Annotated in this window: 45 protein-coding genes and 1 tRNA gene (1 of these 46 running past the window's edge); 14 read left to right on the forward strand and 32 right to left on the reverse strand. The window is 71.3% G+C overall.

What is annotated here, in order from left to right:
• On the forward strand, positions 1–420 hold a 420-nt coding region (locus tag ABT360_RS20925; RefSeq protein WP_351818416.1), incomplete at its 5' end, for a vitamin K epoxide reductase family protein.
• A gap of 600 nt (positions 421–1,020) precedes the next feature.
• On the opposite strand, the gene ABT360_RS20930 is transcribed toward ABT360_RS20925, so the two are convergent.
• The 14 genes from ABT360_RS20930 to ABT360_RS20995 all read right to left on the reverse strand — a co-directional run bounded on the left by ABT360_RS20930 (position 1,021) and on the right by ABT360_RS20995 (position 22,108).
• Positions 1,021–1,542: a hypothetical protein gene (locus ABT360_RS20930; protein WP_351818419.1), complete on the reverse strand. Its 522-nt coding sequence runs from the start codon at positions 1,540–1,542 to the stop codon at positions 1,021–1,023.
• Between the two features lie 190 nt (positions 1,543–1,732).
• Complete coding sequence (locus tag ABT360_RS20935; protein ID WP_351818422.1) at positions 1,733–3,064, reverse strand: hypothetical protein; 1,332 nt, start codon at positions 3,062–3,064, stop codon at positions 1,733–1,735.
• Positions 3,065–3,068: 4 nt separating this feature from the next.
• Positions 3,069–4,316, reverse strand: coding sequence for a hypothetical protein (locus ABT360_RS20940; RefSeq protein ID WP_351818425.1), 1,248 nt, complete (start codon positions 4,314–4,316; stop codon positions 3,069–3,071).
• Positions 4,317–5,078: 762 nt separating this feature from the next.
• A tRNA-Thr gene (locus tag ABT360_RS20945) sits at positions 5,079–5,155 on the reverse strand.
• Positions 5,156–5,230: 75 nt separating this feature from the next.
• On the reverse strand, positions 5,231–6,769 hold the full coding sequence (locus tag ABT360_RS20950; protein ID WP_351818428.1) for an alpha/beta hydrolase: 1,539 nt from the start codon (positions 6,767–6,769) through the stop codon (positions 5,231–5,233).
• Between the two features lie 54 nt (positions 6,770–6,823).
• Positions 6,824–8,029, reverse strand: a complete 1,206-nt coding sequence (locus ABT360_RS20955; protein ID WP_351818431.1) for a DNA polymerase III subunit delta' — start codon at positions 8,027–8,029, stop codon at positions 6,824–6,826.
• 356 nt (positions 8,030–8,385) lie between these two features.
• Positions 8,386–11,520 (reverse strand): dTMP kinase, encoded by a 3,135-nt coding sequence (tmk, locus tag ABT360_RS20960; protein WP_351818434.1) that lies wholly within the window; start codon positions 11,518–11,520, stop codon positions 8,386–8,388.
• Between the two features lie 334 nt (positions 11,521–11,854).
• On the reverse strand, positions 11,855–14,719 hold the full coding sequence (gene topA, locus ABT360_RS20965; RefSeq protein ID WP_351818437.1) for a type I DNA topoisomerase: 2,865 nt from the start codon (positions 14,717–14,719) through the stop codon (positions 11,855–11,857).
• Positions 14,720–15,001: 282 nt separating this feature from the next.
• On the reverse strand, positions 15,002–15,199 hold the full coding sequence (locus ABT360_RS20970) for a hypothetical protein (RefSeq protein WP_351818440.1): 198 nt from the start codon (positions 15,197–15,199) through the stop codon (positions 15,002–15,004).
• Positions 15,200–15,686: 487 nt separating this feature from the next.
• A complete protein-coding gene (locus tag ABT360_RS20975; protein ID WP_351818443.1) occupies positions 15,687–17,225 on the reverse strand; it encodes a class I SAM-dependent methyltransferase in 1,539 nt (512 codons plus the stop codon).
• Positions 17,226–17,341: 116 nt separating this feature from the next.
• Positions 17,342–18,013: a small secreted protein gene (locus ABT360_RS20980; RefSeq protein ID WP_351818446.1), complete on the reverse strand. Its 672-nt coding sequence runs from the start codon at positions 18,011–18,013 to the stop codon at positions 17,342–17,344.
• Positions 18,014–18,230: 217 nt separating this feature from the next.
• On the reverse strand, positions 18,231–20,621 hold the full coding sequence (locus tag ABT360_RS20985) for a sodium-translocating pyrophosphatase (RefSeq protein ID WP_351818448.1): 2,391 nt from the start codon (positions 20,619–20,621) through the stop codon (positions 18,231–18,233).
• Between the two features lie 237 nt (positions 20,622–20,858).
• The gene (locus ABT360_RS20990; RefSeq protein WP_351818451.1) at positions 20,859–21,317 is read right to left on the reverse strand and encodes an ATP-binding protein; all 459 of its coding nucleotides are present in this window, start codon (positions 21,315–21,317) and stop codon (positions 20,859–20,861) included.
• Positions 21,318–21,754: 437 nt separating this feature from the next.
• The gene (locus ABT360_RS20995; protein WP_003967428.1) at positions 21,755–22,108 is read right to left on the reverse strand and encodes an STAS domain-containing protein; all 354 of its coding nucleotides are present in this window, start codon (positions 22,106–22,108) and stop codon (positions 21,755–21,757) included.
• Positions 22,109–22,187: 79 nt separating this feature from the next.
• Between ABT360_RS20995 and ABT360_RS21000 the strand changes: the two genes are divergently transcribed.
• A complete protein-coding gene (locus tag ABT360_RS21000; protein ID WP_351818454.1) occupies positions 22,188–24,665 on the forward strand; it encodes a DEAD/DEAH box helicase in 2,478 nt (825 codons plus the stop codon).
• Here ABT360_RS21000 and ABT360_RS21005 read toward each other — a convergent pair.
• From ABT360_RS21005 to ssd, 7 genes are read right to left on the reverse strand one after another with little or no spacing between them, the layout of a single operon-like run.
• The gene (locus ABT360_RS21005) at positions 24,607–25,224 is read right to left on the reverse strand and encodes an Rv3654c family TadE-like protein (RefSeq protein ID WP_351818457.1); all 618 of its coding nucleotides are present in this window, start codon (positions 25,222–25,224) and stop codon (positions 24,607–24,609) included. The two genes, ABT360_RS21000 and ABT360_RS21005, sit on opposite strands and share 59 nt — an antisense overlap.
• Entirely contained in the window at positions 25,221–25,586 is a 366-nt protein-coding gene (locus tag ABT360_RS21010) for a TadE family type IV pilus minor pilin (protein WP_351818460.1), read from the reverse strand. Before ABT360_RS21010 ends, ABT360_RS21005 begins: the two co-directional genes overlap by 4 nt.
• Positions 25,573–25,779: a DUF4244 domain-containing protein gene (locus ABT360_RS21015; RefSeq protein ID WP_351818463.1), complete on the reverse strand. Its 207-nt coding sequence runs from the start codon at positions 25,777–25,779 to the stop codon at positions 25,573–25,575. The genes ABT360_RS21010 and ABT360_RS21015 overlap by 14 nt, the downstream gene beginning before the upstream one ends.
• Before the next feature lie 26 nt (positions 25,780–25,805).
• Positions 25,806–26,567 carry a type II secretion system F family protein gene (locus ABT360_RS21020; RefSeq protein WP_351818466.1) on the reverse strand — a complete coding sequence of 254 codons (762 nt, stop codon included), beginning with the start codon at positions 26,565–26,567 and terminating at the stop codon, positions 25,806–25,808.
• Positions 26,564–27,409 (reverse strand): type II secretion system F family protein, encoded by an 846-nt coding sequence (locus ABT360_RS21025; RefSeq protein WP_351818469.1) that lies wholly within the window; start codon positions 27,407–27,409, stop codon positions 26,564–26,566. Before ABT360_RS21025 ends, ABT360_RS21020 begins: the two co-directional genes overlap by 4 nt.
• Positions 27,409–28,557, reverse strand: coding sequence for a TadA family conjugal transfer-associated ATPase (locus ABT360_RS21030; protein WP_351818472.1), 1,149 nt, complete (start codon positions 28,555–28,557; stop codon positions 27,409–27,411). Before ABT360_RS21030 ends, ABT360_RS21025 begins: the two co-directional genes overlap by 1 nt.
• Positions 28,554–29,657: a septum site-determining protein Ssd gene (gene ssd / locus ABT360_RS21035; protein ID WP_351818476.1), complete on the reverse strand. Its 1,104-nt coding sequence runs from the start codon at positions 29,655–29,657 to the stop codon at positions 28,554–28,556. The genes ABT360_RS21030 and ssd overlap by 4 nt, the downstream gene beginning before the upstream one ends.
• A 714-nt stretch (positions 29,658–30,371) precedes the next feature.
• Between ssd and ABT360_RS21040 the strand changes: the two genes are divergently transcribed.
• A complete protein-coding gene (locus ABT360_RS21040; RefSeq protein WP_351818479.1) occupies positions 30,372–31,202 on the forward strand; it encodes an HAD family hydrolase in 831 nt (276 codons plus the stop codon).
• Positions 31,203–31,624: 422 nt separating this feature from the next.
• On the opposite strand, the gene ABT360_RS21045 is transcribed toward ABT360_RS21040, so the two are convergent.
• Positions 31,625–32,482 (reverse strand): oxidoreductase, encoded by an 858-nt coding sequence (locus ABT360_RS21045; protein ID WP_351818482.1) that lies wholly within the window; start codon positions 32,480–32,482, stop codon positions 31,625–31,627.
• Positions 32,483–32,593: 111 nt separating this feature from the next.
• On the opposite strand from ABT360_RS21045, the gene ABT360_RS21050 reads away from it, so the two are divergent.
• Positions 32,594–33,580 (forward strand): ATP-binding protein, encoded by a 987-nt coding sequence (locus ABT360_RS21050; RefSeq protein WP_351818485.1) that lies wholly within the window; start codon positions 32,594–32,596, stop codon positions 33,578–33,580.
• Here ABT360_RS21050 and ABT360_RS21055 read toward each other — a convergent pair.
• Positions 33,568–34,866: a hypothetical protein gene (locus ABT360_RS21055; RefSeq protein WP_351818533.1), complete on the reverse strand. Its 1,299-nt coding sequence runs from the start codon at positions 34,864–34,866 to the stop codon at positions 33,568–33,570. The two genes, ABT360_RS21050 and ABT360_RS21055, sit on opposite strands and share 13 nt — an antisense overlap.
• Before the next feature lie 821 nt (positions 34,867–35,687).
• On the opposite strand from ABT360_RS21055, the gene ABT360_RS21060 reads away from it, so the two are divergent.
• From ABT360_RS21060 to ABT360_RS21085, 6 genes are all read left to right on the forward strand, one after another.
• Positions 35,688–38,216, forward strand: coding sequence for a bifunctional SulP family inorganic anion transporter/carbonic anhydrase (locus ABT360_RS21060; RefSeq protein WP_351818488.1), 2,529 nt, complete (start codon positions 35,688–35,690; stop codon positions 38,214–38,216).
• 261 nt (positions 38,217–38,477) lie between these two features.
• Positions 38,478–40,433 (forward strand): acetate--CoA ligase, encoded by a 1,956-nt coding sequence (gene acs, locus ABT360_RS21065; RefSeq protein WP_351818491.1) that lies wholly within the window; start codon positions 38,478–38,480, stop codon positions 40,431–40,433.
• 210 nt (positions 40,434–40,643) lie between these two features.
• Positions 40,644–42,125, forward strand: a complete 1,482-nt coding sequence (gene nhaA / locus ABT360_RS21070; RefSeq protein WP_351818494.1) for a Na+/H+ antiporter NhaA — start codon at positions 40,644–40,646, stop codon at positions 42,123–42,125.
• Positions 42,126–42,164: 39 nt separating this feature from the next.
• The gene (locus ABT360_RS21075) at positions 42,165–42,659 is read left to right on the forward strand and encodes a phage holin family protein (protein WP_351818497.1); all 495 of its coding nucleotides are present in this window, start codon (positions 42,165–42,167) and stop codon (positions 42,657–42,659) included.
• Positions 42,656–43,588, forward strand: coding sequence for an alpha/beta fold hydrolase (locus ABT360_RS21080; RefSeq protein WP_351818499.1), 933 nt, complete (start codon positions 42,656–42,658; stop codon positions 43,586–43,588). Before ABT360_RS21075 ends, ABT360_RS21080 begins: the two co-directional genes overlap by 4 nt.
• Positions 43,589–43,739: 151 nt before the next feature.
• Positions 43,740–43,919 carry a hypothetical protein gene (locus ABT360_RS21085; RefSeq protein ID WP_351818501.1) on the forward strand — a complete coding sequence of 60 codons (180 nt, stop codon included), beginning with the start codon at positions 43,740–43,742 and terminating at the stop codon, positions 43,917–43,919.
• A gap of 364 nt (positions 43,920–44,283) precedes the next feature.
• Here the strand turns inward: ABT360_RS21085 and ABT360_RS21090 are convergent, their stop codons facing one another.
• From ABT360_RS21090 to nth, 3 genes are all read right to left on the reverse strand, one after another.
• On the reverse strand, positions 44,284–45,483 hold the full coding sequence (locus ABT360_RS21090; RefSeq protein WP_351818504.1) for a MarP family serine protease: 1,200 nt from the start codon (positions 45,481–45,483) through the stop codon (positions 44,284–44,286).
• A gap of 85 nt (positions 45,484–45,568) precedes the next feature.
• The gene (locus ABT360_RS21095; protein WP_351818536.1) at positions 45,569–46,222 is read right to left on the reverse strand and encodes an NUDIX hydrolase; all 654 of its coding nucleotides are present in this window, start codon (positions 46,220–46,222) and stop codon (positions 45,569–45,571) included.
• Positions 46,223–46,571: 349 nt separating this feature from the next.
• Positions 46,572–47,471: an endonuclease III gene (gene nth / locus ABT360_RS21100; protein ID WP_444852291.1), complete on the reverse strand. Its 900-nt coding sequence runs from the start codon at positions 47,469–47,471 to the stop codon at positions 46,572–46,574.
• 387 nt (positions 47,472–47,858) lie between these two features.
• On the opposite strand from nth, the gene ABT360_RS21105 reads away from it, so the two are divergent.
• Positions 47,859–48,533 carry a Crp/Fnr family transcriptional regulator gene (locus ABT360_RS21105; protein WP_073756902.1) on the forward strand — a complete coding sequence of 225 codons (675 nt, stop codon included), beginning with the start codon at positions 47,859–47,861 and terminating at the stop codon, positions 48,531–48,533.
• 66 nt (positions 48,534–48,599) lie between these two features.
• Here ABT360_RS21105 and ABT360_RS21110 read toward each other — a convergent pair whose 3' ends face one another.
• The 5 genes from ABT360_RS21110 to ABT360_RS21130 form a co-directional block, all read right to left on the reverse strand.
• On the reverse strand, positions 48,600–49,484 hold the full coding sequence (locus ABT360_RS21110) for a prohibitin family protein (protein WP_351818509.1): 885 nt from the start codon (positions 49,482–49,484) through the stop codon (positions 48,600–48,602).
• A gap of 124 nt (positions 49,485–49,608) precedes the next feature.
• Positions 49,609–50,439, reverse strand: a complete 831-nt coding sequence (locus ABT360_RS21115; RefSeq protein ID WP_351818511.1) for an MBL fold metallo-hydrolase — start codon at positions 50,437–50,439, stop codon at positions 49,609–49,611.
• Positions 50,436–51,308: an NUDIX hydrolase gene (locus ABT360_RS21120; protein ID WP_351818514.1), complete on the reverse strand. Its 873-nt coding sequence runs from the start codon at positions 51,306–51,308 to the stop codon at positions 50,436–50,438. The genes ABT360_RS21115 and ABT360_RS21120 overlap by 4 nt, the downstream gene beginning before the upstream one ends.
• Before the next feature lie 103 nt (positions 51,309–51,411).
• On the reverse strand, positions 51,412–51,885 hold the full coding sequence (locus ABT360_RS21125; protein WP_351818517.1) for a RidA family protein: 474 nt from the start codon (positions 51,883–51,885) through the stop codon (positions 51,412–51,414).
• On the reverse strand, positions 51,882–52,040 hold the full coding sequence (locus ABT360_RS21130; RefSeq protein ID WP_019992579.1) for a DUF4177 domain-containing protein: 159 nt from the start codon (positions 52,038–52,040) through the stop codon (positions 51,882–51,884). The genes ABT360_RS21125 and ABT360_RS21130 overlap by 4 nt, the downstream gene beginning before the upstream one ends.
• Positions 52,041–52,112: 72 nt before the next feature.
• On the opposite strand from ABT360_RS21130, the gene ABT360_RS21135 reads away from it, so the two are divergent.
• Positions 52,113–53,075, forward strand: coding sequence for an ArsA family ATPase (locus tag ABT360_RS21135; RefSeq protein WP_351818521.1), 963 nt, complete (start codon positions 52,113–52,115; stop codon positions 53,073–53,075).
• Positions 53,072–54,343: an ArsA family ATPase gene (locus ABT360_RS21140; RefSeq protein WP_351818524.1), complete on the forward strand. Its 1,272-nt coding sequence runs from the start codon at positions 53,072–53,074 to the stop codon at positions 54,341–54,343. The genes ABT360_RS21135 and ABT360_RS21140 overlap by 4 nt, the downstream gene beginning before the upstream one ends.
• A gap of 50 nt (positions 54,344–54,393) precedes the next feature.
• Here ABT360_RS21140 and ABT360_RS21145 read toward each other — a convergent pair whose 3' ends face one another.
• Positions 54,394–54,738 carry a WhiB family transcriptional regulator gene (locus ABT360_RS21145; RefSeq protein ID WP_058940833.1) on the reverse strand — a complete coding sequence of 115 codons (345 nt, stop codon included), beginning with the start codon at positions 54,736–54,738 and terminating at the stop codon, positions 54,394–54,396.
• A gap of 708 nt (positions 54,739–55,446) precedes the next feature.
• Between ABT360_RS21145 and ABT360_RS21150 the strand changes: the two genes are divergently transcribed.
• On the forward strand, positions 55,447–57,671 hold the 5' portion of the coding sequence (locus ABT360_RS21150) for a transglycosylase domain-containing protein (RefSeq protein WP_351818527.1). Its footprint extends 19 nt past the window's final position; only the first 2,225 of its 2,244 coding nucleotides appear in the window; it begins with the start codon at positions 55,447–55,449; the stop codon falls past the right edge of the window.

Raw genomic sequence — 57,671 nt, forward strand, 5'->3', positions numbered from 1 at the left:
AACATCATGAAGAGCGACCAGGCCTCGGCCTTCGGCTTCCCCAACCCCATGCTCGGCCTGGTCACCTACGGCATGGTCGTCGCCATCGGCACCGCACTGCTGGCGGGGGCGCGGTTCCGGCGCTGGTACTGGCTGGGGCTGAACGCCGGGACACTGTTCGGGGTCGGCTTCTGCACCTGGCTGATGCACCAGTCGCTGTACGAGATCAACTCGCTGTGCCTCTGGTGCTGTTCCGCCTGGGTAGCGACGCTCGTCATGTTCTGGTACGTCACCTCGCACACCGTACGCAACGGCCTGCTGCCCGCACCGCGGGCGGTCCGGGGCTTCCTCGACGAGTTCACCTGGGTGCTGCCCGTCCTGCACACCGGGATCATGGGGATGCTGATCCTGACCCGCTGGTGGGACTTCTGGACCGGCTGAGGCGGTCGGGCGCGCAGCGGTACCGCCCGGAGAAAACGGTCATGGAGTCGATCACGGCGGCTCGCCCGTCCCGCCGGGCGGTACTGCTCCTGGGTCCCGGGACGGCTCTGGCCGCCGCCGTTGACACCCGGCACGCGGGCCGCCATTCCGGCGCGGGGTGCCGGAAGCGTGTACGTCCAGGGGGTTCAGCGTGCGGAGTTGCCACAGGGCCGGAGCCTGGATCAGGGCCTGCGGAGCTTGGGCTGCCGCGCCAACGACGTGAAGAGTCAGTCGGCGCTCAGCCGGCCCTGATCGTGGCGATCTGGTCGAAAGCCCGGTTCACCGGCGTGCGGTAACCAATATTGCCCGAGATCCGCTCGACGTGTCGGAGACGAAGCCCGCCGCCGCGTACCCGGCGTCCGCGACTCGCCCGCACATGTCGCGCGGCCCGTACACCCCCATGCCGTAAGCGGAGTTCTCGCCCATGGGGGAATACCGGGAAGCAGCGCAGGCCGTCGTGTTCGATCGTGGCGAGCCGGAACAGGAAACCCCAGCGCAGATCCTGTCTTGGCTGGGGTTCCAGTGGACCCGCCTTCGGGATTCCAACCCGAGACCTACGCTTTACACCAGCAGCCTCTCTCCGGGCTGCTCGTCCCAGTACAGGCCGAATCTGTGGGGGGCACCGAGGCCGCGCAGCTTCGCCTGCCGCTGGGTCATGAGGCACCGCAGTTCACCCGCCAGCGTGTCACGCAATCGCATCCAGGCCTCGCGCCGGCCGGCGGGGACGACGGGGATCCCGTGCCGCAGCTCAGCCTCGGCGTCCTGCCCCAGCGCATGCGCCCATCGCCCATCCTGCTGCCACCTGATGTACTCGGAGTTCCTGATCGCGTTCTTCAGTGAGGCCACGTTGTAGCGGTACCCGAGCTGTTTCAGGCAATAGTCGAGCGCGTCCGCTGTCATCGGCTCGCCCGCGGCGAACAGAACCAGCCGGCTCACTCCCTCCAGAGTCCGCGGGCCGGGCAGGGGGCCGTGCCGGTAGAGGCTGTACGTTCCCTGTCCGGTCCAGCAGAAGCGCCGGTCCGGCGAGAGCACCGCGTTGGCGCTGGGCACGGTGATCTCGCATCCGTAATCGCGCTGGGCCATACGCACGAAGTCGCGGACGTGCAGAGGTGAGCGTGACGAGCAAGCAATCGCGTACAGGATTTCCGGGCGACTTGCCCACCGTGGTCCGCCACATCCGCAGCGCTTCGTCTCCCAGGGCGACAGGCGGGCTCCGCAGAGCCGACAGGGGCTCACCGTCACGCCGGGCCTCCACGGCGCAGTGATGACCGGCTCATCCGGCGCTCCAGTCGAGGGTCATGGGCATCGGTCCCGTCACGACGGGGCCGAGGTCCTCGTCGGTGTCCGGTCCCACTGCGTCCAGGTAGCGCATGACGTCCTGCTCGCCGATCGTCACCAGGTTGTCCCCCGAGGCAGCCTCGATGAGGCCTTGTGCCTTGCGCAGCACGTCACGCGGCTTGCGGTTCGACCGGCTGAACAGCGCCGCCACCGCGTCCATCGTGAACGGGTACACATCATCGCGCGGGCGGTCGTCCTTCTTGCGGGCGGCGGCGAGGTACTTGGAGAGGAGCTTGACAGCCGCGTCGAGGTCGCGCAGCGCCGGCAGGACCACGATCCGGTGCTTGTTCGCCTCCGAAACCTCGAAGGTCGGCAGGTCTGCCAGTTCCCAGGCCGTGCCGATGGTGAGCGCAGCCCGAGGGTGCATGGTGACGACGACGCTGAGCATGTCGGCCATCGGCAGCGTTTCGAGGATGATGTCGCGGAACCGTTCGGTTTCCAGGTCTCGCTTGGCCTTCGCCGTAGTGGTGCTCGCCAGGTCCTCCAGTTGGTCGCAGCAGAGCAGAACGTGCTTCATGCCCGCGGCCGCCGCGAAAAGGAGGAACGTGGCGAGATACACAGCGCCGTTCCTGGTCCGCGAAGTGGGCTTGATCTTGTCCAGGTAATCCTGGGCAACCGTCGGATCGGCATCACACAAAGCCAGGATGAGCTTGTCGTCCGGTGGTCCCAGGGTGCGGCCCCGCAGGTCCCGGTGATGCTCGATCACGACCTTGGCCAGGCTCTGCGGATCGTCCGCCGCGGTCCGTGCGACGAGGGCCTCGCGCAGGCGCTGCGCGAGCGTAGGGCTCTTGTCGTCCGCACGGAAGTCTGTCGCGTACTCGACAGCGGTGAAGAGGGCCGCGTTCAGGGACCGGATCTGGGCGGTGTCGAAGCTCGTCAGCAGTCCGCAGATCGGTTCGTCAGCGGCGTCCTCCTCGTCGAGGCCACAGCTCAGGTACGCGGCGCGGCCGAAGTCCTCGTTGAGGCTGCCCGTCAGGTGTTGCATGAGCACGGACTTTCCGAAGCCACGGGCATCGGAGTCCCCCGGCCCCGTTCCGGTCGACCACAAGTACCCGAATCGGAGGCCCGAGAAGGCCGAGCCGAGCACGAACTTCTCGACGGCCTCTTCGAGTTTTTCCGGGTTTACGTCGGGCTCGTAGAGCAGCCCGTTCTCTCGCATGTCGGCGCCGCCAAGGCGAGCGATGCCGGTGGTTGGGAAGGGGTTGTTGCGCAGCCCCCACTGCTTCTTCAGCCAAACGGGGCCCGCACTACGGGCGGAAGCGGTCATGGGGTCAGGACTCCTCGGTGGTGGTCGTCGGGGCGGGGGTGGCCGGGGTTTCCAGAACGACGCTGATCACGTTGAACACGCGTCTGAGCCCGCTCGCGCTGGGAATGATCAAAGGCTTGGTCGAGGCAGGTGCACCCCTCATCGATGCCTGATCCAGGTGAATGCGCAGACCAAGTCCGGAGTGTTCGCCCGCCAGGGCCTCGCGGAGCGCCTGGTCGAACTCGTCGTCGCTGATCCGCTGCTTCCAGCAGACGGCCGCACGGAGCTGCCAGACGGGCAGGTACATGCCGCCGGCCGCGTCGGAGCGCTGCTCTCGCCAGACCGCCCAGAGGGTGTCCAGAGCAGCCCGGCGCACGTCTTTGCCGACTCTTCGTCTGATCTCGACGGATGGGCCGCTCCCCGTGACCAGAGCGGTGGACCAGAGCCGCATCGCCGACGGACCCGGGGCGTAATAGCTGAAGTTCGCGAGCCCGAGGAACCGTGTCCATCTGCGCAGCAGTTCCAGGCTGATGTAGTCCAGGGGGCAACCGGCCGCGTTGAATACAAGCCGAGCCATGGCCTCCTCACAGGTCGTGGCGAACTGCTTCCGGCTGAGTTCCTTCTCCCGGGCACGAGCCCGCTCCTCGATGCGGCGGACGTAGCCACGGATGCCCGCGTCGATGCACTCGGGCGTGGCCGTCCAGCCGAGCGCGCCCTGAGCCGCCGCGTCAACCGCGAAGCGCACGAAGTCGTCGAGGTACGTCTCGTTGGACCGGTACGCCGAGGCGCTGAATCTCAGAAGCGGAATCGTCAGATGTGCGCCCTTGCTGTCCGGCCGGGCACCCAGCAGGCGCAGAAAGCCCTCGAACTGGGGATGGGTGGAGAGCAGTACGCCGGTGAGCGCGTTGTACGCGGCACGACGGTCCTCGGCGACCAGCGCCGCCCACCTCTCACCGGCCGGGGTGAGGGTGAATACCGAGTCAGCATGTGCGTAGGCGGAGTTGGGTCCAGAAGGGAGGATGTGCTTCTCGACCCAGCCGAGCCGCATAAGTTCCTTCAGGACGTCGACGGTGTTATGGACGTACTTCTTGGTGTCCGACCGTGCCAGCTCCCACTTCCTGGCGGAGTACGAGCCGTCTGTGTCCCCGTCCCGTGCTGCGCCGGCGGCTCGGTCGACGAGAGCGCGACGCACCTGCTCGAACGTCGCCCCCTGCGCGACGTGCCGGAGAGCGACCTCAACGTAGGCGAGGTCCTGCAACCGTGGAATACCCACTCCCCCGACGCTCACCGCGGCCCTCCGCGAGGACGGGCGTTCGAGGGCGCGAACACCGGCGCCATCGCCCGCAGGCCCGAGCGCCCCGATGAGGGCGTACGGCGAATAAGGCGCATGAGTCCTCCGATGACGAGAGTCCGTGCTGGAGACCCCACTCTCGCCACAACTACCGTGCGCCACAAGGCTGTTATCAATATCTGCATCCTCATGGGGGATGAGAGCCGGAGCATTCTTATAAGGAGCCCACGAGTGGGTCATACAAGATGCTTGTCTGCGGCACCACCGGCGGCGGACGGCCGCCTCGCCCCCGGAGATCACCACGGAAATGCTTGTCGTCACAGCACCCGTTTTCCATCGGCGTTACTGGAGAAGCGTTTATCCCGCCAGGGCTGATTGGCGAGGCAGTAGCGGCACCAGCGGATCGAGTCGCTCCCGAGGCTGGTCAGTGGGGTTCACTGCGGGCATGGAGAAAACGTTGTGGGACCGGCTGTCGGTCGAGGTGCAGGCGGAGGTGGACCGTCTCGTTTCGGCCGGGTGGAATGCGCATGCCATTGCTGTGGTGCGTGAGCATGGCGGTCTGCCGACGCCGGGTCTGCATGAATGCGTTGACCTGGTGCATCAGCGCTTCAGGGTGCTGCGGCATGGCTCGACGAGCTCACGCATCGCTCGCGCATGCAGCCCCGCAGCTCCACGGATGTGCGGCACACTGCGCCGCGAACACAAGAAACCCCAGGTCAGCGAATATCTGACCTGGGGTCCCAGTGGAGCCGCCTTCGGGATTCGAACCCGAGACCTACGCATTACGAGTGCGTTGCTCTGGCCAACTGAGCTAAGGCGGCATGCCGTGCGATCCCCTGTCGGGTGCAGCAGCGGGCACAAGTCTACACAGGTCCGGAGGGTGCTTCGCACACGTGTCAGCGGCAGCGCTTGCCGGGTGCGGGGACCGTGCCGTCGAGGAGGTAGGTGTTGATCGCGGTGTCGATGCAGTCACTGCCGCGGCCGTACGCCGTGTGGCCGTCGCCCTCGTAGGTCAGGAGCGTGCCGGAGGAGAGCTGGGCGGCGAGGGACTGGGCCCACTTGTAGGGGGTGGCGGGGTCGCGGGTGGTGCCGACGACGACGATGGGCGCCGCGCCGGCGGCCTCGATGCGGTGGGCGGACCCGGTGGCCTTGGCGGGCCAGTACGCGCAGTTCAGGGACGCCCAGGCCAGTCCTTCACCGAAGACGGAGGAGGCCTTCTCGAAGGACGGGACGGCGGCGGCGGCCTGCTCGGGGCTGGTGAAGGCGGGCGGCTGGTCGAGGCAGTTCACGGCGGCGTTGGCGTACATCAGGTTCGAGTACGTGCCGTCCTCCTCGCGCTCGTAGTAGCTGTCGGCGAGGGCCAGGAGGGCGGAACCCTCGCCGCCCATCGCGCGGGTGAGGGCCTCCCGCAGCTGCGGCCAGGCCGACTCGTCGTACATGGCGGCGATGACGCCCGTGGTGGCGAGGGCCTCGCCGAGCTCGCGGCTCTCGCCGGTGGGGACGGGCTGCTCGTCGAGCGCCGTGAAGAACGCCTTGAGGCGGGCGGCCGCTGCGGTGGGCGACTGGGTGCCCAGCGGGCAGTCCGTCTGCTTGACGCAGTCGGCGGCGAAGGACCGGAAGGCGGTCTCGAAGCCGGCCGTCTGGTCGCGGTTGAGCTCGGCGGTCGGCAGGGACGGGTCCATCGCGCCGTCCAGGACGAGCCGGCCGGTGCGGGAGGGGAAGAGCTCGGCGTACGTCGCCCCGAGGAACGTGCCGTACGAGGCGCCGACGAAGTTCAGCCGCTTGTCGCCCAGCACCGCGCGGAGGATGTCCATGTCGCGGGCGGTCTCGACGGTCGAGACGTGGGGCAGGATCCGGCCGGAATGCTTGCGGCAGCCGGCCGCGAAGTTCCTGAAGGAGGCGGCGAGGCGGGCGATCTCACCCTTGTCGTCGGGGGTCTGGTCCACCTGGGTGTACGCGTCCATCTGCGGGCCGTCGAGGCAGCGGACCGGCTCGCTGCGGGCTACGCCGCGCGGGTCGATGGCCACGATGTCGTAGCGGGCCCGGACGGGGGCCGGGTATCCGACGCCCGCGTACCCCTGGAGGTAGCCGACCGCGGAACCGCCGGGGCCGCCCGGGTTGACCAGCAGCGAGCCGAGGCGCTTGCCGGGGCCGGTGGCCTTGACCCGGGACACGGCGAGCTTGATCTGTTCGCCGTCCGGGTCGGCGTAGTCGAGCGGGGCCTTCATGGTGGCGCACTCGAACCCGGGGGCGCCGCATGCGCGCCAGGTCAGCCGCTGGCCGTAGTACGCCTTGAGCTGCTCGGTCGAGGCGATCGAGGCCGAGGCCTGGGCGGAGGCGGCCGGGGTGGAGCCCCCGTCCGTGCAGCCGGCCAGGAGCAGGCCGAGGAGCGAGACGGCGACGGCGGACGTGCGGAGCAGACGGCTGGAGTCCATCCTCGGAGCGTATCCGCATGCTCACGCTTTGTGGCCGGTGACTACCCGTACGGATTACCCCTGGCGGAGGGCCATGGTCATCGCCTCCACCGCGAGCAGCGGCGCCACATTGCGGTCCATGGCCTCGCGGCAGGCGAGAACCGCCTCGATCCGGCGCAGGGTCCGCTCCGGTGTCGACTCGCGGGCTATCCGGTCGAGGGCGTCGCGCACGTCCTCGTTGGCCAGGGCCGTGCCCGCGCCGAGCTGGAGCGCCAGGACGTCGCGGTAGAAGCTCGTCAGCTCGCCGAGCGCCAGGTCCAGGCTGTCGCGCTGCGTACGGGTCCGGCGGCGCTTCTGCTTGTCCTCCAGGTCCTTCATCGCACCCGCCGTGCCGCGCGGCATCCTCCCGCCGGGGGTGCCGCCCAGTGCCGCCTTCAGTTCCTCGGTCTCCTTGACGTCGGTCCCCTCGGCGACCTCCTTGGCGTCCTCGGACGCCGCGTCGATCAGCTCCTGTGCCGCCTTGAGGCAGCCACCGATGTCGTCCACCCGCAGGGGCACCTTGAGGACCGTCGCCCGGCGGGCCCGGGCGCGCTCGTCGGTGGCCAGGCGGCGGGCGTGTTCGATGTGGCCCTGGGTGGCGCGGGCGGCGGCATAGGCCGCCTCGGGCTCGATGCCGTCGCGCCGGATCAGTACGTCGGCGACGGCCTCGACCGGCGGCGTCCGCAGCGTGAGGTGGCGGCAGCGGGAGCGGATGGTGGGCAGGACGTCCTCGATGGACGGCGCGCACAGCATCCACACCGTGCGGGGAGCGGGCTCCTCCACGGCCTTCAGGACGGCGTTGGCCGACTTCTCGTTCAGCCGCTCGGCGTCCTCGACGAGGATGACTTGCCAGCGGCCGTTCGCGGGTGACGTGAACGACTTGCGGACCGTGTCCCGCATGTCGTCGACCAGGATCTGGGTGCCCACGGCGGCGACCGTCGACACGTCCGCGTGCGTGCCCACCAGCGCGGTGTGGCACCCGTCGCAGAATCCGCAGCCCGGTTCCCCGCCGAGCGCCCGGTCGGGGCTGACGCACTGGAGCGCGGCGGCGAAGGCCCGGGCGGCGGTGGTCCGCCCGGCGCCGGGCGGACCGGTGAACAGCCACGCGTGCGTCATCTGCGACGCGTCGGGCGGTGCGGTGCCGCCCGCATCGGCGGTGACGAGCGCGTCGGCGTCGCGTGCTGCGGCGCGCAGCTGCTCCTGAATCCGGTCCTGGCCGACCAGGTCGTCCCACACGGGCATGGGTCACCGCCTTCCTGCGTACGTGTCGTCGATCCGGCTTCCCGATGTGGGTTCCATTGTGGGGCAGGAGTCTGACAACGGGCGCCGGGCCACCGAGCCGTCAGCCCGCGCCGATGGTCGGCTTCCGGTTCCGTCGGCCACGGCCGCCCACGGCGCCGGTCGGTCCGTCAGCAGCGCCGCCCGGGCATTCGCCGGCCCGCGGCGCCGGTCGGTCGGCTCGTCCGTCAGCCTGCCTGCCGTAGGCCTGTCCGTCGACCTGTCAGCGGCGGAGGACCGTACATCGGTCGGCCTTCGGTTCCGCAGGCCGCCGTCCGTGGGCGGCACGCCCGTGCGTCCGCCCACGGACCCGTCGGCCGTCAGCGGCGGCGGCCGCCTCCGCGCCCGTGGTCCTCGTCGTCGTCGTGCGGCCCGAGCAACTCGTCCGCGAGCGTCGGCAGGTCGTCCAGCGGGGTCTCCTCCGCCCAGTCCGAGCGGCGCCTCGGCCTGCCCTGTTCGTCGACCTGCGGCAGCTCACGGGTCCGCTCGGCGCCCGGACGGTCGGGCTGTTCGTCCCGGAAGAAGCCCGGGGGCACACGATCGGCGGGCCCCCCGTCCCGCACGGGTGGGAGGACGGTGGTCTCCTCGGCGTCGGAGGGGGCGGCCGGGCCGCTGTCGCGCACCGGCCGCAGGACGGTCGTCTCGTCGTCGGCCCGCCCGGCCCCCGGTACGTCCCGTACGGGAGGCAGCACGGCGGTCTCGTCGAGGGCGGGCGCCGGGGCCTCGTCGCGCACGGGCGGGAGGAGGGCCGTCTCGTCGTCGTCCTTGCGCATGTTGACGCGCGGCGCCGGGACCTCCTGGGTCTCCTGGTCCGGGTTCACGACCGGCGTCGGGACCGTCGTCTCGGTGGCGGACGCGGCCGCCGACGCAGCGGCCGCCGCCTCCGCGAGCCGCCGTGCCTCCTCGGCGCGCAGCAGGGCCTCCTCGGCCTTGCGCTGCTTCTCCAGGCGCCGCGCCTCGGCCTCGGCCCGCAGCCGCTCCTGCTCCTCCTTGAGCTGGCGCAGCCGCTCCTGCTCCTCGCGGCGGGCCTTCTCCTCGGCCTCACGGCGCCGCCGCTCCTCCTCGGCGAGCCGGCGCGCCTCCTCCGCCCGCCGCCTGGCCTCCTCGGCCTGCCGCTCGGCCTCGCGCTGACGCGCCTCTTCCTCCTCGCGGCGCTTGCGCTCCTCCTCCTCGGCGCGCAGCTTGGCGAGCTGCTCCTGGCGCTCGCGCTCCAGGCGCTCCTCCTCGGCCTTGCGCGCCGCCTCTTCCTCGGCCTTGCGCCGGGCCTCCTCCTCGGCCCGCCTGCGCGCTTCCTCCATGGCCTTCACCTCGGCCTCGGAGAGCGGCAGCATCTGGTCGAGCCGGTGGCGTACGACGGTGGTGACCGCCTCCGGTTCCTGGCCCGCGTCCACCACCAGGTACCGGCCCGGGTCCGCCGCCGCGAGGGCGAGGAATCCGGCCCGTACGCGCCGGTGGAACTCCGCCGGCTCCGACTCCAGCCGGTCCGGCGCCTCCGTGAACCGCTCCCGCGCGGTCTCGGGCGAGACGTCCAGCAGGACGGTCAGGTGCGGTACGAGGCCGCTGGTCGCCCAGCGCGAGATGCGGGCGATCTCGGTCGGCGACAGGTCACGGCCGGCGCCCTGGTAGGCCACGGAGGAGTCGATGTAACGGTCGGAGATGACGATCGCGCCGCGCTCCAGGGCCGGGCGGACCAGCGAGTCGACGTGCTCGGCGCGGTCGGCGGCGTACAGCAGCGCCTCCGCGCGGTTGGACAGGCCGGCGCTCGACACGTCGAGGAGGATCGAGCGCAGCCGCTTGCCGATCGGCGTGGCGCCCGGCTCACGTGTGACGACCACCTCGTGGCCCTTGGACCTGATCCACTCGGCCAGCGCCTCCACCTGCGTGGACTTGCCGGCCCCGTCACCGCCCTCCAGGGCGATGAAGAACCCGGTCTTCGACGGGGCCTGCGCCGGGTCCGCGCCGCGCAGCGCGTCCCGCAGGTCGCGGCGCAGCGGCACCCCGGAACGGTCGTCCGTCTTGGCCAGTACGAGTGCCGCGACGGGCAGCAGCAGGGCGCCGACCAGCATGAGCGTGAAGGCCGCGCCGCCGTGGGCGAAGACGAAGTCGCCACTGGCGAGCCGGTGCGGGCCGATGGCGGCCGCGAGGAGCGGGGCGGCGATGGCGCCCAGCGCGATGGAGACCCGTACGACGGCGTGGAGGTGCTCGGTCAGCCGCGGCCGCCGGAACTCCTCCGTCTCCTGGTCCAGCAGGGTGTGCCCGGTGTTGGCCGCGACACCGGCCGCGAAGCCCGCGCCGAGCGCGATGAACAGCACGGTCGCCGTGTCGGGCACCAGGCCGAGGGCGAGCAGGGCGACACCCGTGACGGCGGTCGCCAGCGCCAGCAGACGGCGGCGGGACAGGGCGGGCAGGACGGACGGGCCGCGGCGGATGCCGAGGGCCGTACCGCCGGTCAGGGCCAGCACGAGGAGCGCGAACGCGACGGGCCCGCCGCCGAGGTCCCGGGCGTGCAGCGCCGCGACGGCGGTGGCGGACGCGACGGCCGCGGCGACGGCGGCACACGCGAGGACGAGCAGCGGTATGGCTCCCGTACGGCCCTTGTCGACACCGGTTCCGGTCGACGGGCGGCGCAGGCCCTCCAGCGGGGAACGGGGGCGCGGGGTCTGGGCATCGGGCAGTTCCAGGAAGTACAGGACCGAGACGGACGCGGCGAACAGGCCGGCAGCGACGTACGAACCGAGGGCCGCCTGGTGGGTCGAGAACCAGTCGATGCCCGTCGCGAGCACATTGCCGACGAGCGTGGCGACGAGGAGTGCGGCGGCGGCGCCGGGAATCGCGGCGAAGCTCGTACGCAGCGACAGTCGCCGCAGCGCGTCCATGTGGTCCGGCAGCGGCCGTACGGCAGCCCCCTCCGGCGGCGGGGCGGGCAGCAGTGCGGGAGCCGCGCCCTCCTTGGCCACGGTCCAGAAACGCTCGGCGACGCCGGCGAGGAAGGCGGTACCGAGGAGGAAGGCGAGGGCGTGGCCGGGCGTCCAGTCGATCCACAGGGGCGCGATGACCAACAGCGCGACGCGCAGGCCGTCGGCCCCGACCATGGTCCAGCGGCGGTCCAGCGGACCCTTGGGCGCGGTCAGGGTCGTCAGCGGGCCGAGCAGGACGGCACCGAAGAGGAGGGTGGACAGGATCCGCGCCCCGAACACCGCGGCGACCGCGAAGGCCGCCCCCCGGTACCCGCCGCCGAAGGCTCCCTCGACGACCGCCGCCTGCAGGGCCAGCAGCACCAGGACGAGCAGGGCGAGGGCATCGCCGATCCCGCCGACGAGCTGCGCGCTCCACAACCGCCTCAGCGGCGGGGTGCGCAACAGGGCCCGAACGGCGCGCTCGCGGGAGTCCGCGGCAAGTGCGGCGTCGGAGTCTGAGGTGGGGCTCAAGACCGTTGGCTGCTCGGCTCGCGTCATCCCATCAGCCTATCCGGAGGGGATGACACCCAGTCGTCCCCATCCCGCACAAACGCGGGACCTCGGCCCCGGGACGGTGTCCGGTCGGCGCCTTCCGCGCACAAGGGGCGGCGCCTGCCGGCCCGCCCGGCTGGCCGGGGGGCCGTGCCGGGAGCTGTGCCAAGGGCGCCGGGGCCCTGGTGTACGACGCCGGGACCAGGGTGGGGTCGAGCCCGGCTGCCCGCCGGCGCCGCGCGGCCGACGCCCCTGGCGTACGACCACGGGAACGCACCCGGCCGTCACGGCGGTGGGCCGACCCCCGCGCGCAAGCACTGCGGCGCGGGGGCTTCCCGGATCAGTCTTCCGACGAGGCGGACGAGGCCTTGGACGCAGTGGCCTTGGAGGCCGTCTTCTTCGCGGCCGTCTTCTTCACCGTCGTGGTCTTCTTCGCCGTCGTCGTCTTCGCGGCCGTCTTCTTGGCCGTCGTCGTCTTCTTCGCGGCGGTCTTCTTCGCCGGCGCCTTCTTGGCCGCCGCCTTCTTGGCCGTCTTCTTCGCCGGGGCCTTCGCCCGCTTCTCCGCCAGCAGCTCGTACCCGCGCTCCGGCGTGATCGTCTCCACGCTGTCGCCGGTCCGCAGCGTCGCGTTCGTCTCGCCGTCCGTGACGTACGGCCCGAAGCGGCCGTCCTTGACGACCACCGGGCGTTCGCTGACCGGGTCGGTGCCCAGCTCCTTCAGCGGGGGCTTGGCGGCGGCGCGACCACGCTGCTTCGGCTGGGCGTAGATCGCCAGAGCCTCCTCCAGCGTGATGGTGAAGAGCTGCTCCTCGTTCTCCAGCGACCGCGAGTCCGTGCCCTTCTTCAGGTACGGGCCGTAGCGGCCGTTCTGGGCGGTGATCTCGACGCCCTCGGCGTCGGTGCCCACCACGCGCGGCAACGACATCAGACGCAGCGCGTCCTCGAGGGTCACCGTGTCGGGGGACATCGACTTGAAGAGCGAGGCCGTGCGCGGCTTCACCGCGTTCTTGCCGGTCTTCGGAGTGCCTTCGGGGAGGATCTCGGTGACGTACGGGCCGTAGCGGCCGTCCTTGGCGACGATCTGGTGGCCGGTCGCCGGGTCCGTACCGAGCTCGAAGTCGCCGCTCGGCTTGGCCAGCAGCTCCTCCGCCAGCTCGACCGACAGCTCGTCGGGGGCCATGTCCTCCGGAACGTCGGCGCGCTGGTGGCCTTCCGTGTCCTTCTCGCCACGCTCGATGTACGGGCCGTAGCGGCCGACGCGCAGCACGATGCCGTTGCCGATGGGGAAGGAGGAGATCTCGCGGGCGTCGATCGCGCCCAGGTCGGTGACCAGCTCCTTCAGGCCGCCCAGGTGGTCGCCGTCGCCGTTTCCGGCCTCGGCGGCGCCGCCGGCCGCGCCGTCGCCCTCGCCGAAGTAGAAGCGCTTCAGCCACGGCACGGCCTGTGCCTCACCGCGCGCGATGCGGTCGAGGTCGTCCTCCATCCTCGCGGTGAAGTCGTAGTCGACGAGCCGGCCGAAGTGCTTCTCCAGCAGGTTGACGACGGCGAAGGAGAGGAAGGAGGGGACGAGGGCCGTGCCCTTCTTGAAGACGTACCCGCGGTCCAGGATCGTGCCGATGATCGACGCGTACGTCGACGGGCGGCCGATCTCGCGCTCTTCCAGCTCCTTGACCAGCGAGGCCTCGGTGTAGCGGGCCGGCGGCTTGGTGGCGTGGCCGTCCGCCGTGATCTCCTCGGCGGTCAGCGCGTCGCCCTGGGCGACCTGCGGCAGCCGGCGCTCACGGTCGTCGAGCTCGGCGTTCGGGTCGTCGGCGCCTTCGACGTACGCCTTCATGAAGCCGTGGAAGGTGATCGTCTTGCCGGACGCGCTGAACTCGGCGTCCCGGCCGTCGCTCGCCCGGCCGCCGATCTTGACGGTGACGGAGTTTCCGACGGCGTCCTTCATCTGGGAGGCGACGGTCCGCTTCCAGATCAGTTCGTACAGCTTGAACTGGTCACCGGTCAGGCCGGTCTCCGCGGGTGTGCGGAAACGATCACCCGAAGGGCGAATCGCCTCGTGCGCCTCCTGCGCGTTCTTGACCTTGCCGGCGTACACGCGCGGCTTGTCCGGCAGGTAGTCGGCTCCGTAGAGCTGCGTGACCTGGGCCCGGGCCGCGGCGACGGCGGTGTCGGACAGGGTGGTCGAGTCCGTACGCATGTACGTGATGAAGCCGTTCTCGTACAGCTTCTGCGCGATCTGCATGGTCGCCTTGGCACCGAAGCCGAGCTTGCGGCTGGCCTCCTGCTGGAGGGTGGTGGTGCGGAAGGGCGCGTACGGGGAGCGGCGGTACGGCTTCGACTCGACGGAGCGGACGCTGAACGACGTGTCGGCGAGTGCCGCGGCCAGGGCGCGGGCGTTCGCCTCGTCCAGGTGCAGCACCTGGCCGGAGGACGCCTTCAGCCGGCCGTCGGGGCCGAAGTCGCGGCCCTGTGCGACGCGGCGGCCGTCGACCGTGGCCAGGCGGGCGATGAGGTTCGACGGGTCGGAGGAGTCACCGGTGCGGCCGGTGGCGAAGGTGCCGGTCAGGTCCCAGTACTCGGCGGAGCGGAACGCGATGCGCTCGCGCTCCCGCTCGACGACGAGGCGGGTGGCGACGGACTGCACACGGCCGGCCGACAACCGGGGCATGACCTTCTTCCACAGGACCGGCGAGACCTCGTAGCCGTAGAGGCGGTCGAGGATACGGCGGGTCTCCTGGGCGTCGACCATGCGCTTGTTCAGCTCGCGCGGGTTGGCGACGGCGGCCTGGATCGCGTCCTTGGTGATCTCGTGGAAGACCATCCGGTGGACGGGGACCTTGGGCTTGAGGACTTCCAGGAGGTGCCAGGCGATGGCCTCGCCCTCGCGGTCCTCATCGGTGGCGAGGAAGAGCTCGTCGGACTCGGCCAGCTGCTCCTTGAGCTTCCTGACCTGGGCCTTCTTGTCGGCGTTGACGACGTAGATGGGCTGGAAGTCGTGCTCGACGTCCACGCCCAGGCGGCGTACCTCGCCGGTGTACTTCTCGGGCACCTCGGCGGCGCCGTTGGGGAGGTCGCGGATGTGCCCGACGCTCGCCTCGACGACGTAGCCGGGGCCGAGGTAGCCCTTGATCGTCTTCGCCTTGGCAGGCGACTCGACGATGACGAGTCGGCGGCCGCCCTGTGCGGTCTCGCTGGTCGGGGACAACTTCGCTCTTCTCTCCGGTCGACGCTCGGTGGCACGTGCCGCGCGGTGTGGTCCCACCGCGTGCACTCCTTGCGCACTGCCCACTGCCCACTGCGGTGGCGCTGTGACGCTGTGCTCTGACGCTGCTGTCGCTGCGGAGTGTGACGGTACAACCCGCCCCCGTGTCAAACGGCAAAAGACCGCAACGGCCACTCGAACGGTAACCCGAGTCCGGGCATTCCTGCCGCCCGGACTCCCTTCAGGGTCTCTTCCCGACCCGGAGCCCCCTATTCCGCCGCACGGTCAGAGACGGCCGAAACACCACACCCCGAGGATCAGGAAAGCGGCTCCCATCGAGGTCGCGAACGTGATCGCCGCCATCGGGCTCACTCCCAGCGCCACCGGCGCCCGGTGCAGCGCACGTGTCGCGGTCCACAGCAGCAGCCCCGCACCGAACAGCGTGAACGCCGTGCCGGCGAAGATGGCCGGTCCGCTCTCCATGTTCGTACCCCGTTCCTCGGTGATCCCCTGGTTGCCCCGAGGCCGAGGCTGACACCTCCGGGCGTCGTGAGCGCGAATTGCGGGTGAACGGCACGGGAGACACGCCGCGGGTTCACCCACGCGGCGCCGGGACGCGCCGAGCCGGCCTCAGAGCGTCGCAGCCGCCGACACGGGCGCGGGGCCGACCCCGGAGCCTGATCAGTGCCCGGGGCCGGGCCGGGCCGCCCTTGGCGCGGAGTCGCCCGCACCGCGACGGTCGATCCGGCAGACCACGGGCCCCGCCTGCCGCACGGCTCCCCCGGGTATCGCAGGCCGGCTGCCGCGACCGGGGCACGCGGGGCCCGTCGCGAACGGGGGGGGGCACGCGGGGGCCGCCGCGAACGGGGGTGATCACCGCCCCGGTCGATCACCTTGTAGGAGGAGGCGGCCACCGTCGCGACAGGCCGCCCTGGGCACTAGGAGCGTCGAGGGGCGGACTCGCCCGCCGTCACACCCCCGTCGCCGGTTCCAGGAACCCTTCCTCCACCAGGAGCCGGATCGCCTGCGGGGTACGGTCCCGCAGCAGCACCGGGTCCTCACCCATCAACTGGGCGATGGCGTCCAGGATCCGCCCGGCGCTGAGCGTTCCGTCGCAGACGCCGGCGAAGCCCGCGCCGACGGCGTCCACCTTGGTGGCGCGGCGCATGCCTCGGTTCTGCCGGAGGACCACGTGCTCCGGATCCTCCGCGCCCGGCAGCCCGACCTGCTCCTGCATCACCTCCGGTACCAGTACGAAGTGGTCGGCCAGCAGCGCCGCGTCGTCGCGCGTCCGCAGATAGTCCTGGCGTGCGAAGTGCGCCCGCACCGTCTCGCCGAGCGGTTGCTCCACCGGGTGCGGCCACTCCTCGATGACGATGGACGGCTCCTCCGCGCCGGACTTGCGGAGCGTGATCCAGCCGAAGCCGACCGCCTTGGTCCTCCGCTCCTCGAACTCGCCGAGCCACGCCTCGTACCGCGCCTCGTACTCCTGCCGGTCCAGCAGGTGGTCCCCCGCGTCCCGCAGCCACAGCTCGGCGTACTGCGTCACGTCCTGCACCTCGCGCTGCACGATCCAGGCGTCGCAGCCGCGCGGCACCCAGGAACGCAGCCGCTCCTGCCAGTCCTCGCCCTCCACGTGCTGCCAGTTGGCGAGGAAGTGCGCGAACCCGCCTTCGTTCAGCCGCTCCCCCGCCTGTTGAACGAGCGACCGGCACAGATCGTCCCCGCCCATCCCGCCGTCCCGGTAGGTCAGCCGGGCGCCGGGGCCCCCCGTGCCGGAGGCCAGGGGAGAGATCACGAACGGCGGGTTCGACACGATCAGGTCGTACGTCTCCGACGCCACCGGTTCGAACAGCGAACCGGTGCGCAGGTCGGCCTCCGGCGCCCCGGACAGCGCGAGCGTGAGCCGGGCGAACTCCAGCGCCCGCGGGTTCAGGTCCGTCGCCGTCACGCGTGTGGCGTGCTGCGCGGCGTGCAGCGCCTGGATGCCGGAGCCCGTGCCCAGGTCCAGGGCGGAGGCGACGGGCGTACGGACCGTGATCCCGGCGAGCGTGGTGGACGCGCCGCCCACGCCGAGGACCACGCCCTCGCCGCGGCCGCTCGCCCCGGACGCGCCGCCCACGGCGCACCCCAGGTCGGAGACGATGAACCAGTCCTGGCCCTCGGGACCGCCGTACGGCCGTACGTCCACCGTGGCGCGGATCTCGCCGCCGTCCTCCACGACCCATCCGTCGGCGAGGGCCTCGTCCAGCGGCAGCACGGCGCGCGCCCGTTCGTGCGGCACGCGTCGCTGGAGGAGGAAGAGCCGGACGAGCGTGGCGAGCGGGCCGTCCGCACGGGTGGCGCGCAGGGCGGGGACCGTCTCACTGCGGGCGAGCGCGGCGTAGGCGGATGCGCCGAGCAGCTCGAGCAGACCGTCGGCGGTGAAGTCGGCGGCGAGCAGGGCGTCACGGAGGCGGTCGGCGCGGTCGGGCACCGGGAGGGTGGCGGTAAGGCTGGTCGTACTCACCTGCCCATTGTGACCGCCGCCACTGACAATCGACACACGGCCCGGCCCCCGGACACGGGAACCGGGCCGCAGTTCTCACGCGGAGGCCGAAGTCCTTACTCGGGTGGCCGCGGTCCTTACTCCGAGGCCGTGGCCGAGGACGAGGACGACGCCGACTGGGCCGGCTTGGCGGACTTGCTCGCCGAAGCGGACGCGGCCGGGCCCGGCTTGGCCGGCGGGATGGTCGGCGAGACCGACGCCTCGGCCTTGCGGCAGCCGGGCTGCTTGGCCATCGCCTGACCGAGCTGGCCGGACTGCAGTTTGGCCAGCGCGTCCTGGTCCATCTTCTCGATCTTCTTCAGGCCCTCCGCGACGCCCTGCAGCCCTTCGGCGAACTTCTGCTGGTTCCTCGGGTCGAGCGCGTCCACCTGCTTCTTGAGGCCCTCGTACGCCGCGGCCGTGGCGTTGAGCTCCTTCACCGCGTCCTGCTGGAGTTTCTCGCCGTTGTCGACGGGCGGTGCGCCGGCGTCCTGCACCGCCTTGGCGAGCGCCTTGTCCGCGTCGGCGATGTCCCGGAAGGCCTTCGAGTCGGCGGCCTGGATGTCGGCGGGCTTGCCGTCCGCCGCCGTCGAGATGATGGTCTGCTGGGCGTTGGCCCGCTTCTGGATCTGCGGCTGCGCCTGGTCGCACACCTTCTTGGCCCAGGCGTCCACCTTGTTGTCGCCGCCGCCGTCGTCGTCACTGCAGCCCGACAGCGCGAGCACCAGTACCGCACCGCTGGACAGTGCGGCCGCAAGCTTCTTGTTCACCGGTTTGGTCCCTTCCAAGGCTCTCGGCCCCGGAACATACACGCCAAGTGGGCGACATTCGCATGTCGTGTGACGGTTTCGTACGCTTTTACAACCATTTGCATCAAGAGGGAATCGAGAGATAAGGCTCACCGCCCGGTGAGCCGAACGGGCGGACGGAACGTCACTGCGTTCCGCCCGCCCGTGAGCTGACCAGGTGTTGCACCAGGTGCAGGTGTTACAAGGTGGCCGCCTTGCTGGCGACCCGCCCGGCTGTGTTGTTGTCCTCGTCACCCATGGCGACCGTACGCCGCTTGGACACGTACACCGCGCCGATGATGATGACGATCGCGATCGTCGCCACCACCGCCCGGACGCCCACGCTGGCGTCGTCGCCGTAGCTGAACTGGACGACCGCGGGCGCGATCAGCAGCGCGACCAGGTTCATCACCTTCAGCAGCGGGTTGATGGCCGGGCCGGCGGTGTCCTTGAACGGGTCACCCACCGTGTCACCGATGACGGTGGCGGCGTGCGCCTCGCTGCCCTTGCCGCCGTAGTGGCCGTCCTCGACGAGCTTCTTGGCGTTGTCCCAGGCGCCTCCCGAGTTGGCGAGGAAGACGGCCATCAGGGTGCCGGCGCCGATGGCGCCCGCGAGGAACGACCCGAGGGCGCCCACCCCGAACGTGAAGCCGACGGCGATGGGCGCCATGACGGCGAGCAGGCCGGGGGTGGCCAGTTCGCGCAGGGCGTCCTTGGTACAGATGTCGACGACGCGCCCGTACTCCGGTTTCTCGCTGTAGTCCATGATCCCGGGGTGCTCGCGGAACTGCCGGCGCACCTCGTAGACCACCGCTCCTGCCGACCGCGACACCGCGCTGATCGCCAGCCCGGAGAAGAGGAAGACGACGGCGGCACCGAAGATCAGCCCGACGAGGTTGTTGGGCTGGGAGATGTCCATGGTCAGGTTCATCTCGGTCGCCCTGGCCCCCACGTCGCGTACGGCCGTGGCGATCGCGTCCCGGTACGAGCCGAAGAGCGCGGCCGCCGCCAGTACGGCCGTGGCGATGGCGATGCCCTTGGTGATGGCCTTGGTCGTGTTGCCGACGGCGTCCAGGTCGGTGAGGACCTGCGCGCCCGCGCCCTGGACGTCGCCGGACATCTCGGCGATGCCCTGGGCGTTGTCGGCCACGGGGCCGAAGGTGTCCATGGCGACGATGACGCCGACCGTGGTGAGCAGGCCGGTGCCGGCCAGGGCCACGGCGAACAGCGCCAGGGTGATCGACGTACCGCCGAGCAGGAACGCCCCGTACACCGAGAGGCCGATCAGCATCGCGGTGTAGACGGCGGACTCCAGGCCGATGGAGATGCCGGCGAGAACGACCGTGGCGGGTCCGGTCAGGGAGGACTTTCCGATGTCCTTGACCGGGCGCCGGCTGGTCTCGGTGAAGTAGCCGGTCAGCTGCTGGATGAGCGCGGCCAGCACGATGCCGATCGCGACCGCCACCAGCGCGAGGATGCGCGGGTCGCCGCCGTGCGTCCTGATGGCCGCCTCGGTGACGCCTTCGAGGGCGGCGAACGAGGAGGGGAGGTAGACGAAGACCGCGACGGCCACCAGGGCGAGCGAGATCACGGCGGAGATGAAGAACCCGCGGTTGATCGCGGCCATCCCACTGCGGTCGGCGCGCCGCGGGGCGACCGCGAAGATGCCGATCATCGCGGTGACCACGCCGATCGCCGGCACGATCAGGGGAAAGGCGAGACCGAGGTCTCCGAACGCCGCCTTGCCGAGGATCAGCGCGGCGACCAGGGTCACGGCGTACGACTCGAAGAGGTCGGCGGCCATGCCCGCGCAGTCGCCGACGTTGTCCCCGACGTTGTCGGCGATGGTGGCGGCGTTGCGCGGGTCGTCCTCGGGGATGCCCTGCTCCACCTTGCCGACGAGGTCGGCGCCGACGTCCGCGGCCTTGGTGAAGATGCCGCCGCCCACACGCATGAACATCGCGATGAGCGCGGCGCCCAAGCCGAAACCTTCCAGCACCTTGGGTGCGTCGGCCGCATAGACGAGAACCACGCAGGAGGCGCCGAGCAGGCCGAGGCCCACCGTGAACATTCCGACCACGCCACCCGTACGGAAAGCGATCTTCATCGCTTTGTGCGAGACGGTCGTCAGATCTTTCTGCGGCTCTCCGGGGGCGGGAGTTGCCTCACGCGCGGCTGCCGCCACGCGCACATTCGCCCGTACGGCAAGACGCATGCCGAGGTAACCGGTGACCCCCGAGAAAAGGGCGCCCACCAGGAAGAACAGTGATCGTCCGGCGCGCTGCGACCAGTCGTCCGCGGGCAGCAGCATGAGCAGGAAGAACACGACGACCGCGAAGATGCCGAGGGTCCGCAGCTGACGGGCCAGATAGGCGTTCGCGCCTTCCTGGACGGCCGCCGCGATCTTCTTCATGGCGGCGGTGCCCTCACCGGCCGCCAGCACCTGTCGAACGAGCAGTTGGGCGACGATCAGTGCGGCCAGGGCCACGGCCGCGATGACGACCACGATGATCCGGTTGTCATCGGTGAGAACCGCGGCCGCGAGAGAAGTCGGGTGGTCGGACACTTGTGTGGTGAAGAGCCCCGCCATTCGTCCTCCTTGACGTCAGAAGAGCTCAAGACGTGGACGGATTGTAGGGAGCAGAACCTGATCAAAACAGAGCGCCGTAGAACAGAATTGACCTCTGCTTGCCAGTCGGCAAATGCGCGATGCAAGAAATCCACTCGAAAGCAGTAACGACTTTAAACCATTGACGCCCGGTGGGGCGATCTAGGAAATACAAAAAGGCCCTGCTCAGCAGGGCCTTCCATGTGACTGGTACGGGGGTCAGGGGAGCACTGCGGCAGGATTCGTCGGCCAGGTCATCCGGATGACGCCACCCGCCTCACCGGCCGACACTTCGACGTCGTCGACGAGACCCGTGATGACCGCGAGGCCCATCTCGTCCTCGCCCTCCGCGTCGTCGAACTCCTCGGCGGGCGCGGCCTCACGTGACCCCGGCACCCCGGCGGCGTCGGCCGCCGCGACGCCCGCACCCGGCACCGCGTCACCGACCTCGATGGAGAACGTCTTCTCCTCCTCGGTCAGCACGACCCGGATCGGGGAGGTCACATGGTTGCTGCGGTGCAGCCCCACGGCGCGGGAGCACGCCTCACCGACGGCGAGCCTGACCTCGTCCAGCACGGCTTCGTCGACCCCGGCCCGGCGCGCCACGGCGGCCGCCACCAGACGGGCGGTCCTGACGTGCTCGGGCTGGGCACTGAAGCGGAGTTCAACGGTGGCCATGCGGTCCCCCTCGACGTGCGAGCGTGCCTCTCAGAGGACCGGGCTGGACGCCCGGCACCCTGCTCTTCCTCCCGGACGCTCCGGTCGGCCGGTCACCGGCCGGACCTGCGACCGACCGCACCGGCTCCGGTCGGCCGCGGCCGGCTCCCGACCGCGTCCGGACCGGTCCGAACGACGGGTCGGACGGTTGGTCCCGACGGGTGGTCCGGACGGTTCGTCCGAACCGACCCGGACGACCGGTCCGGACCGTTGGTCCAGCCCTCGGCCGTGTCCCGGCATCTGCCGGGAAACCGGCCCGGGCGAGACCCCGCGAAGGGTCCGGACCGACGACCCCGCGCCCGGCCGGAGCCGAGCGAGCCGAGCGGACCGTAGCCGACGAAGCCCGCCGACGCCGGACGGGCCGGCCTCGGCGGCGGATCCGACCGGTGCGGACCGACTCAGTCGGTGGCCGCCACGGCCTCGTCCACCGTGGTGTGGATCGGGAACACCTTCGTCAGACCGGTGATCCGGAAGATCTTGAGAATGCGCTCCTGGTTGCAGACCAGGCGCAGCGATCCCTCATGCGCGCGCACGCGCTTCAGGCCGCCCACCAGCACGCCGAGGCCGGTCGAGTCGAGGAAGTCCACGCCCTCCATGTCGACGACCAGGTGGTAGCTGCCGTCATTCACCAACTCGACCAACTGCTCGCGCAGCTTGGGCGCGGTATACACATCAATCTCGCCACCGACCTCGACGACCGTACGGTCGCCACCAGGGCCGGACACATTGCGAGTCGACAGGGACAGGTCCACGGATCCTCCAGCACCTTGCTATCGAGCGGTCGCCCCTCGGGTTCTCCGGACGGAGCCAGGGGACGGATCGCCAGCCGCGATGGCATTCAATCACTTACCAGCAGCCATGCACGACGCCTTGGGAGCATTGTCCGTCACGCCGGTGACACACTCGGTGCCGATGGCCATGAATCACCGCCCCAGTCGCCCTCCCGAGATCGGGGACACCCGCCCCTCCCCCGGTACGGTCCTCGACCGGCTCGCCGCGGGGGCGAACCGGGCTGCGCGCATCACTCATACGGAGCACCTGCCCCCAAGAGCGGGTCGGCATGCAGTCTGGCCCGATCGCATGCGGCCAGAAGTGATCAACGCCATCCATACGGCGGGCATCGAGCACCCCTGGGCCCACCAGGCGGCCGCCGCGGAGCACGCCCTGGACGGCGAGTCGGTCGTCATCGCCACCGGTACCGCGTCCGGCAAGTCCCTCGCCTATCTGGCGCCGGTGCTGTCCACCCTGTTGGACGGCTCCGAGGCACCCAATGGCCGTGGCGCCACCGCCCTGTACCTCGCCCCCACCAAGGCGCTCGCCGCCGACCAGCGACGCTCGGTCAAGGCCCTCGCCGCCCCGCTGGGCAACCGGATCCGGCCCGCGGTGTACGACGGGGACACGCCCGTCGAGGAGCGTGAGTGGGTCCGCCAGTACGCCAACTACGTACTGACCAACCCGGACATGCTTCACCGGGGCATACTCCCCTCCCACCCTCGCTGGTCCTCCTTCCTGCGCGCCCTGCGCTATGTGGTCATCGACGAGTGCCACACCTACCGGGGCGTCTTCGGCTCCCACGTCGCCCAGGTGCTGCGCCGCCTGCGCCGCGTCTGCGCCCGCTACGGTTCCTCCCCCGTCTTCCTCCTCGCCTCCGCGACCGCCGCCGAGCCGGCCCTCGCCGCCGGGCGGCTGACCGGCCTGCCCGTGCGCGAGGTCGCCGACGACGCCTCGCCGCGCGGGGAGCTGGTCTTCGCCCTGTGGGAGCCGCCGCTCACCGAGCTCCGGGGCGAGCAGGGTGCCCCGGTACGCCGCACCGCCACCGCCGAGACCGCCGACCTCCTGACCGACCTGACCGTCCAGGGCGTCCGGTCGGTCGCCTTCGTACGCTCCCGGCGCGGTGCCGAGCTGATCTCGGTCATCGCCAAGGAGCGCCTCGCGGAGGTCGACCGCTCGCTGCCCGCCCGGGTCGCCGCCTACCGGGGGGGCTACCTGCCCGAGGAGCGCCGGGCCCTGGAGCGGGCCCTGCACTCGGGTGAACTCCTCGGGCTGGCCGCCACGACCGCCCTGGAGCTGGGCATCGACGTGTCAGGCCTGGACGCCGTGGTCATCGCCGGCTACCCGGGCACCCGGGCCTCGCTGTGGCAGCAGGCGGGCCGCGCCGGACGCTCCGGGCAGGGGGCGCTCGCGGTGCTCGTCGCCCGCGACGACCCGCTGGACACCTTCCTCGTCCACCACCCGGAGGCGCTGTTCCGCCAACCGGTCGAGTCGACGGTCCTGGACCCCGACAACCCGTACGTCCTCGCCCCCCATCTGTGCGCGGCGGCGGCGGAACTGCCGCTCACCGATGCCGATCTGCCCCTGTTCGGCCCCGCCGTCCCCGAGCTGCTGCCCCAGCTCGAGTCGGCCGGGCTGCTGCGGCGGCGTGCGTCCGGCTGGTACTGGACCCGCCGCGAACGCGCCGCCGACCTCACCGACATCCGTGGCGAGGGCGGTAGCCCCGTCCGGATCGTCGAGGCCGGCACGGGCCGGCTGCTGGGCACGGTCGACGAGCCGGCCTCCCATGCCGCCGTCCACGAAGGTGCCGTCCACCTCCACATGGGTCGGACGTATCTGGTCAAGCAGCTGGACCTGAAGGACTCGGTCGCCCTCGTCGAGGAGGCCAACCCGCCGTACTCCACCACCGCCCGCGACACCACCGCCATCTCCGTACTGGAGACCGACACCGAGGTCCCCTGGGGCGACGGGCGCCTGTGTTACGGGTCCGTCGAGGTCACCAACCAGGTCGTCTCCTTCCTCCGCCGCCGTCTGATCACCGGCGAGGTGCTCGGCGAGACGAAACTCGACCTCCCGCCGCGCACCCTGCGCACCCGCGCCGTGTGGTGGACCGTCACCGAGGACCAGCTGGACGCCGCCCGGGTGAATCCGGAGCAGCTGGGCGGCGCCCTGCACGCCGCCGAGCACGCGTCCATCGGCCTGCTGCCGCTCTTCGCCACCTGCGACCGCTGGGACATCGGCGGAGTGTCCATCCCGCTCCACCCGGACACACTGCTCCCGACGGTCTTCGTGTACGACGGCCACCCGGGCGGCGCCGGGTTCGCCGAACGTGCCTTCCACACCGCCCGAGAGTGGCTCACCGCCACCCGTGACGCCATCGCGTCCTGCGAATGCGAGGCAGGCTGCCCCTCGTGCATCCAGTCGCCCAAGTGCGGCAACGGCAACGACCCACTGCACAAGCGGGGCGCCGTCCGCCTCCTCACGGAACTGCTGCGGGGAGCCCAGGAAGCGCCCCAGGAGGGCCCGCCCGCGCCCTGACCGCCGGCGCGTACGGCCCGAACCGGGCCCGAGCCGTCACCTCCGCGATCTCACCGCGCACCGTGCACCGCACCACCTCCGCACCCTGCGCCCGTGCCACCCGAACGGCCGCCTCGCACGCGTCGGCAGCGCCCCACAGTGCCCTGTCCGCCGCGGCGAGCGCCGCCAGATCCGCGGCACCCCCCGCCCGGTGCCGGGCGGCCACCGCCTGCCCCAGCGCGAGGACCGCCGCGAAGACGGCGCACATCACGGTGGCCGCCATCGCCACCCACACCGTCGCCGACCCGCGGTCCCCACCCCGCCCCGAGCAGCCCGCCCCGGGCCCCGGCAGGGGCGCTGTGCCGGGACGCGACCCCAGCCCCGGACCCACCCCGGAAGCCGGCAAGGACGCCGCCCCGCGGGCCGACCCGAGGCTCTGCCCCGGACCCGACACAGGTGCCGCCCCGACGCCCGCCCCGGGAGCCATCCCGAGTCCCGCCCCTGGAGCCGACCCGGGATCCGTCCCCGGTCCCGCTCCTGGAGCCGGCCCCGGCCCTGACGCCGGGGAGGTGCCGGTCATGGCGTGACTCCCACGGTGTCCTCGGCCAGGGCGGCCGCCTCCGCGCGGAGTGTCAGGCGCAGCGAGCCGGGGCCAGGGGCCGGCGCCTCGACCCGCACCCGCCACAGGTCTCCCGTCCGCTCCACCGCCACGCGGGCGCCGCCCGGCGCGGCCGACCGGGCGGCCGCCACCGCGTCCGCACGCGGCTCGGAACGAGCCACCGCCCGTGCCCCTGCCCGCGCCGCGTCCACGCACTGGATCTGCGCGGCGGCCGCCATCAGGGCCCACACGAGCGCCATCGTGAACAGCACCAGCGCCGGCAGGACCGTGGCCGCCTCGGCGGTCACCGACCCGCGGTCGCCGCCGGCCTCAGAACGGGGCATCGAGCGCCCTCCCGATCAGTGACTGCAGCCCGCCCGACACGACGTCACTCGTGACGATCTTGTAGAGCACGGCCGCGAAGGCACACGCAGCCAGCGTCCCCATGGCGTACTCGGCGGTGCTCATTCCCACGTCTCCGCGCAGCCCGGCCCGACGCACCCGGGCCATCAATGCCTTCACCATCCGGTTTCCCATACCAACCCCCATGAGATGTCGATCCGTCACAGCAGTTCGCTTGCCAGCCCGATGACCACCGGCGCCACCCCGACCGCGAGGAACGCCGGCAGGAAGCAGAGCCCCACCGGGGCGGTGATCAGCACCTGCGCCCGTTGGGCGCGGGCCGTGGCCCGCCGTGCCTGGTCCGCTCGCAGCCCGGCGGCCAGCCGGGACACCGCTTCGGCCGCCGGAGCTCCCGAGGCACTCGCCCGTTCCAGGCAGCGCGCCAGCGGCCGGGCGCCCGGTATTTCACCGAACCGGCCCCACACCTCGCTCGGTTCACCGCCCAGCCGCAGCTCGGCCGCCGCCCTCGCCAGCCGGTCGCCGACCGGGCCACCCAGGGACTCCCCGACGGCCTCCGCCGCCTCTCGCGGCCCCGCCCCGGCCGACAGGCACGCGGCCAGCAGGTCCGCCGCAAGGGGAAGCCCGCGCGCCACGTCACCGTCCTCGTCCCCCGCCGACCGCGGGCGGCGCTGCCACCTCCATACGCCGCACGCGGCGGCGGCACCCACGGCGCACCCGGTGATCCCGCCGACCAGGACCCAGCCGCTGATCGCAGCTCCCGCCGGCGCCGCCCATCGCCGAGCGCACGCCCGGTACCCCGGCCGCCGGGGCCGGCGCCGCCCGCAATCCGCCCCCAGCAGCGTGCCGATCCTCCGGCGCGCCCGGCCCTCCCGTCGCCGGGCCGCCACCGTCCAGGCCAGCCACGCCGCACCGGCCACCAGGGCCACAGCCACCCCCAGGCTGTGGACGAGGTGCCCGCTCACGGCTCCTCCCCGGCCCGTACGACCCGCCCGGCCCACCACAGGCCCATGGCTTCCAGGAGCCCACCCACGGCCAGACAGCCGAGGCCCGCCGGCGTGTGGAACAGCACCCGCAACGGATCGGCACCGAGCGCCCAGCCCATCGCGAGTCCCACCACCGGCAGCAGTGCCAGCAACCCCACGGTCGCCCAGGCGCCGGCCAGCTCCGCCCGCAGCCGTTCCCTCCGGTCCCGCCGCTCCCTGAGCGCCGCCTCCAGACGGTCCAGACCCGCCGCGAGACCCGCCCCGCCGTCCACGGCCACTTGCCAGCAGGCCGCCAGACCCACCAGGCCGTCGGCACCGTCCTCCTGCGCCGCCCGCCGCAATGCCTCCGGTACGTCGCCCCCGAACCGCGCCGCCGCCAGGACCGCCGCCTCCTCGTCACCCAACGCCCCAGTGGTGCGGGCCGCCCAGAGCAAGGCCTGCCCGGGCTGCCACCCGGCGCGCAGTTCACCGGCGACCGCGCCGCACAGGGCGATCACCGCGTCCGCCCGCCGCTCCCGTTCCCGCGCGCGCTCACGGGCCCGCAGCCGCCGCCCCACCACCGGGACGGCGCACGCCCCCGCGACCAGCGGCAGCACCGACTCCGCCGACACCGCCAGAACACCCGCCACCACCAGGCACAGCCACTCCCGCCGCACCCGGACCACCGGCGCCCATCGCCGCCAGGACCACGCCCCCGCGACCGGCATGTCATCACCGCCCGCGAACAGCAGCCGCGCCCGCCGCAGGCCCCTCTCCCGGTCCAGCACCAGCCAGGCCGCCGCGCCCGCGCAGACCGCCGCGTACATCGGCTGTCCTGTCATCACCGCACACCCCCGATCAGCGACCGCAGCCGCTCCCAGCCCCGCTCACACCGAAAGCCCTCGGCTCCCCACCGCAGCGCGGGAACCGTGGCGACCAGCCCCTGAACGTCCCGTTCCAGTACGTGCACCTCGGCGATCCGGCGCTGCCCGGCCCTGTCCCGCGCGAGATGGACCACCACCGACAACCCGGCCGCCACCTGGCTGTGCAGCGCCGCCCGGTCGAGCCCCGCGGCCGTCCCCAGCGCCTCCAGGCGAGCCGGCACATCGGCGGCGGTATTGGCGTGCACGGTCCCGCAGCCGCCCTCGTGCCCGGTGTTCAAAGCGGCCAAGAGGTCCGACACTTCGGCGCCCCGCACCTCGCCCACCACCAGCCGGTCGGGCCGCATCCGCAGCGCCTGGCGCACCAGGTCCCGCAGCGTCACCATGCCCGCGCCCTCCTGGTTCGGCGGCCGGGCCTCCAGGCGCACCACATGGGGGTGGTCAGGCATCAACTCGGCCGAGTCCTCGGCAAGGACGATCCGCTCCCGCTCGCCCACCAGACCCAGCAGCGTGGAGAGCAGCGTCGTCTTCCCGGACCCCGTACCGCCGCTGATCAAGTACGACACCCTCGCCTCGACCAGTGCACGAAGCACCTCGTCCCCACCCGGCGGGACCGTCCCCGCGGCCGTCAAGTCCCCCAGGGAGAAGGCCCGGGGCCGCACCACCCGCAGCGACAGGCAGGTCGAACCGACAGCCACCGGTGGCAGCACCGCGTGCAGCCGCGTCCCGTCCGGGAGCCGCGCGTCCACCCACGGCCGGGCGTCGTCCAGTCGCCGTCCCGCCACCGCCGCCAGCCGCTGCGCCAGCCTGCGGACCGCCGTCGCGTCCGGGAAGGCGACGCCCGACAACTCCAGCCCGGCGCCCCGGTCCACCCACACCCGGTCCGGTGCCGACACCAGCACGTCCGTCACCGCCGGATCGGCGAGCAACGGCTCCAGCGGACCGGTCCCCACCAGTTCGCACCGCAACTCCGCGGCCGCGCCCAGTACTTCCGCGTCCCCCAGCAACCTGCCTTGCGCACGCAGGGCCGCCGCCACACCGGCCGGAGTCGGTTCCGTGCCGCTCTCCACGAGCCGTTGCCGAACGGCCTCCAACAGTCCCGCCGTCACGACGCACCCTCCTCCGCCGACGCCCGCTCCAGGAAGGCCGCGCAGAACCGCCCGAGCGGACCCCGAGCGCTGTCGCCCGGCGGAGCGCCCGCGTCCAGCGCCGCCATCAGGCCGGGTTCCAGGGGCAGTTCTCCCGCGAGCGGCAGGCCCAGTACGTCCGCGATCCACTGTTCGTCGACTCCGGCGGCGTACGGCCCGCGTACCACCACCCGCAGGTCCCGCAGCACCATGCCCACCACGGAGGCCACCCGCTTGGCCCCCGCGACGGCCCGCAGTTCGGCGGGCACGACGAGCAGCCCCAGGTCCAGCTGCGCCAAGGCCTCCGCGGTGGCTTCATCGACCCGGCGCGGCAGATCCACGACCACCACACCGCCACGTCTGCGCGCCGCTGCCAGCACCGAACGCATCGCCTCCGGCGTGATCGCCACCGCGTCGCCCCGGTCCCAGCTGAGGACCCGGAGCCCGCACAGCGAAGGCAGCGACTCCTCCAGCGCCCCACTGGCGACCCGGCCCTTGGAAGCGGCAAGATCCGGCCACCGCAGCCCCTCGGTCTGCTCACCGCCCAGCAGGACGTCGAGCCCTCCGCCCAGCGGGTCGCCGTCCACGAGCATCGTCCGGCGTCCCTCGCGCGCCGCCGTGACGGCCAGCGCGCAGGCCAGCGTCGACGCCCCGGCACCACCGCGCCCGCCGATGACCCCGACGGTCAGCGCCTGCCGCCCCGCGCCCTCGACCACGTCGGCGATCCGGTCGACGAGCCAACTCTCGGCGTCGGGCAGCCGCAGCACACAGTCCGCGCCGATCTCCACCGCCCGTCGCCACACACCGGGATCGTCCTGGTCACGGCCCACGAGCAGCACGTCACGCCTGCGTGTCGCGCCACGGCACCGGGCGGCCGCGTCGTCGCCCACCAGGACCAGCGGCGCGGCGTCCCAGCTCGATCCGCGCTCGGGCACCGAGTGGTACACCTCCGGGTGCGCGCCCGCCGCAGCACACAGCCGCAGCAGGTCGTCGAGCAGCTCCGCGTCCTCGGTCACGATCAGCGGGCCGGCCCTCTGCCCCTCGACGGTCGGCGCCCGGTCGGATGTGATGGATCCGGCCATGATCCCGCCCCCTTTTCCCTGTCTCACCGGGAATCGCGTGTGATCGGCTGTGATCAGCGCGGTCGTCAGCGCAGCCATGAGCGAGGTCGTCCGCAAGGTCGTCGCAAGGTCGTCCGCAAGGCCATCCGAACGGTCGTCCGTACGCCATCCATGCGGTGATCCGCATGCGATCCGCACGCCTCATTCCCGGCCCATACGCCGACGCTCCCCGACTGCCTCTTCACTCGCCCTCGCGTGTGGTGTGCGCAAGGCTCCGCCCCGCCCTCGCGGGCTGAGAGATCTGCGATTCCTTCAGCCGCGTACTTCGCGGCCGGAATGACGGTGCACGACTTCCGGAAAAGAAGTGGATCTTGCTCGAAAACTGTGGACAACTCGCCGGTTGTGAATATCCGGGTAGCCCATACCAGCGACTTCCGCAGAGCAGCACTTCCGCTACGCTGAGTGACGAGAAGGGGGTCGCGGACACCCCGCCGAGGCGAGGGAGGGTAGAGCGGAATGATCGGTCCGAGCCGCCAGGAACGGGCGAAAACGCATCCGGACATGCGACGACCCCCGCCGGGGGGGAGAGCGGGGGTCGTCTCTCCGGCCGACTCGGGGGGGGAGGAGCCGGACCGGGTTAGCACGGTCGCGAACGATCCGTGACTTCCATGGTGTACCCGAGAGGCTTCTCAGGCAAACCCACACGCCCCAGCGTACGCCGAATGGCGGGCACCTATGCTCGGGCTCGTGGAAAACCACTCCTTGCCGCGCACAGCAGCCTTCTTTGACCTGGACAAGACGGTCATTGCGAAGTCATCGACGTTGACCTTCAGCAAGTCCTTCTACCAAGGCGGCCTGATCAACCGCCGCGCCGTACTGCGGACTGCCTACATCCAGTTCGTCTTCCTGGCCGGCGGCGCCGACCACGAACAGATGGAACGGATGCGGGAGTACCTCTCCGCACTCTGCAAGGGCTGGAACGTCCAGCAGGTCAGGGAGCTGGTCGCCGAGACGCTGCACGACCTGATCGACCCGATCATCTACGACGAGGCGGCGTCCCTCATCGAAGAACACCACGCCGCCGGCCGGGACGTGGTGATCGTCTCCACCTCCGGGGCCGAGGTCGTCGAACCCATCGGCGAGCTGCTCGGGGCCGACCGGGTCGTGGCGACGCGGATGGTCGTCGGAGACGACGGCTGCTACACCGGGGAGGTGGAGTACTACGCCTACGGCCCCACCAAGGCGGAAGCGATCCGCGAACTGGCCGAGACAGAGGGATACGACCTCTCCCGCTGCTACGCCTACAGCGATTCGGCCACCGACCTGCCCATGCTGGAGGCCGTGGGCCACCCGTACACGGTCAACCCGGACCGGGCGCTGCGCCGCGAGGCTGCCGCGCGGGACTGGCCGGTCCTCATCTTCAACCGTCCGGTCCGGCTGAAGCAGCGCCTGCCTGCCTTCCGGATGCCCCCGCGCCCCGCGCTCGTGGCGGCCGCGGCGGTGGGTGCGGCAGCCGCCACCGCCGGTCTCGTGTGGTACGCCAGCCGACGTCGGCAGTCGGCCTGAGCCGGCACCACGAATGCGCAGGCGTCGCAGTCAGAGCCCCAGGCAGGGCCGCTTAACGGGCATCACGGCAGCAAAAGTAAAAAGTGGAGCCAGGGCTTTCGCATCCCCCCGGACGGTAGTACAAAGGACTTAACGGCCCGCGAGACCGAGGACATCCGAAAGGATTACCTGTTGAGCAAGAAGGCCCCACGGACCGAACAGCACGGAAGCTGAGCACCCACGCGACGTCGACCCGTCGATTACGGGCCAGCCGCACCAGGCGTCGGGCAAAGTCCCCGCCTGATGGGCACATATCGAGGACGCATGGTAACTCGGCGGACGTGCCAGCGGCGGTACCGCCCAGCGGTACCGCCGCAACCCTGTCCAGGCCCACGGGCCTCCCGCAAAACCGCGAAGAGACCCCCGGGAGCATTTACCCGCCCTTATGCCGCCCCGCGCTGGAGCGCCTCGCACACCGCCGTCGACTCCCGGACGCCGAGTTCCACGGCACGTCCGCAGTGGGCGATCCACGCCGCCACGCCCTCCGGGGTACCGGACAGGTAGCCCTCGAACGCCGCGACATAGGCCGCGCGCCCCTGTTCGGCGTGACCGACCTCGGCCGGGCAGATCGCCTTGGGGTCCAGCCCGCTGCCGATCAGCACGATGCGCTCGGCCGCACGCGCCACCAGACCGCTGTACGAGGTGAAGGGCCGCAGCGCCAGCAGCTCGCCGTGCACCACCGCCGCCGTCACCAGCGCCGGAGCCGAACTGCCCGTCACGATCAGATCCGCCAGCCCCTCCAGCCGGCCCGCGACCTCGGTCGCGTCCGGGAGCGGCGCCTCGATCAGCGGCTCGTCGACGGACTCACCGTCCTGCCGCGGCCGCCCCACCGAGTCGGCCACCGCACCCGGCGCCCCCTCGGCACCTGCCGACCCGCCAGGATCACCCGCCGCGACCAGATGGAGCCGGGCCAGCACCCGCATCGGCGACTGCCGCCAGATGGACAGCAACTGCCCTGCCTCCGCGCCCAGGCGTAGCGCGGCACCGACCGTGCGCGCCTCCTCGTCACCGCCGAAATCGGTGCGTCGCCGCACCTCCTCCAATGCCCAGTCGGCACCGGACAGGGCCGCCGAGGCGCGCGCGCCGCGCAGGGCCGCCTCGGAGGTCACCTCATTGCTGCGGCGCCGCATCACGCGGTGCCCGTAGACCCGGTCGACGGCCTTGCGAACGGAGTCCACGGCATCGGGCACACCGGGCAGCGCCCCCAGCGCGACCAGGGGGTCAGCGGGATTCGTACTCATAGGTAGCGAGGCTACGCGCCCGGCGCCGGGGGCCCACCTTGGAGTGGCCTTCCTCATACATCACGGCAACTTCATGCAATGGTCCCGCTACTCAGCGCTACGCTACTGAATATGAAGATCGCTTTCGTAGGGAAGGGCGGCAGCGGCAAGACCACGCTGTCCTCGCTCTTCATCCGCCACCTCGTCGCCAATGAGGCCCCCGTCCTCGCGGTGGACGCCGACATCAACCAGCACCTCGGGACCGCGCTGGGGCTCGATGAGACAGAAGCGGCCGCGCTGCCGGCGATGGGCGCGCACCTGCCGCTGATCAAGGAATATCTGCGCGGCTCCAACCCGCGGATCCCGTCCGCCGAGACGATGATCAAAACGACTCCACCGGGTGAGGGGTCACGGCTGCTGCGCGTCTGCGAGGACAACCCGGTCTACGAGGCGTGCGCCCGCCCCGTACACCTGGACGACGGCGACATCCGGCTGATGGCGACCGGTCCGTTCACCGAGTCCGACCTGGGGGTCGCCTGCTACCACTCGAAGGTCGGCGCGGTGGAGCTGTGCCTGAACCACCTGGTCGACGGGCCCGACGAGTACGTGGTCGTCGACATGACGGCCGGCTCGGACTCGTTCGCTTCCGGGATGTTCACCCGGTTCGACATGACGTTCCTGGTGGCCGAGCCGACCCGCAAGGGCGTCTCCGTCTACCGCCAGTACAAGGAGTACGCACGCGACTTCGGTGTCACGCTGAGGGTCGTCGGCAACAAGGTGCAGGGGATGGAGGATGTCGGCTTCCTGCGCGAGGAGATCGGCGACGACCTGCTCGTCACGGTCGGCCACTCGGACTGGGTCCGATCGATGGAGAAGGGCCGTCCGGCGCGCTTCGAGCTGCTGGAGGCGGAGAACCGGATGGCGTTGCAGTCGCTCCAGAACGCCGCGGAGGACTCGTACCGGCACCGTGACTGGGAGCGCTACACGCGCCAGATGGTGCACTTCCACCTGAAGAACGCGGAGAGCTGGGGCAACGCGAAGACGGGGGCCGACCTGGCGGCGCAGGTCGACCCCGGCTTCGTGCTCGGTGAGGGACTGGGCGCCGTTCAGCCCGCCTGACGGCGGGCGGCGGCGGGCGGTGAGGCGGCGCCGGAGGCCGGTGCCGCGGAAGGCCGGGCGGCGAGGAAGGCCGTCCAGCCGTCCTTCGGAGCCTCACCGACCTTCAGGGTGCGCAGTTTGGCCAGGACGACGGGGTCCTGTGCGTCCAGCCAGTCGGCGAGCTGCCGGAACGACACACACCGCACCTCACTGCGGACGCAGACGTTGGCGATCGTCTCCTCGATGGCCCGCATGTACGTGCCGCCGTTCCAGGACTCGAAGTGGTTGCCGATGATCAGGGGGGCGCGGTTGCCGTTGTACGCGCGGTCGAAGGCCTGGAGCATCCCGTCCCGGAACTGGTTGCCCCAGTACCTGTGCATGGAGGGCGCGCCCTTGGCGGTCCCCGACTGGTTGACCATGAAGTTGTAGTCCATGGACAGCGTCTCGAAGGACCGCCCCGGGATCGGGATCATCTGGAGCGAGAGGTCCCACAGGCCCTGGTCCTTTCCGGGCCAGACCTGGTTGTTGACGCCGCTGGTGTCGTAGCGCCAGCCGAGCTGGCTCGCGGCGCGTACGAAGTTGTCCCGGCCTTCCAGGCAGGGGGTGCGGGCGCCGATGAGTTCCGTGTCGTAGTCGAAGGGCAGCGGCTTCTCGGACGTCAGTCCGGAGTTCGTCTTCCAGTTCTTCACAAAGGACTTGGCCTGCGCGATCTCGCTCTTCCAGTCCTCGACCGACCAGGTGCCGACACCGCTCTCCGGGCCGCAGAAGTGGCCGTTGAAGTGCGTGCCGATCTCGTTGCCCTCCTGCCAGGCACCGCGCAGCTCGCGCACGGTGTCGCGGATGCCCTCCGTGTCGTTGAAGCCGATGTCGGAACGGCCGGGGGCGTGGCCGGGCGGGACGTACAGCGTCGACTTCTCCTCCGGCAGCAGATAGACGCCGCTGAGGAAGTACGTCATCGTCGCGCCGTACTTCTTGCCCACCTCGCGGAAGTGCGAGAAGAGCTTCTGGCTGTCCTCGCCTGCGCCGTCCCAGGAGAAGACCACGAACTGCGGGGGCTTCTCACCGGGCTTGAGGCGTTCCGGCTTGCGCAGCCCGGGCTGGGCGCCGGTGTAGGCGGTCGAGCCGTCGCCGATGAGCCGGACCGCGCTCTTGGGCGCTGCAACCCGCTTGGGGCCGGCCGCGCCCGCCTCGGCGGCCTCGTCGGAGGCGGTGCATCCGGCCAGCCCGGCCACCAGTACCGCCGCGATCCCGGCCGCGACGGCGACCGCGCCGGCGGGCCGCCGCCCGCCCGGGCCGGTCCTGCCCAGGCCCGTCCTGCCGGGGCCACCCCGGCCCCGGCCACCACTGTCCAGGCCACCCCGGCGCCCGCCGGCCCCGCCCAGAGCGGTGCCACCGGAAGCGGTCCCTCCCCGAGCGGCACCAACGGGACCCGCCCCGCCGAGCACGGTGACGACGGGAGCTGTTGCGCCGCTTGGGACCGTGCCGACGGCAGCCGTTGAGCCCGGGACGGTGCCAACGGGAGCGGCCCCGCCGAGGACCGTCTTGCTCAGGGCGGCTCCGCCCGGAGCGGTCGTGTCCGCGCGGCCCGTTCCCAGGGCGGTCACGTCCGCGCCCGCCACCGGAGCGGTCGTGTCCGCGCGGCCCGTTCCCAGGGCGGTCACGTCCGCTCGGCCGGCCACCGGAACGGTCGTGTCCGCTCGGCCCGGCCCCGAGGCGAAGGTCTCGGGCACGGCGATCCGCTGGGCGGCGCTCGTGCGGGAGGGGCTCTGTCGGACGGCGCCCGTGCGGGCGGCGCGCCCGTGCCTGCCGGTCTTCTTCGTGGCGGCCATCTTCCGCCCACCCTTCTCGTGGTCCACGGAGGTCTCTGCTGCGAGCACCGTCAACGTCGCACCACGGAAGGCGATGTGAAGATACGACAAGCCGTACTAGAACGACTAATCACCGAATGAGGTGAAACTTTGCCCCTTTTGCATCGAAAATAATGCCGGAGACTTTACTCTGCATTACGATCTGTTTACACAGAGTTGGCACACTCCCGCCGCTGCACGCCGTGACCCACGGCCGCGACCCCACGTTCGTTCGACCCGCACGTACCGCGACCGCGCTGCCCCGGAGGAGACGGGAACCCATGACTGCCTGCACCCCGGCCCGCACGGGCCTCACCGACCGTCCCGGCCGTACGTTCCGTGCCGCCGCGAGGCCCCGCTTCAAGCGGCCGCACAGCCCGCCGCCCTCCGGGGGCGGGCGCCGATTCCCGATCGCGGGTGCCGACCTCTCGGCCTCGATCGCGGTCTTCCTCATCGCGTTGCCGCTCTCGCTCGGCATCGCACTCGCCACCGGCGCGCCGCTCCAGGCCGGCCTCGTGGCCGCCGCCGTCGGCGGTATCGTCGCCGGCCGGCTCGGCGGCTCACCGCTTCAGGTCAGTGGGCCCGCCGCCGGGCTGACCCTGGTCACCGCCGAGCTCATCCAGAAGTACGGCTGGCTCACCACCTGCGCCATCACCGTCCTCGCGGGGCTCGCCCAACTCGCCCTGTCCGTGCTGCGGGTGGCCCGCTCGGCCCTCGTCGTGTCGCCGGCGATCGTGCACGGCATGGTGGCCGGCATCGGCGTCACCATCGCCCTCGCCCAGCTCCACGTCGTGCTCGGCGGTACGCCCCAGAGCTCCGCCGTGGACAACGTCCTCGGGCTGCCGTCACAGTTGGCCGACCTGCACACGGCCGCGGTGTCGGTGAGCGTGGTGACCGTCATCGTCCTGCTGGTGTGGCCGCGGCTCCCCGGGCGGGTGGGACGTGGCCTGCGGAAGGCGCCGGCCGCACTCGCCGCCGTGGCCGCCGCGACCGTCCTGGCCGTCGCCGCCGGGATCGGCGTACCCCGAGTGGACCTGCCCTCCTGGAGCAGCCACGCGCTCCCCGGGCTGCCGGACGGGCCCGTCCTGGGCATCGCGGTGGGCGTCCTGACCATCACGCTGGTCACCAGCGTCCAGTCGCTCCTGTCGGCCGTGGCCGTCGACAAGCTGGTGGCCGCCCGCAAGGACACGACGGTTCATGTGCCGCGTTCCAACCTCGACCGGGAGCTGGCCGGTCAGGGGGCCGCGAACATCGTCTCCGGCGCCCTCGGCGGGCTGCCGGTCGCGGGCGTCGCCGTACGGAGCGTGGCGAACGTGTCGGCGGGCGCGGTGAGCCGGCACTCCACGATGCTGCACGGCCTGTGGGTGATGCTGGCCGCCCTCGTCCTGGTGCCGCTCATCGACCTGATCCCGCTGCCCGCGCTCGCCGCACTGGTCATGGTCATCGGTATCCAGATGGTCAGCATCACCCACATCCGCAGCGTCACCCGCCACCGGGAGGTGCTGGTCTACGCCGTGACGGTGTCCGGGGTCGTCCTCATCGGGATCCTGGAGGGCGTGGCGCTCGGCATCGTCGTGGCCAGCGGTGTCGCCATGCACCGGCTGACCAGGACACGGATCACCAAGGAGACCAAGGGAGGCGTCGAGCACATCAAGGTCCGGGGGCAGTTGACCTTCCTGGCCGTGCCCCGGCTGAGCCGGGCACTGCACCAGGTTCCCCAGGGGGCGAGCGCCGTCGTCGAGTTGGACGGATCGTTCATGGACCACGCGGCCTACGAGACCTTGCAGGACTGGCAGATGTCCCATGTCGCCCGGGGCGGCCAGGTCGAGATGACCGGCCGCGCCGGAGTGCGGATCGCGGAGCCCGGCGCGGGCACGCACGCCTGCTGCCGCCCCTGGACGCCCTGGCGCAACCACCACTGCGGTGAACACCCGACGACCGAGCCCAAGCGGCACATGAAGGGCCATCAGCTGGCCAGTGGGCTCAGCTCCTTCCAGCGCAACACCGCTCCACTGGTCCGCGACGAGCTGGCCAGGCTCGCGCGCGAGGGCCAGCGGCCGTCGCAGCTCTTCCTGACGTGCGCCGACTCGCGGCTCGTCACCAGCATGATCACGGCCAGCGGCCCGGGCGACCTGTTCACCGTGCGCAACGTGGGCAATCTGGTGCCGCTGCCGGGCGGGGAGAGCGGGGACGACTCCGTGGCGGCCGCGATCGAGTACGCGGTGGAGGTGCTGCGCGTGCAGTCCATCACCGTGTGCGGGCACTCGGACTGCGGGGCGATGCAGACCCTGCTGAGCAGCAACGCGGACGCGTCCGAGCCCGCACCCCAGACGCCGCTGCGGCGCTGGCTCCGGCACGGGATGCCGAGCCTGGAGCGGATGAAGAACACGCACCGCACCTGGGCCCGGCTCTCCGGGGGCCCGTCCGGCGACAGCGCGGGGAGGCTGCCCGTCGATGCCGTCGAGCAGCTGTGCCTGACCAATGTGGTCCAGCAACTGGAGCATCTGAAGGCGTACGAAGCGGTGGCGCGGCGGCTCGCGGAGGGCACGCTGGAACTGCAGGGGATGTATTTCCACGTGGGTGAGGCGCAGGCCTATCTCCTGTCGGACGTCCGGGCGGGCGACACGCCTGGTGACGAGGAGGGCGCCCTCTTCCAGTGGGTGGCCCCGACCGCCCATCCGAAGTCGAGCCGTTCCTCCTCCTGCGTCTTCGACACGCCCGCCACCTCCTCCGTCCCCATGTCCCCCACCCCCCACTCGCCGGCCCGGCCGGCGCCCCGCCCGTCGCCCAAAGAAGGCGCGTCGGCCTGAGCTGCCCCCCGGGGCCGGTCGACGGCCACCTGAACCTCCGGCGGGCCGCATCCGTGAGGGTGGTCGGTGGCCCCTTCTCCCCACCGCCCGGGGAGGAGGGGTCACTTCACCACCTGGTCCCGTTCATCCCATCAGCCGATACCCGCACGACACACCGGCCAAGAGGTCTAAACCAATCCGCTGGAAGCTCTTGTCACCCGGGCATCTGGCTGATGAGCTATGGGCTGGGACACATCGGACGCCCCGGGAATGGGAGATGTCGTGAGCAACGAGAGCCTGGCCAACCTTCTGAAGGAGGAGCGGCGGTTCGCACCGCCCGCCGAGCTGGCTGCGAACGCCAATGTGACGGCGGCCGCGTACGAGCAGGCCGAGGCGGACAGGCTTGGCTTCTGGGCCGAGCAGGCACGCCGGCTCAGCTGGGCCACCGAGCCGACCGAGACCCTCGACTGGTCGAACCCGCCCTTCGCCAAATGGTTCGCCGACGGCAAGCTCAACGTGGCGTACAACTGCGTGGACCGGCACGTCGAGGCGGGGCACGGAGACCGCGTCGCCATCCATTTCGAGGGCGAGCCGGGCGACAGCCGGGCCATCACGTACGCCGAGCTCAAGGACGAGGTCTCCAAGGCGGCCAACGCGCTGACCGAACTGGGAGTCCGCAAGGGTGACCGGGTCGCGGTGTACATGCCGATGGTCCCGGAGGCCGCCGTCGCCATGCTGGCCTGTGCCCGAATCGGCGCCGCGCACTCCGTCGTCTTCGGGGGCTTCTCGGCCGACGCCGTCGCCTCCCGCATCCAGGACGCCGACGCCAAGCTGGTCATCACGGCCGACGGCGGCTACCGGCGCGGCAAGCCGTCCGCGCTCAAGCCGGCCATCGACGAGGCCGTCGCCAAGTGCCCGCAGGTGGAGCACGTACTGGTGGTGCGCCGCACCGGCCAGGACACCGCCTTCACCGAGGGCCGGGACGTCTGGTGGGACGACATCGTCGCCCGCCAGTCCACCGAGCACACCCCCGAGGCGTTCGACGCGGAGCACCCGCTCTTCATCCTCTACACGTCCGGTACGACGGGGAAGCCCAAGGGCATCCTGCACACCTCCGGCGGCTACCTCACCCAGGCGGCGTACACCCACCACGCGGTCTTCGACCTCAAGCCGGAGACCGACGTCTACTGGTGCACCGCCGACATCGGCTGGGTGACCGGCCACTCGTACATCGTGTACGGGCCGCTGGCCAACGGCGCGACGCAGGTGATGTACGAGGGCACGCCGGACACCCCGCACCAGGGCCGGTTCTGGGAGATCGTGCAGAAGTACGGCGTCACGATCCTCTACACCGCTCCCACCGCCATCCGCACGTTCATGAAGTGGGGCGACGACATCCCCGCCAAGTTCGACCTGTCGTCGCTGCGGGTGCTGGGCTCGGTCGGCGAGCCGATCAACCCCGAGGCGTGGATCTGGTACCGGGAGAACATCGGCGGCGGCAAGACCCCCATCGTGGACACCTGGTGGCAGACCGAGACCGGCGCGATGATGATCTCGCCGTTGCCGGGCGTCACCGAAACGAAGCCGGGTTCGGCGCAGCGACCCCTGCCGGGGATCTCCGCCACCGTCGTCGACGACGAGGCGAACGAGGTCCCCAACGGCGGAGGAGGATACCTGGTCCTCACCGAGCCGTGGCCCTCGATGCTGCGCACCATCTGGGGCGACGACCAGCGGTTCATCGACACCTACTGGTCCCGGTTCGAGGGCAAGTACTTCGCGGGTGACGGCGCCAAGAAGGACGACGACGGGGACATCTGGCTGCTCGGGCGCGTGGACGACGTGATGCTGGTGTCCGGCCACAACATCTCCACGACCGAGGTGGAGTCCGCGCTCGTGTCGCACCCGAAGGTCGCCGAGGCGGCGGTCGTGGGCGCGGCCGACGAGACGACCGGTCAGGCGATCGTGGCGTTCGTGATCCTGCGCGGCACGGCCAGTGAGGACGACACTCTCGTCGCCGACCTGCGCAATCACGTGGGCGCGACGCTCGGCCCCATCGCCAAGCCCAAGCGCATCCTTCCGGTGGCCGAGCTGCCCAAGACGCGTTCCGGCAAGATCATGCGCCGGCTGCTGCGCGACGTCGCGGAGAACCGCCAGCTGGGTGACGTCACCACGCTCACGGACTCGTCCGTCATGGATCTGATCCAGTCCCAGCTGCCGACGGCCTCCAGCGAGGACTGACCGGGCTCGGTCGCCCCGAAGAGGGCATCCGGCGCGTCGCGCCGGATGCCCTCTTCGCACATAAAGTGGCATTCGCCGGATCTGCCCTTGCGTACACCGGGTACGGTAGGAGCCGCGTCAAAAAACGAACACAGGTCTCATGGTGCGCCGGGAAGTCTGGTCGGCAATGCGTTTCGTCATGCCCGCCGAACCGACCGGAGGTCCGCCACCGTGGCCGCGCCCGAGCCCACCGCCCCCCGCGACCCCAGCACCCCGCCCGCGTCCAGCGCGCGGCGCACGTTCCTCGCCCGCCTCTCGCTCCCCGAGCGGACGTACGTCGCGGACGCGTTGCGCGCCGAGACGGTCGGCGGTGTCCTGCTGCTGCTCGCGGCCGTCGCCGCCCTCCTCTGGGCGAACACCCCGATCAGCGGCAGTTACGAGTCCGTACGCGACTTCCACGTGGGCCCGGCCGCCCTCGGCCTCGACCTGTCCCTCCAGCACTGGGCGGCCGACGGACTGCTGGCCGTCTTCTTCTTCGTCGCGGGCATCGAACTCAAGCGCGAGCTCGTCGCGGGAGAGCTGCGCGACCCGAAGGCGGCCGCCCTGCCGGTGATCGCCGCACTCTGCGGCATGATCGCCCCCGCCCTGGTCTACACGCTGGTCAATGTCGGCGGGGGCGGCTCGATGGACGGCTGGGCGGTCCCGACCGCCACCGACATCGCCTTCGCACTCGCCGTCCTCGCGGTCATCGGCACCTCACTGCCGTCCGCGCTCCGCGCCTTCCTCCTCACGCTGGCCGTCGTCGACGACCTGTTCGCCATCCTGATCATCGCGGTCTTCTTCACCAACGACCTGAACTTCGCGGCGCTCGGCGGCGCCTTCGCTGGCCTGGTCGTCTTCTGGGTGCTGCTGCGCACGGGCGTGCGCGGCTGGTACGTGTACGTCCCGCTCGCCCTGGTGATCTGGGGCCTGATGTACAACAGCGGCGTCCACGCCACCATCGCCGGCGTCGCCATGGGCCTGATGCTGCGCTGCACCCGCCGCGACGGCGAGGACCACTCCCCGGGCGAGCACATCGAGCACCTGGTGCGGCCCCTGTCGGCCGGATTCGCGGTACCGCTCTTCGCGCTGTTCTCGGCGGGCGTCTCCATCAGTGGCGGTGCGCTGGCCGATGTCTTCACCAGGCCGGAGACCCTCGGTGTGGTGCTGGGCCTGGTGGTGGGCAAGGCCTTCGGCATCTTCGGTGGTACGTGGCTGGCGGCCCGCTTCACCAGGGCGGAGCTCAACAAGGACCTGACCTGGGCGGACCTGTTCGCCGTCGCCACCCTCGCGGGCATCGGCTTCACCGTATCGCTGCTGATCGGCGAGCTCGCCTTCGCGGGGAACCCGGGGTTGACCGACCAGGTCAAGGCGGCGGTCCTGATGGGCTCGCTCATCGCCGCCGTACTCGCCGCGATCCTGCTGAAGCTGCGGGTGCGCAAGTACCACGCGCTGCTCGCGGAGGAGGAGCGGGACGACGACATGGACGGCATTCCGGACGTGTACGAGGAGCACACCCCGGCGTACCACCTGCGCATGGCGGAGATCCACGAGAAAAAGGCAACCGAGCACCGACGACTCGCCGAGGCGGCCGCCGCGACCGACGAGGCCCGGACGGCTCACGGGGCCGAAGTGGCGGGGGGATCGCGCACAGACGGCGACCGTCCGGCATGATCTGAGGTCGGACTGTAGGAGAGAAGAGGGAGCGAGTCGATGAGCTACCCCGCCGACAATGGTGGACCTGGTGCGGAGCGCAGTCTCGGCCAGCTGGTCGCCTCGGCGACCGCCGAGATGTCCGCGCTGGTGCACGACGAGATCGCGCTGGCCAAGGCCGAACTGCGACAGGACGTCAAGCGCGGCGTGATGGGCGGTGCGGCCATCAGCGTCGCGGGTGTCTTCGCGCTCTTCTCGCTTCCCGTACTGAGCTTCGCCGCGGCGTACGGCATCCACAACCTCGGGCTCGGGCTCGCCTGGTCCTTCCTGATCGTCGGTGGCGCCTACCTGGTGCTGGCGGGGCTGCTGGCGCTGCTCGCGGTGACCAAGTTCAAGAAGGTCAAGCCGCCGGAGCGGTCCATCGCGTCGGCCAAGCGGACGGCCGCCGTGCTCGGCAACGCCAAGCCGCATCCCCGTGAGGCCGCCGGGCGTCCGATTCGTCCCGCCCTTCCGGTCAAGGACGAGGCCGAGGTTGTGGCACGCTCGTCTGCATGACCGTCCCTGAGAGCAACACCGGCAGTCCCGTACGGATCGATGGTCCCTGGACACATCGTGACGTGGCGGCCAATGGGGCGCGCTTCCATATCGCCGAGATGGGCGACGGTCCGCTGGTGTTGCTGCTGCACGGCTTCCCGCAGTTCTGGTGGACGTGGCGGCACCAGTTGCCCGCGCTCGCCGACGCCGGGTTCCGGGCGGTCGCGATGGACCTGCGGGGCGTGGGCGGCAGCGACCGTACGCCTCGAGGTTACGACCCGGCGAACCTGGCGCTCGACATCACGGGCGTGGTGCGGTCGCTCGGCGAGCCGGACGCGGCGCTGGTCGGGCACGACCTGGGCGGGTACCTGGCGTGGACGGCGGCGGTCATGCGGCCGAAGCTGGTGCGCCGGCTGGCGGTCTCGTCGATGCCGCACCCGCGGCGGTGGCGTTCGGCGATGCTGGCGGACTTCTCGCAGTCACGCGCCGGGTCGTACGTCTGGGGCTTCCAGCGGCCGTGGCTGCCTGAGCGTCAGCTCGTCGCGGATGACGCGGCGTTGGTGGGGCGGCTGATCCGCGACTGGTCGGGACCGGGCCAGGAGCCGGGTGAGGACACGATCGACGTGTACCGGCGCGCGATGACGATCCCGTCGACGGCGCACTGCTCGATCGAGCCGTACCGGTGGATGGTGCGGTCGCTGGCCCGCCCGGACGGGATCCAGTTCAACCGCCGTATGAAGCGCCCGGTGCGGGTTCCGACGCTGCACCTGCACGGCTCGATGGACCCTGCGATGCGGACGCGCAGCGCGGCGGGTTCGGGCGAGTACGTGGAAGCTCCGTACCGGTGGCGGCTGTTCGACGGCCTGGGCCACTTCCCCCATGAGGAGGATCCGGTGGCGTTCTCCACGGAACTCATCAACTGGCTGAAGGACCCCGAGCCGGACCGGTGACCGCCCGCTGTGTCCCGCCGCCACATGTGGGACGGTCACACCGTTGCACGACGAACAGATTGTATGACGAACAGCCAATTGCCCGGCGCATAGGCCAATTGGCGGCCTCCAAGGCGGTTACCGACCTTGGGGCCCGGGCAAACGTCGGGGTATGGGCTGGACGCACGACTACGCTGACTCAGCACGGAACCGCCGCTCGGCCTCTGCGCCGATCCCCTCGAGGAGCGGCCCGCCTCCCGGCCAGGGGCCGGACCCCCGACTCGGGATCCCCCGTATCCTCCGCCGCCGGGCCCGCTGGGTCTCGGCGCGCCTCCGGCATACGCGCGGCTAGGCACGGCTGGGCGCGGCTGGACAGGGTCGCGCCCGGCCCGCCTGGCCCCACCCACTGAGCAGGCCCGCACAAGGACGCGCCGGCACCGGCAGGCCCACCCCGTCACGGCTCCCTCCGGCGACCCCGGCACGTACGCGGCGCCGGCGGCTCCGGCACGTGCGGGGCGCGTCGCGCCAGGGCCCCGGCACGTGCAAGGCCCCGTCGCGACCTTGGCACCGCACCGGCACGGCTCCCGCACGTGCGAGGCCTCGGCAGGCTCCGGCACGTGCTGGGGCCCGACACCGCACCGGCACGCGCTCGCCCCCGGCGACCCCGGCACGGCAGCGGCACCGCACCGGCACGGGCGGGCGCGGGCGCCCGCCCGTCAGAGGGCGCAGCCCTGGCTGTCGACCTGCTGGTTGGCGGTCCGGCCGAGCTCGATGTCCTGGCGGATCTCGTCGGCCGTCAGGGCGTAGCCGGTGTTCGGGTCGTCCAGCGACCTCGCGAAGATCACCCCGTACACCCTGCCGTCCGCCGTGAGCAGCGGGCCGCCGGAGTTGCCCTGGCGGACCGTCGCGTACAGCGAGTACACATCGCGGCGCACCTCGCCGCGGTGGTAGATGTCCGGGCCGTCGGCGTTGATCCGACCACGCACGCGCGCCGAGCGGACGTCGTACGCGCCGTTCTCCGGGAAGCCCGCGACGATCGCGCTGTCACCGCTGCGCGCGTCCGCGTCCGTGAACCGGAGGGGCTTCGCCTCCAGGTCCGGTACGTCCAGGACGGCGATGTCGCGCTGCCAGTCGTAGAGGACGACCTTCGCGTCGTACTTCCTGCCCTCGCCCCCTATCTGGACGGTCGGCTCGTCGACTCCGCCGACGACATGCGCATTGGTCATGACGCGGCGCTCGGCGAAGACGAAGCCGGTGCCTTCGAGGACCTTCCCGCAGCTCGGCGCCGTGCCGACGACCTTGACGATGGAGCTCTTGGCGCGGGCGGCCACCGGGCTGCCCGCGAGCGCCGGGTCGGGGGCCCGGACCTCGGTGATCGGCTCGTTGGCGAACGGGCTGAAGACCTGCGGGAAGCCGTTCTGCGCCAGTACGGAGGAGAAGTCGGCGAACCAGGTGGAGGCCTCGGCGGGCATCACCCGGGAGACGCCGAGCAGCACCTTGGAATTGCGGACCTCCTTGCCGAGGGTGGGCAGGGACGTACCGGCCAGGGCAGAGCCGATCAGCCAGGCGACCAGCAGCATGGCCACCACGTTGACCAGGGCGCCGCCGGTGGCGTCCAGCGCGCGGGCGGGCGACCAAGTGATGTGACGGCGCAGCTTGTTGCCGAGGTGGGTGGTGAAGGCCTGGCCCACCGAGGCGCAGACGATCACGACGACGACCGCGACGATCGCGGCGGTCGTCGACACCTTGGCGTCGTCCGTCAGCGGCCCCCAGACGAGCGGGAGGAGATAGACCGCGACGAGGCCGCCGCCGAGGAAACCGATCACCGACAGGATGCCGACGACGAATCCTTGGCGGTACCCGACGATCGCGAACCACACGGCGGCGACCAGCAGCAGAATGTCCAGCACGTTCACCGTCATTAGCCTCGCAGATTCGTCTCCGGTCGCCCCACCCGCCCCGTTCGGCCCTGAGGGGCCGCCGGAGCACAGCGTCAGCCTGTCATGAGCGCCAGTCGAGCGGGACCTGCTTCTCCCGGTCCCAGGGTCGCTCCCAGCCGGCGAAGTGGAGGATCCGGTCGATCACCCCGGCGGTGAAGCCCCAGACCAGAGCCGATTCGACCAGAAATGCCGGACCGCGGTGCCCACTGGGGTGGACGGTCGTGGCCCGGTTGGCCGGATCCGTGAGATCCGCCACGGGCACCGTGAAGACCCGGGCGGTCTCGGCCGGATCGACGGCCCGGAACGGGCTCGGTGAGCGCCACCAGCCGAGGACGGGCGCCACGACGAAGCCGCTGACGGGGATGTACAGCCGGGGCAGCACGCCGAAGATCTGTACGCCGGAGGGATCGAGGCCCGTCTCCTCCTCGGCCTCACGCAGCGCGGCGCGCAACAGCCCGTCGGCCTCGGGGTCGCCGTCCTCGGGGTCGAGGGCGCCGCCGGGGAAGGACAGCTGTCCGGCGTGCGAGCGGAGGCTGCCGGCCCGCTCCATGAGCAACAGCTCGGGGCCGCGGTCGCCCTCGCCGAAGAGGATGAGCACGGCGGACTGGCGGCCACCGCGCTCGGGCGGCAGGAACCGGCTGAGCTGCTCGGGCGCCACGGTCCGCGCCGCCCGCGCGACCGGCTCCAGCCAATCGGGCAGCCCCTCCTCGGTCACGGCGACCTGCGCCGGCCGGCCGGGTCCGAGGGCGGTCTGCTGCGGGTGGGGAGCAGCGGCGGCACGGGAGGGGGCGGGGGCGGTGCCACGGGGGTGGGCGGGGACGGCCGGTTCCACCTGGGCGGGGGCGAGCGGAGCCCTGCGCTCCGGGTGGGGGGCGGGGCTCTCCGGGTGGGTGGCGGGGCGGTGGGGGGTGCGGGGGGCAGTGGGTTCGATGCCGGGTGACGGGGTTGGCCGGGCACCGGCCGGCGGCGCCGGGCGGTTGGTCCCGCGGTTGTACGTGTGTTCTTCAGCGCGCGTCATAGGCACCCCCGGCTTCCCAACGCGTTTCACCCACTGATTCGTTCCGTCACTCGTCACCGGTACCCAGGGGCGCCGCCGGGCGGCCCGGGTAGTCCGGGGGCGGGGCCAGGCGCTGGCCCGGGTAGCCACCCATTTCGTACTTGAGGAGCTTCTTCGCCTTCTCCGGGTCCGTCTCGCCCTCCCCGTACGCCGGGCAGAGCGGTGCGATCGGGCAGGCGCCGCAGGCGGGCTTGCGGGAGTGGCAGATGCGGCGGCCGTGGAACACCACCCGGTGGGAGAGCATGGTCCACTCCGACTTGGGGAAGATCGCGCAGATCTCCGCCTCGACCTTCTCCGGGTCCTCCTGCTCGGTCCACTTCCACCGCCGGACCAGCCGGCCGAAGTGGGTGTCCACGGTGATGCCCGGGACGCCGAAGGCGTTGCCCAGGACCACGTTCGCCGTCTTGCGGCCCACGCCCGGCAGCCTCACCAGGTCCTCCAGCCGGCCGGGTACCTGACCGCCGAAGTCGTCCCGCAGAGCCGCGGACAGGCCCAGCAGGGACTTGGCCTTGGCGCGGAAGAAGCCGGTCGGCCGGATGATCTCCTCCAGCTGCTCAGGAACCGCCGCCGCCATGTCCTCGGGCGTCGGGTACTTCGCGAACAGCGCGGGGGTCGTCTGGTTGACCCGCAGGTCGGTCGTCTGGGCCGACAGCACGGTCGCGACGAGCAGCTCGAAGGGGTTGCGGAAGTCGAGCTCGGGATGGGCGTACGGATAGACCTCGGCCAGCTCTCGGTTGATCCTGCGGGCGCGGCGCACCATCGCCAGATGCGATTCCGGCTTCCAGGGCCGCGGCGCCTTCTGCGGCGCGGTGTCGGCCTTGGCGGCCTTGACGACCTTGGCCGCCGCCTTGCCGGTCACGGCGGGCTTCGCCGCCCCCGCGGACTTCGTCGCTCCGGCGGTCTTCACCGTCCCGGCGGTCGCGGCCCCCTTGGCCGCCCTGACCGTCTTGGCTGCCTTTGCCGTCTTGGCCGCCTTGGCCGCCTTCGTCGGTTTGTCCACTTTTGCGGCTTCCTTCGGCGCGGGCGACACGTGTTCGCCCACAGCGGAATTCTGTTCCCCGGACACTCTCCCGGCCCCCTCGACCTGCGCTCTCACCGGCGAATTGGACACCCGGCCAGCCTAAGCGCCACCGCTGACATTCGCCCCGGCCCTGGTCGATCACGCCCCAATGGGGGCCCTGCCGTACGGACACGCGTACCAGTGCGTCAAACTTGTTGTGATTGATCGCACTGTTTTACCGTCCGGCATCATGGGACCCAATGTCCCTGAGCAGGTCGACATAGGAGAGAACTCGTGGACGACGTTCTGCGGCGCGCCCCGCTCTTCGCGGCGCTCGATGACGAGCAGGCCGCGGAGCTCCGCGCCTCGATGAGTGAAGTGACGCTCGCCCGTGGCGACGCGCTCTTCCACGAGGGCGACCCGGGCGACCGGCTCTACGTGGTCACCGAGGGCAAGGTGAAGCTCCACCGCACGTCCCCCGACGGGCGCGAGAACATGCTCGCCGTCCTCGGTCCCGGCGAGCTGATCGGCGAGCTGTCCCTCTTCGACCCGGGCCCGCGTACCGCCACCGCGACCGCCCTGACCGAGGTCAAGCTCCTCGGCCTCGGCCACAGCGACCTCCAGCCCTGGCTGAACGCCCGCCCCGAGGTCGCCACCGCCCTGCTGCGCGCTGTCGCCCGCCGCCTGCGCAAGACCAACGACCAGATGTCCGACCTGGTCTTCTCCGACGTACCGGGCCGCGTCGCCCGGGCGCTCCTGGACCTGTCGCGCCGCTTCGGCGTGCAGTCGGAGGAGGGCATCCACGTCGTGCACGACCTGACCCAGGAGGAGCTGGCCCAGCTCGTCGGCGCCTCCCGCGAGACGGTCAACAAGGCCCTCGCCGACTTCGCGGGCCGCGGCTGGCTGCGCCTGGAGGCGCGCGCCGTGATCCTGCTGGACGTCGAGCGGCTCGCCAAGCGCTCGCGCTAGTACGCACCGCCTACGTGGAAGGGCCGCCCCGGGAACACCGGGGCGGCCCTTCGCCGTCCGCGTACGTCAGTTCTTCGTGCCGTCGACGATCAGCGGGTTGCCGTTGCCGCCGCCGCACGGCACCGCGTACACCGGGTTCTTCGCGGCCACCTCCTTGAAGGCGTCGATGCACTGGTTCAGCAGGACCTTGTCGCTCAGCGAGTTGTTGAGGATCTTGTTGGCCCGGGCGATGCCCTCCGCCTCGATCCGGCGCCGCTCCGCCTCCGCCTTCGCCGTACGGGCGGCCTCGGTCGCCCGTTCGGTGGCCTGCTGCTGCTGGATCTTGCGGTCGATCTGGTTCTGGAGCTGGTCGGACGGCTTCACGTTCCGCAGGTTCACGGTCGTCACGTCGATGCCGCGCGGCGCCAGCCGCTCCTTGATCAGATCGCCGATCTCGGTGTTGATCTGCTCGCGGGCGGTGGCGTAGCCCTCCTCGCTCGTGTGGCGGGCGAAGACGTTACGGATGATCTCCCGGCTGTCCGGGAAGACCAGCCGCTGCTGGATCGCCTCCTCGCTGCCGGCCAGCTTGTACAGCTCGACCGCCTTGGCCGGGGTGACCGCCCACTTCACGGTCACCTCCACGTACATCACGCCGCCCTGCGAGGAACGGACCTCGACGACGTCCTTGTCGGAGAGGTTCAGGTCGACCGGGCGCGTGGAGAAGGTGGTGACGTTGGTGAACGGCGAGGTGAGGTTCATGCCGGACGTCATGGGCGCGCCGACCTTGCCGAAGGTCACGGGGACGCCGACCTCGTACGCGCTGATCACGTGTACGCAGCTGGTCACGGCGGCGAACAGGCCGGCGATCAGCGCACCGGCCGAGCCGAGCTTGAGGCCCCGGCGTTCGGTGCCGCGCGCGACGAAGAACAGCACCGCGGCGGCGATGAGCAACAGGATGGACAGGACGAACACGGAAGATCCCCCCAGGGACGGAGCACAGAAGTAAGCGGAGCGTAAAGCATGGGCCTGCGCCGGTTCCCCCCCGCAGGCGGACCCGCCCCCGCTCCCCTCCCCTCCCCTCCGCTCCCTCCCTCCCTCAGATCAAGCCGTGCTCGGTCAGGTACTCCAGCTGCGCCCGCACCGACAGCTCGGCCGCCGGCCACAGGGACCGGTCCACGTCCGCGTACACGTGCGCGACGACCTCCGCGGCCGTCCGGTGGCCGTTCTCGACGGCCGTCTCCACCTGGGCGAGCCGGGAGGCGCGGTGGGCCAGGTAGTACTCGACCGCCCCCTGGGCGTCCTCCAGGACCGGGCCGTGGCCCGGCAGCACGGTGTGGACGCCGTCGTCGACCGTCAGCGAGCGCAGCCGCCGCAGGGAGTCCAGGTAGTCGCCGAGCCGCCCGTCGGGGTGCGCCACCATCGTCGTACCCCGCCCCAGGATGGTGTCGCCCGTGAGCACCGCCCGGTCGGCCGGCAGGTGGAAGCTGAGCGAGTCGGCGGTGTGCCCCGGGGTCGGTACGACGCGCAGCTCCAGGCCACCGACCTCGACGGCCCTCCCGGCCTTCAGCCCCTCGTCACCCAGCCGCAGCGCCGGGTCCAGCGCGCGCACGGCCGTTCCCGTCAGCTCGGCGAACCGCCCCGCGCCCTCGGCGTGGTCGGGGTGCCCGTGCGTCAGGAGGGTCAGCGCGACGCGCTTGCCAAGCTGGTCGGCCGTCTCGATCACCCGCCGCAGATGCGTCTCGTCCAGCGGGCCCGGGTCGACCACGACGGCGAGCGGCGAGTCCGGCTCGGAGAGGATCCAGGTGTTCGTGCCGTCGAGCGTCATCGCGGACGGGTTGGGCGCGAGGACGTTGACGGCGCGTTCCGTCGCCGGGCCGGAGACCACGGCCCCGCGCGGCTGCCCGGGAAGCGCGGCGGCGTCGGTCATGCGCGCGCACCTCCTCCCGTGCCGACCCTCTTCGTGAACTCCTCGTGCCCCGGCCAGCTCAGCACCACCTCGCCGCCCTCCAGACGCGCCTGAGCCAGTACGGGGCCGAGGTCCTGGTCCCCGGCCCCCTCCAGCGCCTCGGCGGACGTCCCGTACCGCTCCAGGGCCCTCAGCGTGGCGATCGTCGGCGGCATCATGAGCAGCTCGCCCCGGTCGTAGCCCGCAGCCGCGTCCGCCGGGCGGATCCAGACGGTACGGTCGGCCTCCGTCGAGGCGTTGGAGGCCCGCTGCCCGGCCGGGAGGGCGGCCACGAAGAACCACGTGTCGTAGCGGCGCGGCTCGAACTCCGGGGTGATCCAGCGCGCCCAGGCGCCCAGCAGGTCGGAGCGGAGCACCAGGCCCCGCCGGTCCAGGAAGTCCGCGAACGCCAGCTCACGGGCCACCAGGGCCGCCCTGTCGGCCTCCCAGTCGTCGCCCCGCGTGTCGGCGACGACCGAGTCGGCGGTCGGGCCCGCGAGCAGGACGCCGGACTCCTCGAACGTCTCGCGCACCGCCGCGCACACGATGGCCTGCGCCTCGGCCGCCTCCGCGACCCCGAGCCGGGCCGCCCACTCGGCGGGTGACGGGCCCGCCCAGCGCACCGGGTGCTCGTCGCGCGGGTCGACGCCGCCACCCGGATAGGCGTACGCGCCGCCCGCGAAGGCCATGGACGTACGCCGGCGCACCATGTGCACCTCGGGCCCATCGGCGCCGTCCCTCAGCAGCAGGACGGTCGCGGCCCGTCTCGGGGCCACGACCGTGAGCGTGCCGTCGGCGAGCGCACGGATGCGGTCGGGCCACTCCGGGGGGTACCACTGACCATTGGGCATGGCCGGATGCTATGCGCATCCGCCGAGATGTTCGAGAGGAAAGGTGGCTACGGCAACGGCCCCGCACCCACCCGGGGCACGGGGCCGTACAGCAGCAGGGCGCTCAGTCCTCCGGGACCAGCTCCACCTGGATCTCCACCTCGACCGGCGCGTCCAGCGGAAGCACCGCGACGCCCACGGCGCTGCGCGCGTGCACGCCCTTGTCGCCCAGCACCTCGCCCAGCAGCTCACTGGCGCCGTTGAGGACGGCAGGCTGCCCGGTGAAGTCCGACGCCGAGGCGACGAATCCGACGACCTTCACGACCCGGGCGATCCGGTCCAGGTCCCCGGCGACCGACTTCACGGCGGCCAGCGCGTTGAGCGCGCAGATCCGCGCGAGCTTCTTGGCCTCCTCCGGGGTGACCTCGCCGCCCACCTTGCCGGTGACCGGAAGCTTGCCGTCCACCATCGGAAGCTGACCCGCCGTGTACACGTACACGCCCGACCGGACCGCCGGCTGGTACGACGCCAGCGGCGGCACCACGTCCGGAAGGGTCAGGCCGAGTTCGGCGAGCGTCGCCTCCACACGGCCGGTCACGGCTTCTCCCGCTTCAGGTACGCCACGAGCTGCTCGGGGTTGTTCGGCCCGGGGACGACCTGGACGAGCTCCCAGCCGTCCTCGCCCCAGGTGTCCAGAATCTGCTTGGTCGCGTGCACGAGAAGGGGCACGGTCGCGTATTCCCACTTGGTCATGGGGCCGACTGTAGCCGCTGCCGAAGGCAGCCTCCTGCGTAGCCCAGGACCCGACTGGTTAGGCTCGAATACGTGAGCAGGCTCCAGGTCGTCAGCGGCAAGGGCGGTACCGGTAAGACGACGGTCGCCGCCGCCCTCGCGCTCGCCCTCGCGACCGAGGGCAAGCGGACCCTCCTCGTGGAGGTCGAGGGCAGGCAGGGCATCGCACAACTCTTCGAGACGGAGGCGCTTCCCTACGAGGAGCGGAAGATCGCCGTCGCGCCGGGCGGCGGCGAGGTGTACGCGCTGGCCATCGACGCCGAGCGCGCGCTCCTCGACTACCTCCAGATGTTCTACAAGCTCGGCTCGGCGGGCCGCGCCCTCAAGAAGCTGGGCGCCATCGACTTCGCCACCACCATCGCGCCGGGCGTACGGGACGTCCTGCTGACCGGCAAGGCGTGCGAGGCGGTACGCCGCCGGGAGAAACACGGGGGGTTCGTGTACGACTACGTCGTCATGGACGCCCCTCCTACCGGCCGCATCACCCGCTTCCTGAACGTCAACGACGAGGTGGCGGGCCTGGCCAAGATCGGTCCGATACACAATCAGGCCCACGCGGTGATGCGGGTCCTGAAGTCCCCCGAGACGGCCGTCCACCTGGTGACGCTGCTGGAGGAGATGCCGGTTCAGGAGACCGCCGACGGTATCGCCGAGCTGCGCGAGGCCGACCTCCCGGTGGGTGGAGTGGTGGTCAACATGGTCCGCCCGCACGTCCTGGACGAGGACGCGGTACGGGCGGCGGCGGGCGACCACCGCAAGGACATCACCAAGGCTCTCGCCGCGGCGGGCATCAGCGGTTCGACCCGGCTGGTCGGTCCGCTCCTGGACCAGGCCGTCGAGCACGCCCAGCGGGTGGAGCTGGAGCGGGAGCAGCGGGAGGCGCTGGCGAAGCTTCAGGTCCCGACGTACGAACTGCCCTTCCTGGGCGAAGGGGCGGACATCGCCGGTCTCTACCGGCTGGCCAAGGAACTGAGGAAGCTCGGGGTGGGCGCATGACTCTCGAAGAGGCTCCCGGCCTGGAGGTCGACCCGCTGCTCGCCGACCCGGCGACGCGCATCATCGTGTGCTGCGGCGCGGGCGGCGTCGGCAAGACGACGACGGCGGCCGCCCTGGGCGTACGGGCGGCGGAGCGCGGCCGCAAGGTCGTCGTCCTGACGATCGACCCGGCCCGCAGGCTCGCCCAGTCGATGGGCATCGACCAGTTGGACAACGTTCCGCGACGGGTCGACGGCATCAAGGGCGGCGGCGAACTCCACGCCATGATGCTCGACATGAAGCGCACCTTCGACGAGATCGTCGAGGGGCACGCGGAGCCGGCGCGGGCGGCCGCCATTCTCGGCAACCCCTTCTACCAGTCCCTGTCGGCCGGATTCGCGGGCACGCAGGAGTACATGGCCATGGAGAAGCTGGGCCAGCTGCGGGCACGCGAGGAGTGGGACCTGATCGTGGTCGACACCCCGCCGTCCCGTTCGGCGCTGGACTTCCTGGACGCGCCGAAGCGGCTGGGGTCGTTCCTGGACGGGAAGTTCATCAGGATGCTGATGGCGCCGGCGAAGGTGGGCGGCCGGGCGGGGATGAAGTTCCTGAATGTCGGCATGTCGATGATGACGGGCACCCTGGGCAAGCTGCTGGGGGGTCAGCTGCTGCGGGACGTACAGACCTTCGTGGCGGCGATGGACACCATGTTCGGCGGCTTCCGTACCCGGGCGGACGCCACGTACCGGCTCCTTCAGGCGCCGGGCACGGCGTTCCTGGTGGTGGCCGCGCCGGAGCGGGACGCGCTGCGGGAGGCGGCGTACTTCGTGGAGCGGCTGGCGGCGGAGCGGATGCCGCTGGCCGGGCTGGTGCTCAACCGGGTGCACAGCAGCGGGGCCGTCCGGCTGTCCGCCGAGCGGGCACTGGCCGCGGCGGAAAATCTTGAAGAGGGCCGCATTGTGGATCAGGGGGCCGGGAAGACTGGTGTTCGTGGCCCCGAGGCCACCTCTCCCGAGCCCGAGGCCCCCGAAACCCCAGCAGCAAGCACCGACATCGCGGCCGGTGTCACCACCGCCACGTCGCCCGCCGTCGCGGAACTGACCGCGGGTCTGCTTCGCCTGCACGCCGAACGGATGCAGGTGCTCGCGCGGGAACAGCGCACGCGCGACCGTTTCACCGCACTCCACCCCGAGGTGGCGGTCACGGAAGTACCCGCGCTCCCCGGTGACGTGCACGACTTGGCGGGCCTCCGCGCCATCGGCGACCTGCTGGCGGAAGGGCACCGCTGATTCCGTAGGGACCGGCTTGCGCCTGTCCCACTGCTACCTGGCTACCTGGCCTATCCCACTGCCGCGTAGGTCTCGTACGTCTCGTCGTCGTCCAGCGCGACGGGCAGGATGCCCGCGCTCCGCTCGTACTCCGTTCGCGCGGTCTCCAGCAGCCGGCGCCATGAGGTGACGGTCGGCCGACGGCGCAGCAGCGCGCGGCGCTCACGCTCCGTCATACCGCCCCACACGCCGAACTCGACGCGGTTGTCCAGCGCGTCGGCCAGGCACTCCGTACGCACCGGGCACCCGGTACACACGGCCTTGGCCCTGTTCTGCGCCGCTCCTTGTACGAACAGTTCATCCGGATCGGTAGTGCGGCAGGCGGCCTGCGCACTCCAGTCAGCTACCCAGCCCATACCGGCGCCGTCCTCTCCCGAATCGAGGCTCCCCCACGGCGGCAGCGGCATATTCACCGCTACCAGTTGAGGACGTTACGGAAGGTGGGCACAGCGCAACACCCCCTTCGGGCCCAATCTTGAATGGTCCGAACGGACTATGCGTACGCGGCAGATCACCCAGGGGAGTGAGCGATAGACATGCGTAACAATTGGCGCAGTGCGGGGCGTTCTGGGTGAGCCACAAAGGGCACGGGCTGACGCATGAGGGGGAAACGGACACGGTCCGGCGCGGCTCGGGAACGCGCGGGGTCATGCCGGGGAGCAACTGCTGTGACAGTTGTGACTAGCTTAGGCCAAGGCCTGTCCGTGTGTCCGGAAAACGCGCAGGGAGACTCCTCGGACCGGGCACCCGCCCCCGGCTTTCCTGATCTGCGTGCCGGGATGCGGCCCCCAGGTCCGAGCCGGGGACCAACCGGGGGACGAACTGAGGACGAGACCCCCGTTGACGGCGCGCTGCCGGAGCCCGAGGTGCCACGCGCCGGCGCCCGGCCCGGGCTCACCGGTCAGCACCGGGCCCTGGGCAGGTCTCGATGAGGTGCAGCAGCGGCCGGGCCACGCCGTAGCAGTCGTCCGGGCCGGAGCGCCCATGTCACAACCTGGTACGCGAACCTCCCGTAACCCACCCGCTCCCTCGGAACGCCACCACTGACGGATTAGGCTTCACCCATGCCAAAGAAGCGCTCGGGCGGTGGCCTGACCCGGACCCAGCAGGCCGCCAAGTTCGTCGGTGTCAGCGTGCTCGCCGGAGCCGTCATGGCGGGCATCGCCCTGCCCGCCGCGGGAGCGCTGGGGCTCGCGGCGAAGGGCACGGTCCAGGGGTTCGACGAGATCCCGGCCAATCTCAAGCGCCCCCCGCTGAGCCAGCGCACCACGATCCTGGACTCGCAGGGCGGCCAGATCGCCACGGTCTACTCCCGTGACCGCACGGTCGTGGACCTGAAGGACATCTCCCCCTACATGCAGAAGGCGATCGTCGCGATCGAGGACTCGCGCTTCTACGAGCACGGCGCCATCGACCTCAAAGGCGTACTGCGCGCGCTCAACCGCAACGCCCAGTCGGGCGGGGTCACGCAGGGCGCCTCGACGCTGACCCAGCAGTATGTGAAGAACGTCTTCGTGGAGGAGGCCGGCGACGACCCCGACAAGGTCGCCGAGGCCACCCAGCAGACCCTCGGCCGCAAGATCCAGGAGCTGAAGTACGCGATCCAGGTCGAGGAGGAGCTCGGGAAGAAGAAGATCCTCGAGAACTACCTCAACATCACCTTCTTCGGGCAGCAGGCGTACGGCATCGAGGCCGCGTCCCAGCGCTACTTCTCCAAGCCGGCCAAGGACCTCACCCTGGAGGAGTCGGCGATGCTGGCCGGCATCGTCCAGTCGCCGAGCCGCTACGACCCGGTCAACGACGTGCAGGAGGCCACCAAGCGCCGCAACGTCGTCCTGTCGCGCATGGCCGCCGTCGGTGACATCAGCCAGGCGGAGGCGGAGCGCGCGAAGGCCACGCCGATCAAGCTTCAGGTCAGCAAGCCGAAGAACGGCTGCATCACCGCCGTCGACGGCGCCGGTTTCTTCTGCGACTACGTACGCGAGGTCTTCCTCTCCGACCCGGTCTTCGGCGAGGACCGCGAGGAACGCAGCAAGATCTGGAACCGCGGCGGGCTGACCATCAAGACCACGCTCGACCCGCAGGCACAGAAGGCGGCGCAGGAGTCGATCAAGAACCACGTCTACCAGACGGACAAGGTCGCCACGGCGGTGACGATGGTCCAGCCGGGCACCGGGAAGATCCTTGCGATGGGTCAGTCCAGGCCTTACGGCTTCGGGAAGAACGAAACCCAGATCAACTACTCCGTCAACAAGCGCATGGGCGGCTCGAACTTCGGCTTCCCGGTCGGTTCGACGTTCAAGCCCTTCGTGGCGGCGGCCGCCCTGGAGCAGGGCAAGCCGCCGACGCAGGTGTACTCGTCGCCGTACCAGATGCCGTACCCGTCGTCGGTGTCGACGTGCAGCGGAAAGCCCTGGGTCAACCAGGGGGACAAGGTGGAGAACGAGAACGAGTCGGAGGTCGGCCCGTACGCGCTCAAGGACGCGATGGCCCAGTCGGTCAACACGTACTTCGTACAGATGATCGGCGAAATCGGGATGTGCCCGGTCGTGGAGATGACCAACAAGCTGGGCGTGGTGCAGGGCAATGACGCGAAGATGCCCGAGGTGCCCGCGATCTCGCTCGGCTCGAAGGGCATCTCGCCGCTGAACATGGCCAACGCGTACGCGACGTTCGCCAACCGCGGCACGTACTGCACACCGACCGCCATCGAGTCCATCAAGACGGCGGACGGCAAGAGCCTGGAAGTCCCGAAGACCAGTTGCACCAAGGCGATGTCGGAGCGGACGGCCGACACCATCAACTCCCTGCTGCGCGACGTCATCGACTCCGGTACGGGTGAGAAGGCCGGCCTGACCAGCCGCGACAACGCGGGCAAGACGGGTACGACGGACGCCCGCAAGAACGCCTGGTTCGTCGGCTACACCCCGAACCTGTCGGGCGCCGTGTGGGTGGGCAGCCCGAGCCAGGACGTCGAGATGTTCTCCATCAGGATCGGTGGCCAGTACCACGACAAGGTCTTCGGTGGTGAGGTACCGGGCCCGATCTGGCGGGACGCCATGACCGGCGCTCTGGAGGGCCGCGAGGCGCCCGACTTCGTCGGCGTCCACATCCCCGAGGCCCCGAAGGACGGCAAGGGCAAGCCCGGGGACAACAAGCCGGGTGACAACAAGCCGGGCGGCGGCAACGGCGGCGGTGACAACGGCAAGCCGGGCGGCGACGACCCCTGGGGCGGCATCACCATCCCGCCGGACCTGATCGGCGGCGGCAACCAGCGCGGCAACGGCAA

This window comes from Streptomyces sp. NPDC000229 (assembly GCF_040300825.1).
Taxonomy (GTDB): domain Bacteria; phylum Actinomycetota; class Actinomycetes; order Streptomycetales; family Streptomycetaceae; genus Streptomyces.

Coding starts and splice junctions, on each gene's coding strand:
- ABT360_RS20935 (WP_351818422.1), bottom strand. CDS start 3,064: ATGACCGCTTCCGCCCGTAGTGCGGGCCCCGTTTGGCTGAAGAAGCAG.
- tmk (WP_351818434.1), bottom strand. CDS start 11,520: ATGACGCGAGCCGAGCAGCCAACGGTCTTGAGCCCCACCTCAGACTCC.
- ABT360_RS21050 (WP_351818485.1), top strand. CDS start 32,594: ATGAAGATCGCTTTCGTAGGGAAGGGCGGCAGCGGCAAGACCACGCTG.
- ABT360_RS21015 (WP_351818463.1), bottom strand. CDS start 25,779: ATGGGAAACCGGATGGTGAAGGCATTGATGGCCCGGGTGCGTCGGGCC.
- ABT360_RS21080 (WP_351818499.1), top strand. CDS start 42,656: ATGACCGTCCCTGAGAGCAACACCGGCAGTCCCGTACGGATCGATGGT.
- ABT360_RS20930 (WP_351818419.1), bottom strand. CDS start 1,542: ATGGCCCAGCGCGATTACGGATGCGAGATCACCGTGCCCAGCGCCAAC.
- ABT360_RS21140 (WP_351818524.1), top strand. CDS start 53,072: ATGACTCTCGAAGAGGCTCCCGGCCTGGAGGTCGACCCGCTGCTCGCC.
- ABT360_RS20950 (WP_351818428.1), bottom strand. CDS start 6,769: ATGGACTCCAGCCGTCTGCTCCGCACGTCCGCCGTCGCCGTCTCGCTC.
- ABT360_RS21005 (WP_351818457.1), bottom strand. CDS start 25,224: ATGACCGGCACCTCCCCGGCGTCAGGGCCGGGGCCGGCTCCAGGAGCG.
- ABT360_RS21075 (WP_351818497.1), top strand. CDS start 42,165: ATGAGCTACCCCGCCGACAATGGTGGACCTGGTGCGGAGCGCAGTCTC.
- ABT360_RS21060 (WP_351818488.1), top strand. CDS start 35,688: ATGACTGCCTGCACCCCGGCCCGCACGGGCCTCACCGACCGTCCCGGC.
- ABT360_RS21145 (WP_058940833.1), bottom strand. CDS start 54,738: ATGGGCTGGGTAGCTGACTGGAGTGCGCAGGCCGCCTGCCGCACTACC.
- ABT360_RS21130 (WP_019992579.1), bottom strand. CDS start 52,040: ATGACCAAGTGGGAATACGCGACCGTGCCCCTTCTCGTGCACGCGACC.
- ABT360_RS21040 (WP_351818479.1), top strand. CDS start 30,372: ATGCTCGGGCTCGTGGAAAACCACTCCTTGCCGCGCACAGCAGCCTTC.
- ABT360_RS20985 (WP_351818448.1), bottom strand. CDS start 20,621: ATGGCGGGGCTCTTCACCACACAAGTGTCCGACCACCCGACTTCTCTC.
- ABT360_RS21025 (WP_351818469.1), bottom strand. CDS start 27,409: ATGACAGGACAGCCGATGTACGCGGCGGTCTGCGCGGGCGCGGCGGCC.
- ABT360_RS21045 (WP_351818482.1), bottom strand. CDS start 32,482: ATGAGTACGAATCCCGCTGACCCCCTGGTCGCGCTGGGGGCGCTGCCC.
- ABT360_RS21010 (WP_351818460.1), bottom strand. CDS start 25,586: ATGCCCCGTTCTGAGGCCGGCGGCGACCGCGGGTCGGTGACCGCCGAG.
- ABT360_RS20955 (WP_351818431.1), bottom strand. CDS start 8,029: ATGCCCGTGTGGGACGACCTGGTCGGCCAGGACCGGATTCAGGAGCAG.
- ABT360_RS20990 (WP_351818451.1), bottom strand. CDS start 21,317: ATGGCCACCGTTGAACTCCGCTTCAGTGCCCAGCCCGAGCACGTCAGG.
- ABT360_RS20970 (WP_351818440.1), bottom strand. CDS start 15,199: ATGGAGAGCGGACCGGCCATCTTCGCCGGCACGGCGTTCACGCTGTTC.
- ABT360_RS21115 (WP_351818511.1), bottom strand. CDS start 50,439: ATGACCGACGCCGCCGCGCTTCCCGGGCAGCCGCGCGGGGCCGTGGTC.
- ssd (WP_351818476.1), bottom strand. CDS start 29,657: ATGGCCGGATCCATCACATCCGACCGGGCGCCGACCGTCGAGGGGCAG.
- ABT360_RS21000 (WP_351818454.1), top strand. CDS start 22,188: ATGGCATTCAATCACTTACCAGCAGCCATGCACGACGCCTTGGGAGCA.
- ABT360_RS21120 (WP_351818514.1), bottom strand. CDS start 51,308: ATGCCCAATGGTCAGTGGTACCCCCCGGAGTGGCCCGACCGCATCCGT.
- ABT360_RS21085 (WP_351818501.1), top strand. CDS start 43,740: ATGGGCTGGACGCACGACTACGCTGACTCAGCACGGAACCGCCGCTCG.